Annotated in this window: 57 protein-coding genes and 1 pseudogene (1 of these 58 running past the window's edge); 35 read left to right on the forward strand and 23 right to left on the reverse strand. The window is 70.7% G+C overall.

The features are described from left to right. Positions 1 to 737 carry the 5' end (the start) of a sensor histidine kinase gene (locus tag QSK32_RS18005; protein ID WP_285472590.1) on the reverse strand. It extends 1,030 nt beyond the left edge of the window, so only the first 737 of its 1,767 coding nucleotides appear in the window; the start codon lies at positions 735 to 737; its stop codon lies off the left edge, out of view. A gap of 76 nt (positions 738 to 813) precedes the next feature. Then, positions 814 to 1,026, reverse strand: a complete 213-nt coding sequence (locus QSK32_RS18010) for a DUF7455 domain-containing protein (RefSeq protein ID WP_045740143.1) — start codon at positions 1,024 to 1,026, stop codon at positions 814 to 816. Positions 1,027 to 1,132: 106 nt separating this feature from the next. Here QSK32_RS18010 and QSK32_RS18015 point away from each other — a divergent pair, with 106 nt between their 5' ends. Both QSK32_RS18015 and QSK32_RS18020 read left to right on the forward strand, forming a co-directional pair. Next, positions 1,133 to 1,333: a hypothetical protein gene (locus QSK32_RS18015; protein ID WP_045740142.1), complete on the forward strand. Its 201-nt coding sequence runs from the start codon at positions 1,133 to 1,135 to the stop codon at positions 1,331 to 1,333. A gap of 109 nt (positions 1,334 to 1,442) precedes the next feature. Continuing rightward, a complete protein-coding gene (locus tag QSK32_RS18020; protein ID WP_045740141.1) occupies positions 1,443 to 1,841 on the forward strand; it encodes a response regulator in 399 nt (132 codons plus the stop codon). A gap of 13 nt (positions 1,842 to 1,854) precedes the next feature. On the opposite strand, the gene QSK32_RS18025 is transcribed toward QSK32_RS18020, so the two are convergent. Both QSK32_RS18025 and QSK32_RS18030 read right to left on the reverse strand, forming a co-directional pair. Continuing rightward, complete coding sequence (locus tag QSK32_RS18025; RefSeq protein ID WP_285472591.1) at positions 1,855 to 2,622, reverse strand: class I SAM-dependent methyltransferase; 768 nt, start codon at positions 2,620 to 2,622, stop codon at positions 1,855 to 1,857. 2 nt (positions 2,623 to 2,624) lie between these two features. After that, entirely contained in the window at positions 2,625 to 3,380 is a 756-nt protein-coding gene (locus tag QSK32_RS18030; RefSeq protein WP_045740139.1) for an SDR family oxidoreductase, read from the reverse strand. Between the two features lie 135 nt (positions 3,381 to 3,515). Between QSK32_RS18030 and mshA the strand changes: the two genes are divergently transcribed. Then, a complete protein-coding gene (mshA, locus tag QSK32_RS18035) occupies positions 3,516 to 4,820 on the forward strand; it encodes a D-inositol-3-phosphate glycosyltransferase (RefSeq protein WP_045740228.1) in 1,305 nt (434 codons plus the stop codon). Continuing rightward, entirely contained in the window at positions 4,814 to 5,302 is a 489-nt protein-coding gene (locus QSK32_RS18040) for a type III secretion system chaperone family protein (protein ID WP_045740227.1), read from the forward strand. The genes mshA and QSK32_RS18040 overlap by 7 nt, the downstream gene beginning before the upstream one ends. Here the strand turns inward: QSK32_RS18040 and QSK32_RS18045 are convergent. Next, a complete protein-coding gene (locus QSK32_RS18045; protein ID WP_285472592.1) occupies positions 5,299 to 6,477 on the reverse strand; it encodes an Ig-like domain-containing protein in 1,179 nt (392 codons plus the stop codon). The genes QSK32_RS18040 and QSK32_RS18045 overlap by 4 nt on opposite strands. Positions 6,478 to 7,184: 707 nt before the next feature. Further along, a complete protein-coding gene (locus QSK32_RS18050) occupies positions 7,185 to 8,456 on the reverse strand; it encodes an MDR family MFS transporter (protein WP_285472593.1) in 1,272 nt (423 codons plus the stop codon). Positions 8,457 to 8,593: 137 nt separating this feature from the next. Between QSK32_RS18050 and QSK32_RS18055 the strand changes: the two genes are divergently transcribed. Further along, positions 8,594 to 9,340: a phosphoglyceromutase gene (locus QSK32_RS18055; protein WP_045740137.1), complete on the forward strand. Its 747-nt coding sequence runs from the start codon at positions 8,594 to 8,596 to the stop codon at positions 9,338 to 9,340. 70 nt (positions 9,341 to 9,410) lie between these two features. On the opposite strand, the gene phoU is transcribed toward QSK32_RS18055, so the two are convergent. Beyond that, positions 9,411 to 10,067 carry a phosphate signaling complex protein PhoU gene (phoU, locus tag QSK32_RS18060; protein ID WP_045740136.1) on the reverse strand — a complete coding sequence of 219 codons (657 nt, stop codon included), beginning with the start codon at positions 10,065 to 10,067 and terminating at the stop codon, positions 9,411 to 9,413. A 199-nt stretch (positions 10,068 to 10,266) separates the two neighbouring features. On the opposite strand from phoU, the gene QSK32_RS18065 reads away from it, so the two are divergent. The 3 genes from QSK32_RS18065 to QSK32_RS18075 all read left to right on the forward strand — a co-directional run bounded on the left by QSK32_RS18065 (position 10,267) and on the right by QSK32_RS18075 (position 12,754). Continuing rightward, positions 10,267 to 11,547: a sensor histidine kinase gene (locus QSK32_RS18065; RefSeq protein WP_045740135.1), complete on the forward strand. Its 1,281-nt coding sequence runs from the start codon at positions 10,267 to 10,269 to the stop codon at positions 11,545 to 11,547. Positions 11,548 to 11,576: 29 nt separating this feature from the next. Next, complete coding sequence (locus QSK32_RS18070) at positions 11,577 to 12,260, forward strand: response regulator (protein ID WP_045740134.1); 684 nt, start codon at positions 11,577 to 11,579, stop codon at positions 12,258 to 12,260. A gap of 125 nt (positions 12,261 to 12,385) precedes the next feature. Further along, positions 12,386 to 12,754: a hypothetical protein gene (locus QSK32_RS18075; protein WP_285472594.1), complete on the forward strand. Its 369-nt coding sequence runs from the start codon at positions 12,386 to 12,388 to the stop codon at positions 12,752 to 12,754. Here QSK32_RS18075 and QSK32_RS18080 read toward each other — a convergent pair. Next, the gene (locus tag QSK32_RS18080; protein WP_285472595.1) at positions 12,741 to 13,559 is read right to left on the reverse strand and encodes a DUF3109 family protein; all 819 of its coding nucleotides are present in this window, start codon (positions 13,557 to 13,559) and stop codon (positions 12,741 to 12,743) included. The two genes, QSK32_RS18075 and QSK32_RS18080, sit on opposite strands and share 14 nt — an antisense overlap. Before the next feature lie 85 nt (positions 13,560 to 13,644). Here QSK32_RS18080 and QSK32_RS18085 point away from each other — a divergent pair, with 85 nt between their 5' ends. Continuing rightward, complete coding sequence (locus QSK32_RS18085) at positions 13,645 to 14,457, forward strand: sugar phosphate isomerase/epimerase family protein (protein WP_045740131.1); 813 nt, start codon at positions 13,645 to 13,647, stop codon at positions 14,455 to 14,457. 54 nt (positions 14,458 to 14,511) lie between these two features. Here the strand turns inward: QSK32_RS18085 and QSK32_RS18090 are convergent, their stop codons facing one another. Beyond that, a complete protein-coding gene (locus tag QSK32_RS18090; RefSeq protein ID WP_045740130.1) occupies positions 14,512 to 15,051 on the reverse strand; it encodes a CGNR zinc finger domain-containing protein in 540 nt (179 codons plus the stop codon). Between the two features lie 112 nt (positions 15,052 to 15,163). Here QSK32_RS18090 and QSK32_RS18095 point away from each other — a divergent pair, with 112 nt between their 5' ends. The 5 genes from QSK32_RS18095 (at position 15,164) to QSK32_RS18115 (ending at position 18,914) form a co-directional block, all read left to right on the forward strand. Beyond that, on the forward strand, positions 15,164 to 16,084 hold the full coding sequence (locus tag QSK32_RS18095) for a proline dehydrogenase family protein (protein ID WP_285472596.1): 921 nt from the start codon (positions 15,164 to 15,166) through the stop codon (positions 16,082 to 16,084). 187 nt (positions 16,085 to 16,271) lie between these two features. Then, a complete protein-coding gene (locus QSK32_RS18100) occupies positions 16,272 to 16,484 on the forward strand; it encodes a helix-turn-helix domain-containing protein (protein ID WP_045740128.1) in 213 nt (70 codons plus the stop codon). Positions 16,485 to 16,674: 190 nt separating this feature from the next. After that, positions 16,675 to 16,776: a 30S ribosomal protein bS22 gene (locus QSK32_RS18105; protein WP_007465623.1), complete on the forward strand. Its 102-nt coding sequence runs from the start codon at positions 16,675 to 16,677 to the stop codon at positions 16,774 to 16,776. A 78-nt stretch (positions 16,777 to 16,854) separates the two neighbouring features. Continuing rightward, on the forward strand, positions 16,855 to 17,934 hold the full coding sequence (locus tag QSK32_RS18110; RefSeq protein ID WP_045740127.1) for an NAD-dependent epimerase/dehydratase family protein: 1,080 nt from the start codon (positions 16,855 to 16,857) through the stop codon (positions 17,932 to 17,934). Next, complete coding sequence (locus tag QSK32_RS18115) at positions 17,931 to 18,914, forward strand: lysophospholipid acyltransferase family protein (protein ID WP_083448753.1); 984 nt, start codon at positions 17,931 to 17,933, stop codon at positions 18,912 to 18,914. The genes QSK32_RS18110 and QSK32_RS18115 overlap by 4 nt, the downstream gene beginning before the upstream one ends. 592 nt (positions 18,915 to 19,506) lie before the next feature. On the opposite strand, the pseudogene QSK32_RS18120 reads toward QSK32_RS18115, so the two are convergent. Continuing rightward, a pseudogene (locus tag QSK32_RS18120) lies at positions 19,507 to 20,379 on the reverse strand (DUF5667 domain-containing protein); the annotation flags it as partial. 163 nt (positions 20,380 to 20,542) lie between these two features. Continuing rightward, a complete protein-coding gene (locus QSK32_RS18125; protein WP_425394611.1) occupies positions 20,543 to 21,403 on the reverse strand; it encodes a sigma-70 family RNA polymerase sigma factor in 861 nt (286 codons plus the stop codon). 398 nt (positions 21,404 to 21,801) lie between these two features. Between QSK32_RS18125 and QSK32_RS18130 the strand changes: the two genes are divergently transcribed. From QSK32_RS18130 to QSK32_RS18170, 9 genes are all read left to right on the forward strand, one after another. After that, positions 21,802 to 23,316, forward strand: coding sequence for a class I adenylate-forming enzyme family protein (locus QSK32_RS18130; RefSeq protein ID WP_502872541.1), 1,515 nt, complete (start codon positions 21,802 to 21,804; stop codon positions 23,314 to 23,316). After that, positions 23,317 to 23,565 (forward strand): glutaredoxin family protein, encoded by a 249-nt coding sequence (locus QSK32_RS18135; RefSeq protein ID WP_045740124.1) that lies wholly within the window; start codon positions 23,317 to 23,319, stop codon positions 23,563 to 23,565. A gap of 11 nt (positions 23,566 to 23,576) precedes the next feature. Then, positions 23,577 to 24,218, forward strand: coding sequence for an HAD family hydrolase (locus tag QSK32_RS18140; RefSeq protein WP_045740123.1), 642 nt, complete (start codon positions 23,577 to 23,579; stop codon positions 24,216 to 24,218). A 233-nt stretch (positions 24,219 to 24,451) separates the two neighbouring features. Further along, entirely contained in the window at positions 24,452 to 25,192 is a 741-nt protein-coding gene (locus tag QSK32_RS18145; RefSeq protein ID WP_045740122.1) for a redox-sensing transcriptional repressor Rex, read from the forward strand. Further along, positions 25,189 to 26,502, forward strand: a complete 1,314-nt coding sequence (locus QSK32_RS18150) for a glutamyl-tRNA reductase (RefSeq protein WP_285472597.1) — start codon at positions 25,189 to 25,191, stop codon at positions 26,500 to 26,502. Before QSK32_RS18145 ends, QSK32_RS18150 begins: the two co-directional genes overlap by 4 nt. Then, positions 26,499 to 27,428 (forward strand): hydroxymethylbilane synthase, encoded by a 930-nt coding sequence (gene hemC, locus QSK32_RS18155; RefSeq protein ID WP_045740120.1) that lies wholly within the window; start codon positions 26,499 to 26,501, stop codon positions 27,426 to 27,428. Before QSK32_RS18150 ends, hemC begins: the two co-directional genes overlap by 4 nt. Beyond that, a complete protein-coding gene (locus QSK32_RS18160; RefSeq protein WP_045740119.1) occupies positions 27,425 to 29,011 on the forward strand; it encodes a bifunctional uroporphyrinogen-III C-methyltransferase/uroporphyrinogen-III synthase in 1,587 nt (528 codons plus the stop codon). Before hemC ends, QSK32_RS18160 begins: the two co-directional genes overlap by 4 nt. A gap of 58 nt (positions 29,012 to 29,069) precedes the next feature. Further along, on the forward strand, positions 29,070 to 30,050 hold the full coding sequence (gene hemB, locus QSK32_RS18165) for a porphobilinogen synthase (RefSeq protein WP_045740224.1): 981 nt from the start codon (positions 29,070 to 29,072) through the stop codon (positions 30,048 to 30,050). Between the two features lie 205 nt (positions 30,051 to 30,255). Beyond that, a complete protein-coding gene (locus QSK32_RS18170) occupies positions 30,256 to 31,272 on the forward strand; it encodes a potassium channel family protein (protein WP_045740118.1) in 1,017 nt (338 codons plus the stop codon). A gap of 45 nt (positions 31,273 to 31,317) precedes the next feature. Here the strand turns inward: QSK32_RS18170 and QSK32_RS18175 are convergent, their stop codons facing one another. Together QSK32_RS18175 and QSK32_RS18180 are read right to left on the reverse strand one after the other, a co-directional pair. Continuing rightward, positions 31,318 to 33,969 (reverse strand): adenylate/guanylate cyclase domain-containing protein, encoded by a 2,652-nt coding sequence (locus tag QSK32_RS18175; protein WP_285472735.1) that lies wholly within the window; start codon positions 33,967 to 33,969, stop codon positions 31,318 to 31,320. Between the two features lie 463 nt (positions 33,970 to 34,432). Further along, on the reverse strand, positions 34,433 to 34,651 hold the full coding sequence (locus QSK32_RS18180) for an FmdB family zinc ribbon protein (RefSeq protein WP_045740117.1): 219 nt from the start codon (positions 34,649 to 34,651) through the stop codon (positions 34,433 to 34,435). A 369-nt stretch (positions 34,652 to 35,020) separates the two neighbouring features. On the opposite strand from QSK32_RS18180, the gene QSK32_RS18185 reads away from it, so the two are divergent. Then, positions 35,021 to 36,271 (forward strand): lytic transglycosylase domain-containing protein, encoded by a 1,251-nt coding sequence (locus QSK32_RS18185; protein ID WP_285472598.1) that lies wholly within the window; start codon positions 35,021 to 35,023, stop codon positions 36,269 to 36,271. 169 nt (positions 36,272 to 36,440) lie between these two features. Then, a complete protein-coding gene (locus QSK32_RS18190) occupies positions 36,441 to 37,460 on the forward strand; it encodes a GNAT family N-acetyltransferase (RefSeq protein ID WP_285472599.1) in 1,020 nt (339 codons plus the stop codon). Between the two features lie 1,081 nt (positions 37,461 to 38,541). Here QSK32_RS18190 and QSK32_RS18195 read toward each other — a convergent pair. Together QSK32_RS18195 and QSK32_RS18200 are read right to left on the reverse strand one after the other, a co-directional pair. Beyond that, positions 38,542 to 39,561, reverse strand: coding sequence for a 2-oxoacid:ferredoxin oxidoreductase subunit beta (locus QSK32_RS18195; protein ID WP_285472600.1), 1,020 nt, complete (start codon positions 39,559 to 39,561; stop codon positions 38,542 to 38,544). Next, on the reverse strand, positions 39,554 to 41,407 hold the full coding sequence (locus tag QSK32_RS18200) for a 2-oxoacid:acceptor oxidoreductase subunit alpha (RefSeq protein WP_045740113.1): 1,854 nt from the start codon (positions 41,405 to 41,407) through the stop codon (positions 39,554 to 39,556). Before QSK32_RS18200 ends, QSK32_RS18195 begins: the two co-directional genes overlap by 8 nt. 147 nt (positions 41,408 to 41,554) lie before the next feature. On the opposite strand from QSK32_RS18200, the gene ndhC reads away from it, so the two are divergent. From ndhC to QSK32_RS18225, 5 genes are all read left to right on the forward strand, one after another. Next, complete coding sequence (gene ndhC, locus QSK32_RS18205; RefSeq protein WP_285472601.1) at positions 41,555 to 41,932, forward strand: NADH-quinone oxidoreductase subunit A; 378 nt, start codon at positions 41,555 to 41,557, stop codon at positions 41,930 to 41,932. 68 nt (positions 41,933 to 42,000) lie between these two features. Further along, the gene (locus QSK32_RS18210) at positions 42,001 to 42,543 is read left to right on the forward strand and encodes a DivIVA domain-containing protein (RefSeq protein ID WP_285472602.1); all 543 of its coding nucleotides are present in this window, start codon (positions 42,001 to 42,003) and stop codon (positions 42,541 to 42,543) included. Further along, positions 42,540 to 43,055, forward strand: a complete 516-nt coding sequence (locus QSK32_RS18215; RefSeq protein ID WP_045740110.1) for an SRPBCC family protein — start codon at positions 42,540 to 42,542, stop codon at positions 43,053 to 43,055. Before QSK32_RS18210 ends, QSK32_RS18215 begins: the two co-directional genes overlap by 4 nt. Continuing rightward, positions 43,052 to 43,639, forward strand: a complete 588-nt coding sequence (locus tag QSK32_RS18220) for a DNA-3-methyladenine glycosylase I (RefSeq protein ID WP_045740109.1) — start codon at positions 43,052 to 43,054, stop codon at positions 43,637 to 43,639. The genes QSK32_RS18215 and QSK32_RS18220 overlap by 4 nt, the downstream gene beginning before the upstream one ends. 4 nt (positions 43,640 to 43,643) lie before the next feature. Further along, positions 43,644 to 44,180 carry a hypothetical protein gene (locus tag QSK32_RS18225; RefSeq protein ID WP_083448752.1) on the forward strand — a complete coding sequence of 179 codons (537 nt, stop codon included), beginning with the start codon at positions 43,644 to 43,646 and terminating at the stop codon, positions 44,178 to 44,180. 111 nt (positions 44,181 to 44,291) lie between these two features. Here the strand turns inward: QSK32_RS18225 and QSK32_RS18230 are convergent, their stop codons facing one another. Further along, entirely contained in the window at positions 44,292 to 45,125 is an 834-nt protein-coding gene (locus QSK32_RS18230; protein ID WP_285472603.1) for an enoyl-CoA hydratase/isomerase family protein, read from the reverse strand. Then, the gene (locus QSK32_RS18235) at positions 45,122 to 45,931 is read right to left on the reverse strand and encodes a PaaX family transcriptional regulator (RefSeq protein WP_045740106.1); all 810 of its coding nucleotides are present in this window, start codon (positions 45,929 to 45,931) and stop codon (positions 45,122 to 45,124) included. The genes QSK32_RS18230 and QSK32_RS18235 overlap by 4 nt, the downstream gene beginning before the upstream one ends. 273 nt (positions 45,932 to 46,204) lie before the next feature. Between QSK32_RS18235 and QSK32_RS18240 the strand changes: the two genes are divergently transcribed. After that, positions 46,205 to 46,372: a DUF3117 domain-containing protein gene (locus QSK32_RS18240; protein ID WP_014447667.1), complete on the forward strand. Its 168-nt coding sequence runs from the start codon at positions 46,205 to 46,207 to the stop codon at positions 46,370 to 46,372. A 77-nt stretch (positions 46,373 to 46,449) separates the two neighbouring features. After that, entirely contained in the window at positions 46,450 to 47,868 is a 1,419-nt protein-coding gene (locus QSK32_RS18245) for a leucyl aminopeptidase family protein (RefSeq protein WP_052720106.1), read from the forward strand. Here QSK32_RS18245 and QSK32_RS18250 read toward each other — a convergent pair. After that, positions 47,848 to 48,417 (reverse strand): O-methyltransferase, encoded by a 570-nt coding sequence (locus QSK32_RS18250; RefSeq protein ID WP_045740222.1) that lies wholly within the window; start codon positions 48,415 to 48,417, stop codon positions 47,848 to 47,850. The genes QSK32_RS18245 and QSK32_RS18250 overlap by 21 nt on opposite strands. Positions 48,418 to 48,709: 292 nt before the next feature. On the opposite strand from QSK32_RS18250, the gene QSK32_RS18255 reads away from it, so the two are divergent. Further along, the gene (locus QSK32_RS18255) at positions 48,710 to 49,960 is read left to right on the forward strand and encodes a S1C family serine protease (protein ID WP_502872543.1); all 1,251 of its coding nucleotides are present in this window, start codon (positions 48,710 to 48,712) and stop codon (positions 49,958 to 49,960) included. Positions 49,961 to 50,039: 79 nt separating this feature from the next. Beyond that, positions 50,040 to 50,456: a twin-arginine translocase TatA/TatE family subunit gene (locus QSK32_RS18260; RefSeq protein WP_045740104.1), complete on the forward strand. Its 417-nt coding sequence runs from the start codon at positions 50,040 to 50,042 to the stop codon at positions 50,454 to 50,456. A gap of 66 nt (positions 50,457 to 50,522) precedes the next feature. Here QSK32_RS18260 and QSK32_RS18265 read toward each other — a convergent pair whose 3' ends face one another. The 3 genes from QSK32_RS18265 to QSK32_RS18275 are packed head-to-tail and all read right to left on the reverse strand — an operon-like array spanning position 50,523 to position 53,473. Continuing rightward, on the reverse strand, positions 50,523 to 51,671 hold the full coding sequence (locus QSK32_RS18265; RefSeq protein WP_045740103.1) for an Mrp/NBP35 family ATP-binding protein: 1,149 nt from the start codon (positions 51,669 to 51,671) through the stop codon (positions 50,523 to 50,525). A gap of 21 nt (positions 51,672 to 51,692) precedes the next feature. Further along, positions 51,693 to 52,217 carry a DUF1003 domain-containing protein gene (locus QSK32_RS18270; protein WP_045740102.1) on the reverse strand — a complete coding sequence of 175 codons (525 nt, stop codon included), beginning with the start codon at positions 52,215 to 52,217 and terminating at the stop codon, positions 51,693 to 51,695. Continuing rightward, entirely contained in the window at positions 52,214 to 53,473 is a 1,260-nt protein-coding gene (locus QSK32_RS18275; protein ID WP_045740101.1) for a magnesium transporter MgtE N-terminal domain-containing protein, read from the reverse strand. The genes QSK32_RS18270 and QSK32_RS18275 overlap by 4 nt, the downstream gene beginning before the upstream one ends. Before the next feature lie 27 nt (positions 53,474 to 53,500). Between QSK32_RS18275 and QSK32_RS18280 the strand changes: the two genes are divergently transcribed. Continuing rightward, on the forward strand, positions 53,501 to 54,376 hold the full coding sequence (locus QSK32_RS18280) for a PhzF family phenazine biosynthesis protein (protein WP_285472605.1): 876 nt from the start codon (positions 53,501 to 53,503) through the stop codon (positions 54,374 to 54,376). Between the two features lie 28 nt (positions 54,377 to 54,404). Here the strand turns inward: QSK32_RS18280 and QSK32_RS18285 are convergent, their stop codons facing one another. Together QSK32_RS18285 and QSK32_RS18290 are read right to left on the reverse strand one after the other, a co-directional pair. Continuing rightward, positions 54,405 to 54,899, reverse strand: coding sequence for a hypothetical protein (locus tag QSK32_RS18285; protein ID WP_285472606.1), 495 nt, complete (start codon positions 54,897 to 54,899; stop codon positions 54,405 to 54,407). 34 nt (positions 54,900 to 54,933) lie between these two features. After that, positions 54,934 to 55,632 (reverse strand): HAD family hydrolase, encoded by a 699-nt coding sequence (locus QSK32_RS18290; RefSeq protein ID WP_045740098.1) that lies wholly within the window; start codon positions 55,630 to 55,632, stop codon positions 54,934 to 54,936. Positions 55,633 to 55,733: the final 101 nt, after the last annotated feature.

Below are 55,733 nucleotides of genomic sequence, written 5' to 3' on the forward strand. Positions count from 1 at the left end.
GCCTTGTCCAGGGTGCGGACCCCGAAGGCGAGCAGGGCGAGCAGGGCGAGGACGGCCAGGATGATCCCGGTGCTGACCGCCGCGGCGGCCGGGCTCACGCCGGTACGCCGCGCGAGCACGCTGGTCAGCGCGGCGACCAGGGAGGTGGCGACCAGGACGGGCGCCAGGCGGCGCAGCGAGAGCCGCGGGCCGGACGAGCCGAGGGTCCGCAGCGGCCCGCTCTCCGGCCGGGCCAGGATCGCGCCGGCGACCAGGGCGAACACGGCGAAGGCCTGATGTCGTGGCATCACGCTGTCCGTGCCGGCCGCGTCGAACAGCCGGGGGACCAGGGCTACCAGCGTGATGATCGCGGCGCCGAGGAGCAACGGGTCGGCGACGCGGAAGGCGCCCGCGCCGTCCCGCGGTGGCAGCCGCAGGTCCAGGGCGGCCAGCGCGAGTCCGGTGAGCGCCACGGCGACCGCGGCGGCCGGGCTGTCGCCCAGGCCGGCGGTGCCGAGGGCGGCGGCACCCAGGGCGAGGAGGGCGGCCGCACCGGAGCGGATCCGGCCGGCCGGCCCGGCGGCGATCGGTGCCGCGTGCAACAGCAGGGCGATTCCGGCCGGGAGGAGGGCGACCGCCGGGGCGGGAGACAGCCCGTCCGGCGGTACACCGTCGTCAAGCGTGCGCGTGTTCACGGCGCCGAGAACGGCGACCGTGATCCCGGCACACCCGGCGATCAGCCGGGACAGCCTGCCCACGCCATGCGCAGCGATATGCACATATACCCCCAAGACGTGAGGGAAAGAGCATAACGCGCGCCACCCGGGCGGGCGGTTACTTGCTCGGCCAGCTGAATCCGTCCTCGATCCGGATCCGGCTGGCCACCCGGGCGATGTCGGCGCGGTGCCGGTTGGCGTGGTGCCCGCAGAAGGCCAGGTCCCCGCCGGTGTTCAGGACGACCTCCAGCTTGGCGGCCGCACCACAACGGTCACAACGCTCGGTCAGCTCCTCGACAGTGTCGATCTCGGCCGACAGCAGTGTGGTCATATCGCTCTCCTTGCTCGGTGGCGGTGCAGCGGTCCTGACAGGGGGTAGTTCGGCCCCGCGCCGGGTGGATTTAGTGGTTCACCCTGTGATCAGTTTGATCAGAACCGTGGTCCGGAAAACCTGCAACGGACGAGCAACCGTCGCGAACCCGGGACGGTTCTCGTCCATCTCCACCGTTGTCCTCAACGACCAGGCGGAGCCGGTCGCGGCCGCTTCCCGGGACCTCCTTCGGGTGTACGCCGCGAACGTCACCGGCAACCCCGCCGCCACCTGCTGCTTCTGCGGACGGTCGATCGCCGGGACATGACCGCTGAACCGGCCGAGCGTTACCGGGCGTGCCTCTTCGCACCGGAAAGTGCCGTACGGGAGGGCCGCCGACGATAGCGTGAGAACGACCCCAGCCCGAGGAGGAGCGCATGTCCGAGGAGCCGGTCGCCGAGAAACCGACCGTCCTGGTCGTGGACGACGAAGAGGACCTGCGCGACATCATGCGCCGGCAACTGGAGCGCCGCGGATTCGCGACGCTCACCGCCGGCGACTCCCAGGAGACCCTGGCCCTGTGCCGCGACCACGTCGGCACGATCGACGTGATGGTCGTCGACCTGACGTTGCCGGACGCGAACGGCGGCGACCTCGCCGCCGACGCGGTCGCCGTACGCCCCGACCTCGGCGTGGTCTTCATCTCCGGCCTGCCCAAGGACATCGCCGTGGACAAGGGCCTGGTCGGCCCGGACGCGCTGCTGGTCAAGAAGCCGTTCACCGCCGACCTGCTGCTGCAGGCGCTGCGCGAGGTCCTGGACCGCAAGAAGGGCTAGACCGCAAGAAGGGCTAGGACGTCTGACCCTCGGCCGGCCAGGGGACGGTCAGTTCGCCGAGCCGCCAGCGGGCCGGGCCGTCGAGCACCGGCCACCCCTCGGCGCGCATCCGCCGCACCGTCGCCTGCCAGCGCTGCCGCGGACCGAACGGGGTCGCCTCGGTCTCCCACGCCCGGCCCAGCGAGCGCAGCAGCTCGTACACCGGGTGGCCTGGCACGTTGTGGTGGATCAGGGCCTTCGGCAGGCGTTCGGCGAACACCGCGGGATGCTCCAGCACCGGAAGCCGGGCGGACAGCGTCAACGTCAGCGGCGTGCCCCGCTCGACGACCGCCCAGGTGGCGATCCGGCCCAGTTCGTCGCAGGTCCCCTCGACCAGCACCGCCCCGGTGGCGGTCATGCTGCGCCACGCCTCGAGCACACCCTCCTCGGGGTACTGCCGGAGCACGTTGAACGCGCGGACCACCACCGGCGACAGCCCGGCCAGTTCGAAACCGCCACGCCGGAACTGCAGCCGCGGCGCCGCGGCCCACGGTTGTGCGGCGGTCACGCGTACCGGATCGATCTCCAGGCCGATCACCGTGAGGTCCGCACGGACCGTGTCCGCAAGCCTGGCCCGGAGTTCCACCGCCGTCACCGGCGAGGCACCGTAACCGAGATCGACCACCAGGGGCACGCTTGCTGCCTTCAGCAGATCCCCGCAGCGGTACGCGACGAAGTTGTCGACACGGCGTAGCCGGTTGGGATTGGTCGTCCCCCGGGTGATCGCGCCGACCGGTTTCACCGTCAGAGTTCCCGGTGCACCTTGTGCTGGGCGGCCTGGGCGATCGGGCGCACCACCATCCGGTCGATGTTGACGTGTTGCGGCCGGGTGGCGGTCCACACGATGCAGTCGGCGACGTCGTCGGCGACCAGCGGCTCCTTGACCCCGGCGTAGACCGCGTCGGCCTTGTCCCGGTCGCCGCTGAAGCGGTTGACGGCGAACTCGTCGGTGCGCACCATGCCCGGCTGGATCTCGATCACCCGGATCGGCCTGCCGGACAGTTCCAGGCGCAGCGTCCCGACCATGGCGGTCAGCGCGTGTTTGGCCGCGGTGTACCCGCCGCCGCCCTCGTAGGTGATGAAACCGGCGGTCGAGCCGACCGTCACGATCGTGCCGGCGCCGCTCGCCTCGAGTGCCGGGACCAGCGCCTTGGTGACGCGCAGGGTGCCCAGGACGTTGACGTCGTACATCCACTGCCAGTCGTCGACCGAGCCCTCGGCCACCGGGTCCACGCCCCGGGCGCCGCCGGCGTTGTTGACCAGCACGGTGAGCGGACCGTCGAGTCCCGCCACCGTCGCGGCCAGCGCGGCCACCGACTCGTCCGAGGTGACGTCGCACGCGACGGCGGTGGCGTCCGGCCCGATCTCCTCGACCAGCGCGTCCAGCCGGTCGGCGCGCCGGGCCGCGACCACGACGTGGAAACCCTCGGCGGACAGGCGGCGTGCGGTGGCGGCACCGATACCGCTCGATGCCCCGGTCACCACTGCGATGTTCTTCATGACCCGATCTTCCCTCATGACCTGGATCACCCTCGGTCGGCTGCGTAGTGGTTCCGGGGCCGCCGATGGGGAAGATGAACGTTGGAGCAACAAGTTTTCACACGCGACTCTTCTCATGCGACGCGGAGGTGGTCCCTGGTGGCCGAACCACGGGCCGGTGGCCGATGGCCCACTCCGCGGCGGATCGCCACGCTGTCGGTGCACACGTCGCCGCTGGAACAGCCGGGCACCGGTGACGCCGGCGGCATGAACGTCTACATCGTCGAGGTCGCCAAGCGTCTCGCCGAACGCGGGGTCGAGGTGGAGATCTTCACCCGGGCCACCGCGAGCGGCCTGCCCCCGGTGGTCGAGATGTCCCCCGGTGTGTATGTGCGGCATGTCACCTCCGGGCCGTTCGAGGGTCTGGCCAAGGAGGAGTTGCCCGCCCAGCTCTGCGGGTTCGCGGCCGGCGTGCTGCGGGCCGAGGCGGCGCACCCGCCGGGCCACTACGACCTGATCCACTCGCACTACTGGCTCTCCGGCCAGGTCGGCTGGCTGGCCCGGGAACGCTGGGGCGTGCCGCACGTGCACACCGCGCACACCCTGGCCAAGGTGAAGAACCGGTTCATCGCCGCCGGTGACCGTCCGGAACCCAAGGCCCGGGTGATCGGTGAGGAACAGGTGATCGCCGAGTCGGACCGTCTGGTGGCGAACACCCGGTTCGAGGCACAGGACCTGATCACCTACTACGGCGCCGACCCGGACCGGGTCAGCGTGGTGCAGCCCGGCGTCGACCTGGAACGGTTCCGGCCCGGCCCCGCGGACCGGGCCCGGTTCGGTCTGCCCGCCGACGGCACGGTGATCGCCTTCGTCGGCCGGATCCAGCCGCTCAAGGCGCCCGACGTGCTGATCGCCGCCCTCGCCGAGATGAAGGCGGCCGGCGACGAGGACGTGACCCTGGTGATCTGCGGCGGTCCCAGCGGCAGCGGCCTGGACCGGCCGTCCGCGCTGATCGAACTGGCCGGCACACTCGGGGTCGCCGACTCGGTGGTGTTCCTGCCCCCGCAGACCGGCGCCGGGCTGGCCGCCCTCTACCGGACCGCCGACCTGGTCGCGGTGCCGTCCTACAACGAGTCGTTCGGGCTGGTGGCGCTGGAGGCGCAGGCCTGCGGCACGCCGGTGGTGGCGGCCGCCGTCGGCGGTCTGGTCACCGCGGTCCGCGACGGGATCAGCGGTGTCCTGGTCGACGGGCACGAACCGGCCGCGTGGGCGCGGGTGCTGTCCGAGTTGCTCGCCGCGCCCGGCCGCCGGCGCCGGCTGTCGGCCGGAGCGGCCGCCCACGCGAGCAGGTTCTCCTGGGACCGGACCGCCGATGACCTCCTGCGGGTCTACCGTGACGCGGTGACCGAGCACCGGGCGCTGATCGCGGCGCGAGTGGAGAGGGCGGCGTGCGGATGGTGACCGACCTGATCGAGAGCGTCCTGACCGAGCGGGAACTCGAGTGGGAGTCCACCGGGGACGGTGCGTACGTGGTGTCGCTCCCCGGCACCCACAAACTGAAGACGGCCTGCAACCTGATCGTCGGCCGGCATGCGCTGCGGATCGAGGCGTTCGTGATGCGCCGGCCGGACGAGCGGCACGAGGAGCTGTGGGCCTGGCTGCTGCGCCGCAACGCCCGGATGTACGGCGTCGCGTTCTCCATCGACGCGGCCGGTGACGTCTACCTGACCGGCCGGGTCTCGCTGAAGGGCCTGGACGCCGACGAACTGGACCGTCTGCTCGGGTCGGTCCTGACGTACGCGGACGAGTCGTTCGACCCGATGCTGGAGATCGGTTTCGGTTCGTCGATCCGCCGCGAATGGGACTGGCGCCTCAAACGCGGCGAATCGACGGCCAACCTGCAGGCCTTCAAGCACCTGATGGCGGATCCGGACAAGCCCTAACGCTTGTACGTCCGGGTGGCCGTGTACTTCACGTTGCCCGCCTTGTCGTATGCCCGGAGCCGCACGGTGAACTTCTTGCCGTACTTCTTCGGGTTCACCGTGAACGCGTAACCGGCCTTGCTGTCGGTCTTGACCACCTTGCCGTTGACCAGCAGCTGAACCTTGGCGATGCCGTAGGTGTCGGTCGCCTTGGCGGTGACCGTGAATGCCTTCTTGACCGTCGCCTTGTTCTTCGGCGCCTTGCTGATCGACACCGTGGGCGCCTTGTTGTCCACGGTCAGCGACCGCTTCAGCACCGTCACGTTGCCGGCCGCGTCGGTGGCCCGCCAACCGAGCGTGTACTTGCCGTTCGGCAGGTCCCGGCTGTCGACGGTGACCGTCCGTGCGGTGCCCTGGCCGTATCCCCAGCTCTGTTTCGCGCTGTCCAGGGTGGCCGTGTAGTTGCTCAGCGGGCTTGCGTCCCGATATCCGCTGAGGGTGACCGTGAACGTGCCACGGACCGCAGCACCGGCGCTGGCCCCTCCGGTGATCACCGGCTTGTCGTTGTCGACGGTGACCGTGCGGTTCAGAGTCGTCACGTTGCCGGTGGTGTCCCGGACCCGGACCGTCATCGGTGTGCGCCCGTTGGCGACCTTCGCTTTCCAGCGCAGGTCGAGGGTGCCCTCGGTGGGCGAGTCCCGGCTGTCGACGACTTTGCCGCCGACGATCAGCTCGGAGCCGCCGAACGAGTTGAGATTGTCGGTGGCGTCGACGGTGAGGGTGCCGCCCTGCCCGATGTATCCGTCCCGCACCGGGAAACGGACGGTCAGGCCGGTCGGTGCCTTGTTGTCCACGACGATGGTGCGTGAGGTCGTGGTGGAACCGCCGGCGCCGGTGGCGATCGTGGTCAGCGTGGTGACGCCGTCGTAGCCGGTGGTGTCCCAGTCGACGGCCCACGGCGCCTCGGTGTCGGTCCCGACGTCGGTCCCGTTCGCCTGGAGCCGGATGCTGCCGACGTCGGAGAGGTCGGCGCCGGAGGAACCCTCGAAGGTCACCCGGGTGATGCCGTGGACATAGAAGTTCTCGGTGAACGCGTGCACCCTCGGCACCGCGGCGTGCGCGGGCGAGGTGGTGAGAAGAGTGGCGGCCAGGGTGGCCGCGGTGACGAATCCGGTCGTCCGGAGTGCGAGAGCCAAGACATCCCCCAATATCACTGCGACCGCAGCCTATAGCAGACGTTCTGAGGCTCCGATGTGGATCATCGTGAACCGGTGCGGGCCGGGGTGTGAACACGAGGTGAAGTGGCCTGTTGCGCAAGCCGTCTAGTCTACTGAGGACGGTCCGAGGTTTGGTTTCCCGGAGATCGGGCATCCCTCGCTATTCCCGTCGATCGGTAAGTGTGGTTATTTGCTCCATCCGGGGAGCCCGGACGAGTGATTGGCGCATCCTCCGATCGGTTGGATGTTGGGGAATGTGACGGTTGAGACAGATGTCGACACGAAATCGGGTTGTGAGGCTTGACGGCCCCAACTAGCGTGGTCGATGGACGCCGAACCGTCAGTTCGGGGAACGGGTGGATCAGCAATGGTCGCCGCGGATCGGCGTTTGGGGACGGGTGGCATGAGCCGTTGGGGGACGGCGCGACCCGAGACCGGCGGTTAGTGCGGGCGGCGCCTATGGGGATGGGTGCCGCCCGCCGCCGCCGGCGCTTTCATTTCTGAACCATCTTCACGCGTGAGTCGATCGAATGGCTCACGCGTTTTCTGTTGTTGGTCTTCGTGGGTTCTGCCCGTTTGTGTGTGTCCGCCGTCAGTTCGCGCGAGACGAAAGGACGGTTTGCGAGGTCCGAGGCGCGTTTTGGCATAACGTCCGATCTGTTCCGTTGCCGGGGTCGCGGGGTCGATCAAGAACTCTTTCTCTCGGCCGCGACACCGGCCTCCGCGAGGTCGTCGGCCGCGCGGAGCATCGCCGCGTTCCGCTGTTCGGACCGGCGGGCACGGGCCGGGCCGGCCAGCAGATGACCCACGGCGGCCAGGGCGCACAACGCGAACGAGCCCACCCACAGCACCACGTCGCCGCCGTGTTGCAGGATCGCCCCGCCCAGCACCGGGGCCAGGGCACTGCCCAGCTGCCAGGCCAGCGAGTTCAGCCCCTGGTAACGCCCCCGGAGCGCCGACGGGGACAGCATCGCGACGGTGGTGGCGTTGCTCGGGGACTGCAGCATCTCGCCCAGGGTCCAGACGACCACGGTCAGGCCGTACACGATGGGGGTCTCGGCGAGGGCGACCAGCCCGAAGCCGGCGCCGATGAGCAGGGTGGCCACCGCCAGCACCCGGGAGCTGTCGCGGCCCTGGATCAGCCGCGGCACGAACAACTGGCCCGCCACGATCAGGACGCCGTTGACCGCGATCACCGTGCCGTAGGTGGAGGCGGTCAGGCCGTCGGCGAGCATGCTCAGCGGCAGCATGGACAGGTGTTGCATGACGACCAGCACCGACATGAAGGTCAGCACCAGGTAGACCAGGAAGACCCGGTCCTTGAGCGCGGCGCCGAGGCCACCGTGCGGCACCGCGGGACCGGCCGTGCGGGACCGGACCGGTTGCGTCTCGGCCAGGAACATCGCCGTGATGATCGCGGTGACCGCCGTGGTGGTCGCGTCGACGACGAACAGCAACGTGTAGTCGAGGGTGGCGGCGAACCCGGCGATCACCGCGGCCAGTGCGAACCCCAGGTTGATCGCCCAGTAGTTCAGCGAGAACGCCCGGACCCGGTCGTGGTCGGGCACCACGTCGACGAGCATCGCCGAGATCGCCGGGCGGGCCGCCTCGGCCACCAGGCCCAGCAGGAACGTGACGACGGCGATCTGCGCATAGGTGTGCGCGAAACCGAGCGCCAGCATCAGCGCGGACGCGCCGAACTGGGCGGTCAGCATGGTCGGCCGGCGGCCCCAGCGGTCGGCGAGCACCCCGCCGGCCATCGTGCCGAGCGCACCGCCCGCACCGTAGAGGCCCACCACCAGGCCGGCCTGGCTTTGCGTGAAGTGCCGGTCGACGGTGAGGTAGATGCTCAGGAACAGCACCACGAACGAGCCGAGCCGGTTGATCAGCGTGCCCACCCAGAGGAACCAGAACTGCCGCGGCAGCCCACCGGCCGTCTGCTGTAACCACGCCCGCACGCGAAACCCCCGGTAAGTGATGATCAGTGCTGATTCCCCTTACAACCTAGGCGGTGGCGCAACCGGGTTTCCATGTGGCGGCGGCCACGTGCCGGGTGGCCCGTACAGCGTGACCGGCCACGAGGGAAGATGTGGTCATGACTGGAACCCTGGTGCTGCTGCGGCACGGCAACAGCGAGTGGAATGCCAAGAACCTCTTCACCGGCTGGGTCGACGTGGACCTCGACGCCAAGGGTGAGGACGAGGCCCGCCGCGGCGGTGAGCTCCTCAAGGAGCAGAACGTGCTCCCCGACGTGGTGCACACCAGCCTGCTCCGCCGCGCGATCCGGACGAGCGAGATCGCCCTGCACATCACCGACCGCCACTGGATCCCGGTGAAGCGCTCCTGGCGCCTCAACGAGCGTCACTACGGCGCCCTGCAGGGCAAGGACAAGAAGCAGACCCTGGAGACGTACGGCGAGGAGCAGTTCATGCTCTGGCGCCGGTCGTACGACGTCCCGCCGCCCCCCATCGAGGACGGCTCCGAGTTCTCCCAGGCCGGCGACGCCCGGTACGCCGGTCTCGCCCCGGAGATCCTGCCGAAGGCCGAGTGCCTGAAGGACGTGCTCGAGCGGGCCCTGCCCTACTGGTACGACGCGATCGTCCCGGACCTGCGGGCCGGCAAGACGGTGCTGGTCGCCGCGCACGGCAACTCGCTGCGCGCGATCGTGAAGCACCTGGACGGGATCTCCGACGACGCGATCGCCAAGCTGAACATCCCGACCGGCATCCCGCTGCGCTACGACCTCGACCTGGACCTGCGCCCGGTCACCAAGGGCGGCACCTACCTCGACCCGAAGGCCGCCGAGGAGGCCGCCGCGGCCGTGGCGAACCAGGGGCGCTGACCTTTCCGCTTCGGCGGGACGACGAGGGCCGGGACACCCCCGTGGTGTCCCGGCCCTCGTCGGTTCGGAGTCAGTCCTCCTGCGCGCCCACCTGCTCACCGGTGATCAGGTAGATCAGGTGCTCGCCGATGTTGACGGCGTGGTCGGCGTACCGCTCGTAGAAGCGGCCGAGCAGCGCGCCGTCGATCGCGGTCTCCGCGCCGTACGGCCAGTCGTCCGCCAGCATGATCTTGAAGAGGTCGCGTTCGAGGTCGTCGATCGCGTCGTCGTCGGTCTCCAGGGTGGCGGCGACCGCCACGTCGGGAGCGCCCAGCAGCTCGGTGATCTTCTCGGCCATCCGGTCGGCGACCTCGGCCATCCCCTTGAACGTCGGCCGCAACTCGGCCGGCACCGCGGGCGACGGGTGACGCCGCGACGCCGTCTTCGCCACGTGCTCGGCCAGGTCGCCCATCCGCTCCAGGTCCGCCCCGATGTGCAGAGCGGTGATCACCCGGCGCAGGTCGGAGGCCACCGGCGCCTGGCGCGCGATGGTGTCCGCCACCTTCAGCTCCACCTGGTCGAACAGCTTGTCGACCTCGGAGTCGCGCTCCATCACCGCCTGCGCGGCCTCGAGGTCCGCGGTCAGCAGCGCGGACGTCGCCTTGCGCAACGCGGCACGCACCGCCTCGGACATGGTCACCAGCAGGCGGCTCACCTCGATCAGGTCCGCCTGGTACTCCTCGCGCATGTTTGTGATCCCGGTGTTCGGGGCCGGCCCGATTAGCCGGTGCCGGCCGGTGTGTGCTGCTCACGCTATGGGCGCCCCACGGCGCGAACATGAACAGCGGTGAACGACGCCGGGCGCAGTGGTGAACATTATTCGACGCGCGCCCGATTCGTACCTTTGGTCCTGTAGCTCAGGTAAACAATGACCCTACGATCGCAGCGTGGAGTGGGAATACGCCGTAGGCATGGTCACTGCCGCGCTCGCCATCGGGGCGGGTGCCGGCCTGACCTTTGCGCGGTTCCGCGGTACGGGCGGAACCGCCCGGACCGGGTCGCTGGAGGGGAGAACCGCCATCGAACCGGACGACGATCGCCCGGGAGGCAAGAACAGCCTCAAAGGTCTCGGCCGAAAAAGCCTGGACTCGCTGCGGGTGGGAGTCGTCGTCCTCGACGCCGACGACTACCCCGTACTGGTGAATCCGGCAGCCCGAGCCATGGGCCTGCTCCGGTCCGGCGGGGCGCCGGGCACCATCGCCGCCCATCCCATCCTGCGCACCCTCGCCGGCCAGGTCCGCCGCACCGGCGTCCGCCGCGAGGTCGAACTCGACCTGCCCCGCGGCCGGGCCGGGAACGCGCACGCACCCCTCGGCCTGCACCTGCGGGCCGTCGCGATCAGCGCCACCCACGTGGCCGTCGAAGCCGCCGACGTCACCGAGGCCCACCGCCTCGCCCGCGTCCGCCGCGACTTCGTCGCGAACGTCAGCCACGAACTCAAGACCCCGATCGGGGCGCTCCAACTCCTCGCCGAGGCACTGCTCGACGCCACCCAACTCCCCGACTCGGCCCCCGAGGCCCAGTCCGAGGACCTGATCGCCGCCCGCCGTTTCGCCGAGCGCATCCACCACGAGTCGGCCCGGATGGGACGCCTCGTCACCGAACTGCTCGAACTGAGCCGGCTGCAGGGCGCCGAACCGTTGCCCGACCCCGAACCGGTCTCCCTCGACTGGGTGATCGCCGAAGTCATCGACCGCACCCGGACCACCTCCTCGGCCAAGAGCATCGAGGTCGTCTACGACGGGCCCAAGGGCGCGACCGTCTACGGCAGCGACAGCCAGATCGCGACCGCCGTCACCAACCTCGTCGAGAACGCCATCGCGTACTCCGGCGAGGACACCAAGGTCTCACTGGCCCTGCGACAGAGCGAGGACTGGATCGAGATCGACGTCGCCGACCAGGGCATCGGCATCGGTCCCCAGGACGTCGAACGCGTCTTCGAACGCTTCTACCGGGCCGACCAGGCCCGCTCCCGTGCCACCGGCGGCACCGGCCTCGGCCTGGCCATCGTCAAACACATCGCCACCAACCACGGCGGCCGCGTCGACGTCACCAGCGAACTCGGCGACGGATCTACGTTCACCCTGCGCCTACCGGCGCGTCCCCCGGAAGCCCCCTCGTCGTCACCGACGACGATTGAGATCGAGTCCGGTGTGGCCGGGCGCTGACCCGGCCACCGACGACGGAAGGAACTTCATTGGCCCGCGTGCTCGTGGTCGAGGACGAGGAGTCGTTCTCCGACGCCCTGTCGTACATGCTGCGTAAAGAAGGATTCGAGGTATCGGTCGCTGCGACCGGCACGTCGGCACTCACGCAGTTCGACCGGACCGGTGCCGACATCGTGCTGCTCGACCTCATGCTGCCGGAGATGTCCGGCACCGAGGTGTGCCGCCAGCTACGGCAGCGCTCCGCCGTCCCGATCATCATGGTCACCGCCCGCGACAGCGAGATCGACAAGGTGGTGGGCCTGGAGATCGGGGCCGACGACTACGTCACCAAGCCGTACTCGCCCCGGGAACTCGTCGCCCGCATCCGTGCCGTCCTGCGCCGCCAGGGCACCGAGGCTGCCGAGGTCACCACGCCGACGCTCGCCGCCGGCCCGGTCCGGATGGACGTGGAACGGCACGTCGTGACGGTCGACGGGTCCGGCGTCCAGCTGCCGCTGAAGGAGTTCGAGCTGCTCGAACTGCTGCTGCGCAACGCCGGCCGGGTCCTCACCCGCGGCCAGCTGATCGACCGCGTCTGGGGAGCCGACTACGTCGGTGACACGAAGACCCTGGACGTCCACGTGAAGCGCCTGCGCTCCAAGGTCGAGCCCGAACCGTCCGCGCCGCGCTACATCGTCACCGTTCGTGGGCTTGGGTACAAGTTCGAGCCCTGACATTTTATGACATTTACGGTATTGAGCAGGCTCGCACCTCGGTGCGGGCCTGCTGTGTGTCGGCTTCGGAGCGGGCGCTCGGCGGGTCTTTTGTGGACGCCCGCTACGTTTGCCGGGTGTTGTCGATGAGGGTGTCCGCTGCGGGTCTGTTGCTGGTGATGTTCGCCCTGACCGGGTGCACCGAGGCCATGGAGGAGAAGGCGGCGCCGGTGCCGAGTGGCGACGCCGCCGGGGTGGAGGAGCCGGCGGCCGATCTGTCGACCGCCGCGGTGCCGTCGGCGGAGCTGTGCGCGTTCCTGGAGTCGGAGGTGCTGCCGGTGAGCCGGCAGCCGGGGGCGACGGCGCAGGTGGTGATCGCGATCTCGGCGTTCTACACCGAGCGGGACGCGGTCGTGGACGCCGAGATGCTGGAGGCGCAGAGCCGGCAGGAGTGCCCGGAGGTGCGGTCGGAGATCCTGCGCGCCCTGGACGCCGACTCTTTCACGAACCTCTGAGGGTGCGCCGTGGGGCGCGCCGGGGCTGTTCGGCGGCGGCGGTGGCCGGGTGGATCGCGATCAGGCCGGATTTCAGCCGGGCCGCGCAGAGCTCGGCGAGTCTCGTGTACGCCGCGACGCCCACCAGTTCGGTCAGTTCCGGGGCGTAGGTGACGTACATCGGGTCGGCTCCCACGTGTGCCTCCGGTGACGACGTGCACCACCAGGCGAGGTCGTGGCCGCCCGCTCCCCAGCCGCGCCGGTCGAACTCGGCGAGCGTGGAGAGCAGGATCTTCGTGCCGTCGGGGCGGGTGACCCAGTCCTGTTCGCGGCGGACCGGGAGCTGCCAGCACACGTCGGGTTTGTACTTGAGCGGGTGGACGCCGTCGCGCAGTGCCTGGGCGTGCAGGGCGCAGCCGCCCCCGCCGGGGAAGCCCGCGTCGTTGAGGAAGACGCAGGGCCCGTCCTCGGACCGGGTAGCGGTCCGGCGGGCCGGTTTGGTGCCGTCGACGCTGTCCATCTCGGTGTAGTTCTTGAAGCCGCGGCGGTAGTGCTGCCAGGTCTGCGGGGTGAGCTTGGCGGCGGCGGACCGGACCCGGTTCTCGTCGTCGGAGTCGGTGAAGAAGGCGCCGTGCGAGCAGCAGCCGTCCTGGGCGCGACCGGGGACGATGCCGTGGCAGGCGGATCCGAAGACGCAGGTCCAGCGGGAGAGCAGCCAGGTCAGGTCGGCGCGGATCAGGTGCTGTTCGTCGTCGGGGTCGAGGAACTCGATCCATTCCCGAGGGAAGTCGAGGGCGACCTCCGGGGTGGGTTGCTTGCCGCTCATCGGCCTGAGCCTACGCGGTCTGGTGGATCATGACCGTTTAGAGCTGATATATCCCAGCGGGAGCGGCGCGGCTACGCTTGGCGGTGTGAGTTCCCGCGTACCCGTGCTTCTCTCCAGCTCTTCGGTCTTCCCGGAGCCGACGGCGGCGGCGTTCGAGATGGCGGCCACGGTCGGCTATGACGGTCTCGAGGTCATGGTGTGGACCGACGCCGTCAGCCAGGACGCCGGGGCCCTGCGAGGGCTGTCCGATCATTACGGTGTGCCGGTGTTGTCGGTGCACGCCCCCTGCCTGCTGGTGACCCAGCGGGTGTGGAGCTCCGATCCGTGGGAGCGGCTCTATAAGGCCGCCCAGCTGGCCGAGACGCTCGGCGCGCCGACGGTGGTGGTGCACCCGCCGTTCAGCTGGCAGCGCGACTACGCCCGCAACTTCGCCGAGGGTCTGGCGAAAGTGCAGGGGCGGCACCCGCACCTGACCTTCGCGGTGGAGAACATGTTCCCGGTGAAGATGGCCGGACGCTGGTTCGTGCCGTACACGCCGGGCTGGGATCCCACGGAGACGGGCTTCGACGCGTACACGCTGGATCTGTCGCACTGCGCGGCGTCGCGCATCGACGCCCTGGAGATGGCCGACCGGATGGGTGCCGGCCTCAAGCACGTGCACCTGGGTGACGGCACCGGCGAGGGCCGGGACGAGCACCTGGTGCCGGGGCGCGGCAACCAGCCGTGTGCCGAGCTGCTGCAGTCGCTGGCGGGCCGGGGCTTCACCGGGTCGGTGGCGCTGGAGGTCGCCACGCGTAAGGCCGCGAGCCGTGAGGTCCGTGAGGCCGATCTGCGTGAGTCGCTGGAGTTCGCCCGTAAACACCTGACCCCGGCGGAGACGGCGATCACCCAGGGCTGAGCCCGTCGCGGCGCGACGGGGCGATGGACGACGCGAGGGCCGGCGCGGCGGCGATCAGGCGGGAGCGAGCGCGGTGGCCGCCCGCTTACGGGCCCGGTGCGCGGCGACGTGCGACCGGGTGGCGCAGCGTTCGCTGCAGAACCGCCGGCAGTTGTTCGACGACGTGTCGAGGTAGACATTGCCGCAGCGTTCGTCGGCGCAGATGCCGAAACGGGCGCTGCCGTACTCGCAGAGCCACACGGACAGTCCCCAGACCGCCCCGGCCAGGAATTCGGCGCTGACCGTCGAGCCGCGGCTGGTGACGTGCATGTGCCAGTCGCCGGCGTCGTGCCCGGAGATGCGCGGCTGGACCGGGTTGGCGTCCAGCAGACCGTTGAGTTCGTGGACCGCCTCGGCGTCCCGGCCGGAGGTGCCGAGCTCGAACACCTCGCGGAGCCGGCGTTGGGCGCGGCGGAAGGCGGCGAGGTCCTTCTCGACGACCTCGTCGCGCATGTAGGCCTGTTCGTCGGAGAACAGGGCACGCAAACCGGCGAGATCGTCCAGGCCGGCGTTGACGAGGTCGACCGCCGTCCGGGCGTACGCATCGAAGTTCACCCGACAACGGTAGCCGCACCCGGCTCGCTGGGACACGTATGTGGTGCCCGGGACGTGCGAATCCTGTGCCGCAGCCGGGTTCGGTGACAGGTCCGGGCGATACGCTCGGCCCATGCTCCGATCCCTCTTTCGCGCCGCTGCCGGGTCCTCCCGGCTTGAGCGGCTGGTCGAGTCCGCGCCGGTCAGCAAGGATGTCGTGCGGCGCTTCATCGCCGGCCGCAGTGCCGAGGAGGCGCTGGTGGCGAGCCGGGCGCTGGTCGACGACGGCCTGGTCGTCAGCCTCGATCTGCTGGGTGAGGACACCCGCACGATCGAGCAGGCGGTGACGGCCCGCGACGACTATCTGGGCACGCTGGGCCGGGTGCGGGACGCGGGTCTGTCGTCGGTGGTCGAGGTGAGCGTCAAACTCTCGGCTCTGGGGCAGAGGATCGACGAGAAGCTGGCGTACGAGCACGCGCGCGCGATCTGTGCCGCGGCCGAGGAGGCCGGCACCGCGGTGACTTTGGACGCCGAGGAGCACGGTTCGACGGACGCGACCCTGGAGACGTTGCTGGAACTGCGTAAGGACTTCCCGGCGACCGGCGCGGTGCTGCAGGCCTATCTGCGCCGTACCGAGGGGGACTGCCGGGAGTTGTCGGCGGCGGGTTCCCGGGTGCGGTTGTGCAAGGGCTCCTATGCCGAGCCGGAGTCGGTGGCGTTCCAGTCGTCGCTGGACGTGGACAAGTCGTTCGTGCGTTGCCTGAACATCCTGATGTCGGGGGAGGGCTACCCGATGGTGGCGACCCACGACGCCCGGCTGATCGCGATCGCCGAGGACCGGGCCCGTTGGTTCGACCGGTCGACCGGGGAGTTCGAGTTCCAGCTGATGTACGGGGTGCGCCCGGAGGAGCAGACGCGGCTGGCCGCGGGCGGCAACACGGTGCGGGTCTACCTGCCGTACGGCGAGCACTGGTATGCGTACCTGGTTCGCCGGCTGGCCGACCGTCCGGCGAATGTGGGCTTCGCGGCCCGGGCGATGACCTCCAAAAAGTAACCCAATCGGGCGAAAGGGCCACAGATCCGGCGTGTCGGCCTTGACTTTTTGTGGGCATTTCACGGAACGTATCGCGTTGGTCACAGCTGTATCGATACCGTTCTGATGACACGCACGTCGTCGCCGCGGCGCCGGAAACCCTCCATCCCGCGGCGGTTCGTGGCTGGGAAAGGAACGGTGCGACGCGATGACGGGTCCAGCCCCGACCGAGGAACGACTCTCCGAGGTCCGGTTCCTGACGGTTGCCGAGGTGGCCGCGCTCATGCGGGTCTCCAAGATGACCGTCTACCGGCTCGTGCACGGCGGTGACCTCACCGCTGTACGGGTCGGACGTTCGTTCCGGGTGCCCGAGCATGCGGTACACGAGTATCTGCGCGGAGCGTTCTCGCAAACCGCCTGAGGGCGCCCGCGGCGGGGTCGTGTTGGTACGCCACGACCGGGCCGGTACGCTGGTCCAGTTGGCTCCTGGATTCATGTGTGCCGTCCCCGTCCTCGGACGAGTGGCGCCGCTTCCGGGTGCCGTCCAGTTCGGTTCCGGCCGCGCCTTCGGGTGCCCGGTTCCTTCCGACATGGTTTCGAGAGGCTTTCGTATGGGCTCCGTGGTCAAGAAGCGCCGCAAGCGTATGGCGAAGAAGAAGCACCGCAAGCTGCTGCGCAAGACCCGCGTCCAGCGTCGCCGTCTCGGCAAGTGACGGCAGGCCGGACGCCTCGTCCGGCCTGAGGATCGCAACGTTCGACCGGACGGTCGCAAGGCATCGAAAGGTGCACCCGTGGTGACCTCACCGCCCAGCGTCGTCGTGGTCACCGGAGTGAGCCGTTTCCTCGGCGCTCGGGTGGCTGCACGGCTGGCTGCCGATCCTCGCATCGACCGTGTCGTCGGTCTGGATCCGCATGACCCCCCACCGGGCCTTCTCGGCCTGCTGGACGGGGTGGAACGGATCCGGGCCGACGCGCGTGCGGCGACCGAGGCCATCGCCGAGCTCGGTGCCGAAGCGGTCGTGCACATGGCTGTCACCAGCGTGCCCGATGTGCGGCACGGTGGCCGGGCGGCGATGAAGGAACAGAACGTCATCGGCACGATGCAGGTGCTCGCGGCCGCCCAGGGTGCGCCGCGTCTGCGCAAGCTGGTGGTGCGTTCCTCCACCGCGGCCTACGGCGCCTCGTTCCGCGATCCCGCCGTCTTCACCGAGGACACCGAGCCGCGCGCTGTGCCGCGTGGCCCGTTCGCCCGGGACATCCTCGACATCGAGGGTTACGTCCGCGGGTTCCGTCGTCGTCGACCCGAGGTCGCGGCGACCGTGCTGCGGTTCGCACCGATGATCAGCTCGACCGCGACGACGTCGCTGACCCGCTACTTCGTGCAGCCCGTCGTGCCCACCGTGGTGGGCCGTGACGCCCGGCTGCAGTTCGTGCACGTCGACGACGCGCTCGAGGTGCTGCACCGGTCGGTGACCGAGGACCACCCGGGCACCTTCAACGTGGCCGGCTCCGGGGTGCTGATGCTCTCCCAGGCGGTGCGCCGGTCCGGCCGGATCGCCCTGCCGCTTCCGGAGTCCGCCCTCTCCACCGGTGCCGCCCTGCTGCGCCACCTGGGTGTCGAGCAGATCGGCCTGGACCAGATCGACCTGTTCGTGCACGGCCGGGTGGTGGACACCCGCCGGCTGGTCGAGGAGTTCGGTTTCACGCCGCGGACCACCACCGCGGCCTTCGAGGAGTTCATCCAGGCGCACGCCGACGGCTCCACGCTCAGCGCGGACCGGCTGGTCGCCGCCGAACGGGCCATCCTGGACGGGATCCGGAAGGTGCGCGCGGCCGCAGAGACCTCCCCGGCGGGACAGGACGCATCGTGAGTCAGGACGAGTTCCGCCGCGACATGCTGCCCGGCCACGCCGATTTCACGCTTCCGGGACCGGCTCCGGCGCAGCGCGTCAACGGCCGCCGCCCGATCCCGGAGAAACCCGAGGCGCCGCCGGTCGCCGCCGAGGACCCGGACGTCTGGGACCGGCGTGTCGCCCGCGGCCTGTCCTTCATCCGGCGCCGGCTGGCCGGCAACTACCGGGTGGACGACTTCGGGTTCGACCCGGAGCTGACCGACACGGTCTTCCACCCCATGCTCAAGATCCTCTATCGGGACTGGTTCCGCACCGAGGTGTTCGGTGTGGAGCACCTGCCGCTCGAGGGCGGCGGCCTGGTCGTCGGCAACCACTCCGGCACGATCGCGCTGGACGCCCTGATGCTCACCGTCGCCCTGCGCGACAAGCACCCGGGCAACCGGCATCTGCGGCTGCTCGGCGCCGACCTGGTCTTCCGGCTGCCGCTGCTCAGCGAACTGGCCCGGGCGGCCGGCGCGACCGTGGCCTGCAACCCGGACGCGGAACGCCTGATGACCGAGAACCAGCTGGTCGGCGTCTTCCCCGAGGGCTTCAAGGGGATCGGCAAGAAGTTCTCCGAGCGCTACAAGCTGCAGCGCTTCGGCCGGGGCGGGTTCGTCTCGGCGGCGCTGCGCACCGGCACCCCGATCGTGCCGGTGGCCATCGTCGGCGCCGAGGAGATCTATCCGATCCTCGCCGACCTGAAGCCGCTGGCCCGTCTGCTCGGCATCCCCTACTTCCCGGTGACCCCGACCTTCCCGCACTTCGGTCCGCTGGGCCTGGTGCCGCTGCCGAGCAAGTGGCTGATCCAGTTCTGCCCGCCGATTCCGACCGCGCATCTGACCGAGTTCGCCGACGACCCGCTGGTCGTCTACAACCTCGCCGATCAGGTCCGCGAGACGATCCAGGCGAGCCTGCACGAGCTGTTGGAGAAGCGGCCGGATCCGTTCGGTCCCTAACGGATCGACGCAACTTGCTCGGGTCGCCCGGATCGACCGTCCTATAGTGACGATTGAGGGGCGGCCCCGTAGTCGAATACGACTACGGCACCGCCCCTCGCCATGCTGTGGACCGGGAAACCGTGCCGGGAACCGGAACCAGGCCGAGGACCGGAACCAGGCCGAGGACCGGAACCAGGCCGAGACCAAGAGCCGGGCTGAGAACCAGCAGCCAGGCTGAGAACCAGAACCCGGAAGCCGGGCCCCGGACCTAGAACAGGTCGTCGAGCAGCCCGCCCAGCACCCCGCCGTTGCTCTTCTCGGCCGGTTCCTCGTACGCCGGAGGCGTGGTCGGAACCGTCGTCGCCGTCGGCGGCACCGTGGTCACGGTCGCCTTGCCGGTGGTCGGGCGCACGTCCGGGCGGTCCGTGTCCGTCCCGGTGCCGACCGTCCCGTCGGTGTCGTCCGGTGTCGTCACGTCACCGGAGGCGTCCGGATCCGCGCCGGCCCCGGTGCGTACCGGCTTCGGCGTGGGGCTCTTGCCCTCGGTGGCCGGACGCTGCTGCGTCTTGCCGGTGCCCGAGGAACCCTTCGCCGAGCCGGAACCGGTCGCCGGGCCGCCGGCACAGTCGTGCAGTTTCGGGCCGAGCTGATCGGAACCGTTCGACTCGGGCTTGTCGCAGCTCAGGCCGATCCGCAGTGCCTCGGTCCGCTCGCCGACCTGCTCCAGCAGTTCGAGGGAGGTGACCGCCCGTTCCCGGTTGACCGGGGCGAGCCGTTCCAGGGCCGGGCCGAACGCCTTGCGCTGGTTGTCGACGAAACCGTCGAGCGTGATCAGCGGTTTGACGTCCCGGTGCGCCACGGACGACGTGGTCAGCAGGCGTACGCCCTTGCGGGTGTCCGCGTCCATGTCGTCGAGCACCCCGGTGAACTGCGGGGCGTCACCGGCCATGGCCAGCGCCTCGGTCAGCCGGGTCCGGGCGAAGTCGAGTGAGAGCTGACCCCGGGTCACGTCGGAGCCGGCGATCGCCAGCTGGGCACGTTCGGTGGAGCGCTTGACGCCGTAGAGGGCGTCGCCCGGGGACGCGCTCTCGCTTGCCGCGGAGATCCCGGAGACGGCCATCGCGCCGGCGGCCACGCCGATCACGATCGCTCCCCGGGCCCGGATCCGCCGGCCGAACAGCGGTCGGCGGGCGCCGGTGGTGAAGTCGGCGCTCGGATCCGGATCGAGCACGGCGGTCTGGCCGATGCCCTCCCGTTCGGCGGCCGCGACCAGCATGGACCGCAGGCCGACGCGGAACTCCGCATCGACCGAGGCCCCGGGCCGGGTCGCGGTGAGGCGGTTGCCGATGGCGACCAGCCGGTCGAGCTCCTCGTCGGCTGGGCCACGGGTGTGGTGCCGGCGGGCGCCGTGGGCGTCGTCGATCAGTTCCGCGAAGCGCTCGGCGCGCCGCGAGCTCGGAAAGGCGAACTTCACCGTGGGCACCTCCCCTCGCTCGTGAATGTCTCGCCGGCCAGCGGGCCGGTGTCGGCGACAGAGCGGTACGGGACGGCCCGTCGCATCCGGACAAACGCGCGACACGCGGCCCCGGTTACGGGTGCCGGAGGGTGCCATCGGGTATCGGAGATCGACATCCGAGAGCCCCGGATCAAGACTGGAACCCTTCCGGTAGGAGCCGGTTGAGCGCCCGGACCGCCCGGTACTGCAGGGCTTTGATCGCACCTTCGTTCTTGCCCATGGTCTGGGCGGTCTCGGCGACCGAGAATCCCTGCAGGAATCGCAGCACGATGCACTCCTGCTGTTCCGGGTTGAGCTGCTTGACCGCGGTGAGCAGGGCGACGTTGGTGATGTGGTCGACGACCGCCGATTCCGGGCTGCCCTCCGGCCCGCGGTCCTCACGGTCGGCGTCGAGCACGTCGCCGGTGGTGACCTCGAGGCGGTACCGGCCGGACTTGAAGTGGTCGGCGACCAGGTTGCGGGCGATGGTCACCAGCCAGGCGCCCAGGTCGCGGCCCTGCCAGGTGAAGCTGCCGATGCGCTTGAGCGCCCGCAGGAAGGTGTCCGAGGTGAGGTCCTCGGCGAGCTGCCGGTTGCCTACCCGGAAGTAGACGAACCGGAAGACCGTGTCGACGTACCGGTCGTAGATCAGGCCGAACGCCTCGGAGTCGCCGCCCTGGGCCCGTTCGACCAGCGCCCACACCTCGGCGGCCGCGTCGGACGGGTCGGGGCGTGCCGGGTGTTTGGGCGGTGCCGACTCGGTGGGTGGCCCGGTGGTGCTCTGCGTCGGCAGGACCACGGTGTGGTCGCCGGCGGCTGCGGTCTCCGGCTCGCCCACGTTCGAGCGCTGGCCCGCGGTGGGCTGAGCCGGGGTGCGGGGGCCGCTGCCCCGGCCCCCGCCGAACTTGCCGTTGCCACTGCTGTTGGGCGAGGCGACGGCGGGTGGAGCGTTGGGTGGCCGGCGGCTGCCGGCCTGTTTGGGGCTGTCTCCGCGGATGGTGTTCACGATCATTCCGTCGAAGGACTCACGCAGGCCGTTCAGGCTCTCCGGGAGTGCGAGCCGTCGTTGGTACGGGTCTCCCGCGTACGCATGAGTCACTTCGCCTCCTCAACCCGGCGGGCCTCCAACGACCGCGAATCCGTCCCGCCAGACGTGGATTCACTGAAATTCGGTGCGGCATGTGGCACAGCGGCCTCCTCGGGATGAGGGTGGTCACTCACAACAAAAGGGGTGGGGCAACCCGCTGAATCGCCGGTTGACCTCACCCTTTGGTGTGGATTCTGTTACGCAGACCGGAAGTATCACCGACTTTGGACACGTTGAGTCGCACACCGTGTGCGCTCCGAGTAAAGCCGCGTAAGTGACCAAAAGAGGCGCGCGGATCCTCCCGTCACCCTCACCGAGACCGCATGGTCGCGATCGGACGCCCTGTCCGGCGTCCCGGCCGGGTGTGCTCTGTGCCAGACTCGGGCCTCGTGGAGGAAGTGGAGGAACCCGCCCGCGATCCCGTCGCCGAGGCCGCCGCCCGTCGTCCCGGCCAGACCGCGCTGATCAGCGATGATGCCGTCGTGACCTGGTCCGAGCTGGACGCGATGGTCACCGCCGCGGCGCACTGGACAGCGGCGCGCACCGATCCCGGTGACCGGGTCGCCATCGTGCTCGGTAACTCGGTGACGTTCGCTGCGGTCTATTTCGGTGTGTTGCGCGCCGGCCGTGTCGCGGTGCCGGTCAACCCCGGCTACACGGCCGACGAGCGCGGGCACATCCTCACCGACTCGGGTGCGGCACTCGTTGTCGGACCTGATCAGAATCCGACGGCTCACGGCGTACCCGGAGAAATGCCGGTGGTTCGCGGCGGAGATCTCGCGGTCCTGTTCTACACCTCGGGCACGAGCGGGCGCCCGAAGGGCGCGATGCTCACCCACGCCGCGCTCGCCGCCAACCACGACCAGCTCGACCGGATCGACCCACCGGTGATCGGCCCGGACGACGTGGTGCTGCTGGCGGTGCCCTTCTTCCACGCCTACGGGCTGAACACCGGCCTCGGCTCGGTGGCCCGGCACGCGGCGACCGGCGTGCTCGCCGAACGCTTCGACGCGGCCGCCTCGCTGGAACTGGTCGCCCGGCACGGGGTGACCGTCACGGTCGGCGTCCCGGGGATGTACCAGGCCTGGACCCAGTCACCGGAATCGGACACGGCGGCGCTGCGCGGCGTGCGCACCGCGGTCTGCGGCGCGGCTCCGCTGCCGGCCGGGGTCGCGGCGCGGTTCCGGCAGCGGACCGGCCGGCCGATCCTGATCGGGTACGGCCTGACCGAGACCGCCCCGGTGCTGACCACGACCGCGGTCAGCGACCGGGACAAGAGCGACTCGATCGGCCGACCGCTGCCCGGTGTCGAGCTGATCCTGCGGGCCGGCGGCGGCACCGTGTTGTGGCGGGACGGCACCGCCGCGATCGAGGAGGACGTGGCGGGCTCGGCCGGCACCGACCCGGGCGAGATCGTGGTCCGCGGCCCGAACCTGTTCTCCGGGTACTGGCCGGACGGCCGGGACGGTCCCGGCCCGGACGGCTGGTGGGCGACAGGCGACATCGCGTACGCCGACGCCGACGGCGACCTGGTGCTGGTCGACCGGATCGGCGAGCTGATCCTGGTGCACGGTTTCAACGTCTACCCGGCCGAGATCGAGCGTGTCCTCGACGCGCATCCGGGGGTGGCCGCGTCGGCCGTGGTCGGCGTCCCTGATCCGCGGACCGGTCAGCGGCCGTACGCCTACGTGGTGCCCGCGGGTGATCCGCCGCCCGGCGTGGCCGAGTTGCAGGCGCACTGTGCGGCCCGGCTGGCCCGGTTCAAGCTGCCCGGCGTGGAGCTGGTGGCCGAGCTGCCGCGGTCGCCGATCGGAAAAGTTCGCAAGAGGGAGCTCTGAATGTCCCGTCTCACCCTGATCAGTCGTGTCGGCTGTCACCTGTGCGAGGTGGCCGAGCAGACGCTGGACCGGATCGCCCCGGGCCAGTACACCAAGATCGACGTGGACTCGTCGGTCGAGCTGGAGCGCGACTACGGCGACCGGGTCCCGGTGCTGCTGCTCGACGGCAAGGAGCACGGCTACTGGCGGATCGAGGAGGAGCGGCTGCTGCGGGATTTGGCTCGACAACCGGGTGAACCCCGGCTGTAGGTTGGCTCCCCGTGACGTCTAAGCACCTGGTCTGGGACTGGAACGGGACCCTCCTCGACGATCTTCACCTGGTGGTCTCCGCGACCAACCAGGCCTTCACCTCGGTCGGCGGGCGGCTCGTCGACGCCGACGAGCACCGGCGGGCCTTCCGTCGCCCGGTGGCCGACTTCTACGCCGAGATGCTCGGCCGCGCGGTCGAGCAGGACGAGTTCGGCCGGTTGGACACGATCTTCCACGAGGCGTACCGGCTGGGCCTGACCGACATCGTGCTGGCCGCCGACGCCATGGAGGCGATCCGCAGCTGGCCGGGCAGCCAGTCGCTGCTGTCCATGTGGTTCCACGAGGAGTTGGTCCCGGCCGTCGAGACGTACGGTCTGACCGGTGTCTTCACCCGGATCGACGGGCTGCGGGCCGAACTGGGCGGCGGTCTGAAGGCCGGGCACCTGGCGCGGCACCTGAGCGAGCTCGGTGTGCCCGGCGACCGGGTGGTGCTGATCGGTGACTCCATCGACGACGCCGAGGCTGCCGAGTCGGTCGGCGGAACGGCGGTTCTCTACACGGGCGGGTTCACCGACCCCACCCGGCTGCGTAATTCGGGCCGTCCGGTCGCCGACACGCTGGTGGACGCGGTAAAGATGGCCATGTCACTCTGAGTCAGGTGGCCCTGGCGGCCTCGGAGCGGTAATACTCGACGAGGTCGGCTCGACTAACACAGTCGGGTCGATCTTGTCCAATTGTCCCGACAAGATCGCGATTTGTGCACGCCTTCACAAGCGCCTACTCTGTGACTCCGACGAGCCCCGCTACCACAGCCGCCCCACGAGGCTTCCACCGGTATCGCACAGACAGGGCTCACCGCAGGTCCGCCTCGTCGGCACGGAGTCAGATGAGTCAGCAGCGTCACGGAAGCACGCCCGGCGAAGCCGGTGGCGTCCCGGCTTTCCCGGATCTGCCGGAGGCGACCATCGCGCGGCTGCCCGAATATCTGCGCGCCCTTCACCACCTGGCCGAGACCGGGGCCGAGACCGTCTCCAGCGAGGGCCTCGCGGCCGCCGCCGGGGTCAACTCGGCGAAGCTCCGCAAGGATCTCTCGCACCTCGGTTCCTACGGCACCCGCGGCGTCGGCTACGACGTCGCCCTGCTCGTCGCCCAGATCGAGTTCATCCTCGGCCTGGACGAGAACAGGGCCGTCTGCCTGGTCGGCGTCGGCAACCTCGGGCACGCCCTGGCCGGTTACGCCGGGTTCGCCAGCCGCGGGTTCCGGGTCGTCGCGCTCTTCGACGCCGACCCGAACAAGGTCGGCGAGCAGATCAACGGGCTGAACGTGCAGCACATCGACGACCTGCGGCGGGTCGCCGCCGAGGAGTCGATCACGATCGGCGTGATAGCGACTCCACCGGGCACCGCCCAGATGGTCGCCGACGCCCTGGTCGCGGCCGGTGTGACCAGCATCCTGAACTTCGCGCCCGGCGTGCTGTCGGTGCCCGCGAACGTCGACGTCCGTAAGGTGGATCTCGCCATCGAGCTGCAGATCCTCTCGTTCCATGAGCACCGCAAGGCGTCTCTGACATCGCTACCCGGTGGCCGGTCCGCCGCGGCGGACAACCAGGAGGCGGTCGGTTCGTGAACCTGCTCAGCATCGGTGCCTCGTACCGCACCGCAGACGTGGCCGTCCTGGAACGGCTGACCATTCCCGAACCCGACGTGGCGGGACTGCTGCAGCGACTGCTCGCCCAGCCCTACGTGGGGGAGGCCGTCGTCGTCTCCACCTGCAACCGGGTGGAGATCTACGCGGCGGTCAGCGGGTTCCACGGCGGGCTCGGCGACATCTGCAACGTGCTCTCCGACCACTCCGGCATCCCCGCCGCCGACCTGGCCGCCCACCTCTACGTGCACTACGGCGAGGCGGCCGTGCGCCACTCGTTCCGGGTGTCGTCCGGCCTCGACTCGATGGTCGTCGGTGAGGCGCAGATCCTCGGGCAGCTGCGCGACGCGTACCACGTGGCCACCGAGGTCGACTCGGCCGGCCGGCTGCTGCACGAGCTGATGCAGCAGACCCTGCGTGTCGGCAAGCGGGCGCACGCCGAGACCGGCATCGACAAGGCCGGGCAGAGCGTCGTCACCGCCGCCCTGGACGTCGCCGCCGACCACCTCGGCGGCGACCTGACCGGACGTCCCGCGCTGGTCATCGGCGCGGGCGCGATGGGCTCGCTGTCGGTGGCGACCCTGACCCGGACCGGCGTCGGCCCGCTGCGCATCACCAACCGCAGCCTGGAGCGCGCCGACCGGCTCGCCGAGGCGTACGGCGCGACCGCCTTCCCGATCGACGAGCTGGTCCAGGCGCTCGGCGAGGTGGACATCGTGGTCAGCGCGACCGCCTCCACCGAGCCGGTGCTGACCCGTGAGCGCCTGACCGCCGCGCTGGCCGCCCGCACCTCCACCGACCCGCTCGTCGTGCTCGACCTGGCGGTGCCGCGCGACGTCGCGCCGGGCGCCGCCGACCTGCCCGGACTCGTCGTCGTCGACATCGACAGCCTGGCCACCAGCCGGCGTGCCCTGCCGGCGGCCGCGGAGACCGCCGCCGTCGAGCAGATCGTCGCCGGTGAGGTGGACAACTTCCTCGGCTGGCTGCGCGGTGCTGAGATCGCGCCCACAGTGGCGGCCCTCCGGACCCGTGCCGATGAGGTCGTCTCTGCCGAGATGCGCAAGTTGATCTCCCGGCGTCCGGAATTCACCGAGGAGCAGCGGGGCGACGTTTCCCGTACCCTGCACCGGGTCGTCCAGCAGCTGCTGCACTCGCCGACCGTGCGGGTCCGGCAGCTGGCCGCCGAACCCGGCGGCGACCAGTACGCGGCCCTGCTCCGTGAACTGTTCGACCTGGACGTGCCGTTGGCCACCCAGGCGGACGCCGTGCCCGAGATCGGAGGCAAAGCATGACCCGCCCGCTGCGTCTCGGCACCCGTGCCAGTGCCCTCGCGCTCACCCAGTCCCAGATGGTCGCCGACGCGCTGACCGCCGCCACCGGCCGTCCGGTCGAACTGGTGCGCATCGTCACCAAGGGCGACCGCTCCTCGGCGCCGGTCGCCCAGCTCGGGGTCGGCGTGTTCGTCTCCGCCCTGCGTGACGCCCTGGTGTCCCAGGAGATCGACTTCGCGGTGCACTCCTACAAGGACCTGCCCTCGGCGGGACATCCGGGGCTGTACATCGCCGCGATCCCGCGCCGTGAGGACCCGCGTGACGCCCTGATCGCCCGGGACGGTTTGACGCTCACCGAGCTCCCGCCCGGCGCCCGGATCGGGACCGGAGCGGTGCGCCGTATCGCGCAATTGCATGCCTTGGGCCTAGAGTTGCAGGTCACGCCGATTCGGGGGAACGTCGACACGCGGATCGCACGGGTGCTCGGCCCCGAGGCCGACCTCGATGCGGTCGTCCTCGCCCGAGCCGGAGTGGCCCGCCTCGGCCGATCCACCGAGATCACCGAGACGATCGACCCGATGCTCATGCTTCCCGCACCCGCTCAGGGCGCGCTGGCGGTGGAGTGCCGGGCCGACGACGCCGACCTGGTCGAGCTGCTGGCCGCACTCGACCATGCACCGACCCGCGCCGCGGTCCACGCGGAGCGGTCGATGCTCGCCACGCTGGAGGCCGGGTGCAACGCGCCGGTCGCGGCATACGCCGAGGTTGCCGAGGGCGACAACGGTGACGAGATTTACCTGCGCGGTGCGGTGATCAGCCCGGATGGGGTTCGAGCCATCCGGCTGTCGCGTACCGGAACGCCCGCCGGCGCGGCGGAGATCGGCAAGGCCCTTGCCATCGATCTCCTCGACGCCGGAGCCGATACCCTGATGGGGAGCACAGAATGACCACCCGCACCGCCCGTAAGCCAGCCGGACGCATCGCGTTCATCGGCGCCGGACCCGGCGACCCGGAGCTGCTGACCCGCCGCGCATATGCGGCGCTGACCGATGCCGACCAGGTGGTCTACGACCGCGGCGTGCCCGAATCCCTGCTCAGCGCGATCCGCTCCGACGCCAAGGCGGACGCCCAGTTCAGCCCGGCCGAGGGCGCGCCCGGCGATGTCGCCAAGGTGCTGCTCTCCGCCGCCAAGTCCGGCCTCTCCGCCGTGCACCTGGTGTCCGGTGACCCGTTCGGCCACGAGTCGGTGGTCAAGGAGGTGCAGGCGGTCGCGCGGACCGCGGTGCACTTCGAGGTCATCCCGGGCATCGGCCAGGCCGAGGGCGTCGCCGCCTACGCGGGTGTGCCGCTGCCCGGCGTGCGCATCTCCGCCGACGTGGACGACGTCACGAACCTGGACTTCGACGCGCTCGCCACGGCCGCCCAGAAGGGGTCGTTCGCGGTCGCCGTGGACGCCGGCGACCTGGCCGCCGTCCGTGACGGCCTGATGGCCGCGGGCGTCGAGCCGGGTGTCCCGGTCGCGGTGACCGGCGACGGCACCGGCGAGACGCAGTACACCACCACCTCGACCGTGGACAGCTTCGTCGCCGCGGCACTCGGCTTCACCGGCCGTGTCGTGCTCACCGTCGGTTCGGACGTCGCCGAGCGCGACAACCTGAGCTGGTGGGAGAACCGCCCGCTGTACGGCTGGAAGGTCCTCGTCCCGCGGACCAAGGAGCAGGCCGGCGCGATGAGCGCCCGGCTGCGTGCCTACGGCGCCATCCCGTGTGAGGTGCCGACCATCGCGGTCGAGCCGCCGCGGACCCCGGCGCAGATGGAACGCGCGGTCAAGGGCCTCGTCGACGGCCGCTACGCCTGGGTGATCTTCACCTCGGTGAACGCGGTCCGCGCGGTCTGGGAGAAGTTCGGCGAGCACGGTCTGGACGCCCGGCACTTCGGTGGCGTCAAGATCGCCTGTATCGGTGAGGCCACCGCCGAGGCGGTCCGCGCCTTCGGCATCCAGCCCGAGCTGATCCCGGCCGGTGAGCAGTCCAGCGACGGTCTGCTGGCCGAGTTCTCGCCGCACGACGAGATCCTCGACCCGGTCGGCCGGGTGCTGCTGCCGCGCGCCGACATCGCGACCGAGACCCTGGCGGCCGGCCTCATCGAGCGTGGCTGGGAGGTGGACGACGTCACGGCGTACCGGACGGTCCGTGCCGCCCCGCCGCCCGCCGAGATCCGCGACGCGATCAAGTCGGGCGGGTTCGACGCGGTGCTCTTCACCTCGTCCTCCACGGTCCGCAACCTGGTCGGCATCGCCGGCAAGCCGCACGCCCGTACGGTCGTCGCGGTGATCGGTCCGAAGACGGCGGAGACCGCGGTCGAGTTCGGCCTGCGGGTCGACTCCCAGCCGCAGAACGCCTCGGTGCCCGACCTGGTCGAGGCACTCGCCGAATACGCCCTGGAGCTGCGCGAGAAGCTGGCCGCGATGCCGGCCAAGCAGCGCCGCGGCTCGAAGGTGCAGGGGCCGACGGCTCTCCGCTTCCGCTGATGATCCTCTGAAACGCGCCGGCAGGAATGCCGGCGCGTTTCTCGTTGAAGGAGTGTCGATGTCCTTCCCCGACATCCGCCCGCGCCGCCTCCGGCGCACCCCCGCGATCCGCCGCCTCGTCGCGGAGACCCGCCTCGACCCGGCCGAGCTGGTCCTGCCGTTCTTCGTCCGCGAGGGCATCAGCGAGCCGCGACCGATCAGCTCGATGCCCGGCGTCGTCCAGCACACCCGTGAGTCGCTGCTCAAGGCCGCCCACGAGGCGGTCGAGGCCGGCGTCGGCGGCCTGATGCTCTACGGCGTGCCGGACCCGGCCGCCAAGGACGAGACCGGTTCGGCCGGTCTCGACCCGGACGGCATCCTCAACGCGGGCATCCGTGACCTCAAGGCCGAGCTGGGCGACAGCACGGTCATCATGAGCGACCTCTGCCTGGACGAGTTCACCTCGCACGGCCACTGCGGTGTGCTGGCCGCGGACGGTTCCGTCGACAACGACGCGACCCTGAAGCTCTATGCCGAGATGGCGGTCGTGCAGGCCGAGGCGGGCGCCCACATGGTCGGCGCCTCCGGGATGATGGACGGTCAGATCGGGGTGGCCCGCAAAGCCCTCGACGCGGCCGGCCACCAGGACGTCTCGATCCTGGCGTACTCCGCGAAGTACGCGGGCGCCTTCTACGGCCCGTTCCGCGAGGCCGTCGGTTCGGCGCTGCAGGGCGACCGCCGCCAGTACCAGCAGGACCCGCCGAACGTCCACGAGGCCCTGCGTGAGGTCGACCTCGACGTGGCCGAGGGTGCCGACATCGTGATGGTCAAACCGGCTCTGCCGTACCTGGACATCATCGCCGCGGTCCGTGAGCGCGTGAACGTGCCGGTCGCCGCCTATCAGGTCTCCGGCGAATACGCGATGATCGAGGCGGCCGCGGCCAACGGCTGGATCGACCGCGAGCGCGCCATCCTCGAGTCGCTGACGTCGATCAAGCGGGCCGGCGCCCAGATCACGCTCACCTACTGGGCCACCGAAGTAGCCAAGATCCTTTCTTAGGGTACGCGTGACCCGACGCTGATCCGGTCCACCCGCGACCGCGCCGCCCTGTTCCCGGTCGTAGCGCGGTCGCCGGACCGGATCACCGGGTCGCGGGCGCGTCGCGTACCCGATGCCCTGCCGAAGGCCGTCGAAGGGCGATGTGTCGTCCTCTGCGTGTGATCTCCACGGTGACCGTTATGGTGTTGGGCGTGCAGGCAGTTCCATGATTCACCTTCCCCTGGTCCGGCAGGGACCGCTCAAGGCGCTCGCGGCGCGGCTGGCGATGGCCTGCGCCCTCGTCCTGGCGACGGTCAGCATCATCTACGCCGACCGGGCCGGTTACCGGGACGTCAACGAGGACGGCCTGACACTCCTCGACTGCTTCTACTACGCGGTCGTCACCCTCTCCACCACCGGCTACGGCGACATCACCCCGGTGACACCGAGCGCCCGCCTGGTGAACGTCCTGCTGATCACCCCGGCTCGGGTGCTCTTCCTGATCATCCTGGTCGGCACCACGCTGGAGGTGCTGACCGACCAGTACCGCAAAGGCCTGCGGGTCAGCCGGTGGAGGCGAAAGTTGAAGGACCACGTCATCATCTGCGGCTACGGCACCAAGGGCCGGGCCGCGGTCGCCGCACTGCTGGAGACGGGCTACGACAAGTCGCGCATCGTCATCGTGGAGAACCGCGAGGCGGGCATCCGGCAGGCCACCGCCGGCGGATTCGTGGTGATCGAGGGCGACGCCACCCGGTCGGCGGTGCTCAACGAGGCGGACGTCAAGAACTGCAAGTCCGTGATCATCGCGACCGACCGGGACGAGGCGTCGGTGCTGATCACGCTGACCGTGCGGCAGCTGACCGCCGGCCAGGTGCGGATCATCGCGGCGGTCCGCGAACAGGAGAACGCCGCACTGCTCAAGCAGAGCGGCGCCCACCACGTGATCGTGTCGTCCTCCACGGCGGGCCGGCTGCTCGGCCTGACCACCACCGCCCCGCCACTGATCGACGTGGTGGAGGACCTGCTCACCCCGGGCCAGGGCATGGCGCTCGCGATGCGGTCGGCCGAGCGGGCCGAGGTGGGACGCAACCCGCGGGAACTGGTCACACTGGTGGTGGCGCTGATCCGCCGGGGCAAGGTGCTGCCGCTGGGTGGTGAGCACGCGGTCACCATCGAGACCGGTGACCTGCTGGTCTACATCCGCGACGAGGAGAGCGCTCCGGCCGGGGTGTCCGTCTAGCCTTTTCAGCGGGCTGTCCGGGTTCGCGGCCGGTCGTCCGGACTCTCAGCGGGCTATCTGGGCGAATCGGACCGCTCCGTCGGCGAGGTCCGGGTGGTCGACCGCCAGCGCCAGCGCCACGATCCGGTCGAACCCCAGGCCGGCGCCGTCGGCGTACGCCGCATCGAAGGCCATGTCCCCGAGGGCCGCCCGCAGGCACGTCTGCTGCGCCGACCAGAAACCACCGAACGTGTCGGTCCGCCGCGCCCCGCGCGCCGCCTCCGCCCCGCCGAACAGCACCGTAGCCGTCACCGGATCCCCGCCCAGCGCACACCGCACCGCGATGGCCGCGACCGCGTCCGCAGCCGCACCCCGGAACCCGTGCCGCAGCCGGGACCGCAACGCGACCACCAGATGATCGTGGGCGGCGATCAGATCACCACGGCGCAACGCAACCATGCCGAGTAGCCAGTCCACCGCGCGCCGCCCCCGATCCTGCGGATGCCCGGCCTCCAGCTGCCGGGCCGCGCCGAGCAGATCGGCCGCCTCCCGCAGGGCGTCCCGCCGCCAGAGCAACTCGGCCAGCGCCAGCACGGCCGGCAACGCGGCCGCCGCGACCCCGGCCCGCTCCGCCTGGGCTATCAGCTCCCGGCAGGTGAGCTCGTCGCCGGGCTCCCCGTCCGGCCGGACCCGCCGCGCCACCGCACAACGGATCAGCAGCTCGGGATCACCGGCCCGCCAGGCCGCCTGCTCCGCGCGGTCCAGGTGCCGTTCCCGTTCGGCCCGCTCCTCGGTCAGCCCGGCCTGCACCAGCAACGCCCCGGCCTGCTCGGCGGGCGTCACGTGCACGTCGGAGATCCGCTGGTGCAGCCGGGTGATCAGGGACCGGCCCTCGGTGACACCGTCGTGCTCCCGCCACCACGGGTCCAGCGCGCAGGCCAGGCGCAGACCGGCCCGGACCGCGCCACTGGACACCGCCCAGCGCAGGGCGGCCTGCCACTCGGCGACATACGGCCCCAACTCGGTCAGCGACACCGTGCGGACCTGGTCGTCGGTGTCCACCCCGGCCCGGTCGAGCGTGTCCAGCGACCAGGCCAGGTGCTGGTCGCGGACGGCCGGCTCGTCACCGGACTCGGCGAGCAGGCGCAGCGCATAGGCGCGGACCTGATCGGACATCCGGTACCGCGGACCGGGCACCACCTCGACCAGCGACTTCTCGGCCAACTCGGAGAGCGCGCCGAGCTCGTCCGACCCGCACCACTCCACCGTGGCGAGATCCACCGGGCCGGCGTACACCGCCAGGCGCCGCAGCAGCGCCGCCGCCCGCCGGCCCAGCGTGCGGTAGGACCAGGCGAGATTGTTGGTCAGACTGGCATGCCGGTCCTCCCGCAACGCCACGGTGTCGGCCGGATCCAGGTCGAGGGCGGCGAGCGGATCGTCGAGCCGCCGGGCCAACTGCTCGGCCGGCAACAGCCGCAGCCGGGCCGCGGCCAGCTCGATCGCCAGCGGCGAACCCTCCAACCGGGCGGCGAGCCGGGCCAGCTGCGACTCCCCATCGCCCGGACGCCCGCCCTGCGCGGCCGCGGCACGGTCCCGGAGCAGCGCGAACGCGTCCGCCGGAGCGAGCGACGGCAGACGCCAGACGGTCTCCCCGGGCAGGCCCATCGGCGCCCGGGCGGTGGCCAGAACATCCATCCGCCGGCACCGGCTGAGCAGCCGGTGCGCCAGCGTCGCGGTCAGCCCCGGCGCGGCGTCGCAGGTCTGCAACACCACCAGCATCCGCCGCTCGGCACACTGCTCGATCACGGTGTCGATCACCGGACGGCCCGGCTCCGGGCGTAGACCCAGAGCCGCGACCAGGGCGTGCGGCAGGCCTTTCGCCGCGGCGGCGGCATCGATCGTCCAGACACCACCGGGGTACGCGGGAAGCAGTTGCTCCGCCACCGCGTGGGCCAGCCGCGTCTTACCCGATCCGCCGGGACCCACCACGGTCACCAGACGGTGGTGACCGACCAGCTCGGCCAGTTCGGTCGTCTCGGCCCGCCGCCCGATGAACGGCGTGTGCTCGGCCGGCAGGTTGTGCCGGGGCGCCTCGGCGGTCCGCAACCGCGGGAAGTCGCGATCCAGGCCGGAGGCGACCACCTGGAAGATCCGCTCGTCGTCGTCGAAGCCCCGCAACCGGAACGCGCCGAGATCCTGCAGGTCCACACCGTCCAGGCCGGCGGCACGGGTCACGTATCCGGCGGTCACTGCCTGAGCGGTCGCCTCCGAACAGAGCACCTGCCCGCCATGGGCGGCCGCGGACACCCGGGCGGCCCGGTGGACCTCGGCGCTGGCGTACTCCCGGCCGACCGGCGTCGCATGCCCGGTGTGCAGACCCATGCGGACCCGGGGCATCGCATCGGGCTGCGGCCAGTCGTGCGCGGCAAGCCGGCGCTGCGCCTCGACGCATGCCGCGAGCGCGGCACCGGCATCCGCGAACGCCACGAAGAAGGAGTCACCCTCCGTTAAGAGTTCAACACCATCAAAGTCTGCCAACACAGCGCGTAGCACTGTTCTATGCGCACCGAGCACATCGCGGTAACCCTCACCGAGCATCCGGGCAAGGCGAGTCGAGCCCTCTATGTCGGTGAACATAAAGGTCACCAGACCGCTGGGTAGCTCGTTCCGTCCCGACACGGTGGACCCTCCGCCCCCTTCGTGGAAGTCGTGACTCATGCTGGCGTATCTCTGAGTCACCGCCCATCGTAGAAACGGACGGTAATCATCTGCCCGCCACGGCCGACCCCTTACGGAGGACAACTGATCGTCGGTATCGACGGTGACGTACGGGACTACGCGTCTCGTAACGAAAGAGATCGAACGCGGAAACGCCGCGGACGGGCAAAACCGTCAAGCCGATCAGGTGCACCCGAACGGGGCAACGAATCGACACGGGGTGCCAGGGCGCGCTCACCGGCCGAAGTCGACGCCGATCGTCGGCGGTCACCCGAACGGGATCACGGCGTACGGCACATGATCCCGTTCTCCGGTGTTCCGGGGCCTGGCGGTCGTTCACCGGCTCAGGCGTCGTGCGGTTCCATCGACAGCGTGCCGGTCGTTTCTGATCAGCGTCCGTGGGCCCGCTGCTTCCCGGGGCGCCTGGTTCCCGGCCCCGGGGCGTTCGCTTCCGGCTCCCCGATCAGCAGCCGCAGGAGCCGCCGCAACAGCCTCCACCTCCGCCGCCGGACGGGGCGGACGGGGCGCCCCCGCCACGGCCGGTCACGGCGACAGTGGACAGCAGCTTGACCGTGTCGGCGTGCCCCTCGGGACAGGCGGCCGGCTGACCGGCCTCGCTCATCGGACGGCTGACCTCGAAGGTGGCGCCGCACGCGCGGCACCGGAACTCGTAACGCGGCATCCGACCAGCGTAGGGCCCGTGTCGAGGTCGTTGCGCCGGGAGTCGGCCAGGGCTTGTCCCCGGGCACGTCGAGGAGTGTTCCAGGGCATGTCGACGAGTGCCACGGTCGTGGTGCCGGACCGGTAGGGTCGACGCGTGGCCGAGTCGCGGAAGAAACCACCAGCCGACCAGCCGGCGCTGCGGTCCGCGGCGCCCCGTCAGCGCGAGCCGCTCGACGACGCTGCGCCCGCCGGGGGCGAACCTGACGCCGCCGCGCCTGCTTCGGCTGCGCCCACTTCGGCTGCGCCCGCCGGGGGGAAGGTGTCACCCGCCGATTCGGACAGTTCCGTCGTCGCTGCTGACAGTAGCGGATCCGGCAAGCCCGGGGCGGTGGAGAAGCCGGATGGGAAGCCGGAGACCACCGGAGAGAGTGACCCGCCGGCGTCCCCTTCCGTGAACGAGGCCGGCGCCTCCGGTTCGCAGGCACCCGCCGAGAAGGCGGCTTCCCTCGAGAAGACGGCCCCTTCCGCGAAGGCTGTTCCTTCCGATCCCACGAAGGGTGCCTCTTCCGAGGGTGCGAAGGCTCTCTCTTCCGGGGATGGGAAGAAGCCTGACGACGTCAAGAAGCCTGACGACGTCAAGAAGGCCGATGGCGACACGAAGGTCGACGGGGGCGAGGCAGGCGACAAGGCTGGTGCGGCGACGAAGGTCGAGACCCGGCGACTCCGGCCGTTGCGTGCTGTCGGGCGGGCCGGGCGGGCGACCTACGACTGGACGCGACGGCCCGCCGGCCGCGTGATCGTGCCCGGCGTGCTGGTGGCGGCGCTGGTCGCGTTCGCCGCGACGTCCGGCGCCTATCTGGTGCCGAAGGCCCTCGAGGTCACCCCCTCGCCCAGTTCCACCCCGCTGTTCGGGTCCGCCCCGGCCGTACCGGAAGCCTCCGCGGGCCTGCCCGTCGGCGCCGGAACACTGGCTCCCTCGATCGGCGTTGTTCCGGGCGTGACCGCCACACTTCCGGGCGCCACTCTTCCCGGGGCCACGGTGCCCGGTACCGGCACGACCGGCGGACGACCGGCCGACGCCCTGGACAGTTGGGCGCGCGAGATCGGCACCCGGGTGGGCATCCCGGTGGTGGCTGTTCAGGCTTATGGGTACGCCGAGCTGGTGACCGCCAAGACCACCCCGGCCTGCCGGTTGAGCTGGACCACGCTAGCGGCACTCGGGAAGATCGAGTCGTCGCACGGCAGCCACAACAACGCGGTGCTCGGGGTGGACGGCAAGTCCACGCCACCGATCTACGGTCTGCCGCTGGACGGTCAGGGCGGGCGGCAGATGATCCGGGACACCGATCAGGGCACGCTCGACGGCGACACCACGTACGACCGGGCCATCGGGCCGATGCAGTTCATCCCGTCCACGTGGAAACAGTTCGCGATCGACGCCGACAACGACGGCACGGCCGATCCGCACGACATCGACGACGCGGCGCTGACCGCGGCGGCCTACCTCTGCACCGGCGGGCGGGACATGTCCAAGCCCGACTCGTGGTGGGACGCGATCCTGTCCTACAACGCCGTCCGTCAGTACGCCCAGGACGTCTACGCCGCCGCCGAGGATTACGGGGCCCGCAGTCTGGCGTGACGAGGTGAACGGCAAATGCGACACCACGTTGGTGCCGAGCTCGCCGTTGATCGGGTCGGCACAGCCCAGCGTGACGAGGTGACCGGCAAACACGACCCAGGGTGATCATAGGCGTACTTTTGCGTGGTCAGCACTTCCCTGAAGGTCGGATCAACGGCACGATGGACGAGTGAGGGTGCGTGAATGGGATCCCCGCTCCGCGTCCGCGGCCGAGATCCACTCGCTCGTGGAGTTGGTGAACGCGGTCCTGGCGGCTGACCTCCCCGACGATCCACCCTGGCGTGACGTGCAGGTCCGGGACTATCTGGCCGAAACCATGCCGGGCGAACGCCGGATCACCTGGATCGCCGAGGACGACCGTCTGCCCGAGGGCGAGGGGCAGATCTTCGCCCATGTGAACATTCTGCTCATCGGTGACATCGGTGTCCTCGAAGTGGTGGTTCGCCCAGAGTTGCGCCGTCGCGGGTTGGGCCGTCAGCTGGTGGCGATGGCCGCCCGCCGCGCCTACCTGGAGGGTTTCTCCTCGATCGGGGTGGAGGCGATCGGCAACACCCCGGCGATCGGGTTCTACGAGTCGCTGGGCTTCGAGCGGGAGTATGTGGAGACCCGCAGTGTGCTCAGCCTGGACGCGGTCGACTGGCACGCGCTGCAGACGATGGCCGGGGGGATCAGCCCCGGCTACCGGGTCGAATACCACCCTGGTGGTCCGCCGGATCCACTGCTGGAGGCGTACGCGCAGGCCAAGACCGAAGCCCAGCGCGACGACGACGACCTCGACCTGCAGCCCCGTTCGTCGGACCCGCAGCGTCTGCGGGAGTCACTGGACACCCTGCACAAGCGGGGGCTGAAGCCGTACATCGTGCTGGCCATCCACGAGGCGACCGGTGCCGTCGCGGGGCTGACCGAGGTGGTCGTTCCCGCCCAGCATCCCGAGCGCGCCGACCAGTACGACACGATCGTGGTCCGGGAACACCGCGGCTACGGCATCGACCGGGCGATCAAGGCCCGCATGCTGTTCGAGTTGCGGGCCGCCGAGCCGGGGCTGCATCAGGTCCAGACCTGGAACGCCCAGCACAACGAGTCGATGCTGAAGGTCAACGCGGAGCTGGGCTATCAGTCCGACCGGGACTGGTTCGAGTACATCGTCGACGTCTCCCAGCTGGTCCAGTCCTTGGAACCCCGAGACTGAGGAACGAGCGCACGGGGGCGTCGGAGCTGAGACGTGGCCGGTCCGAGGGTCGGGCGATTGATCAACACGGTGCCGTGGGCGACGAGCCGGCAACAGCCGCCACTGCGACGGCGACCGGATGGCCGCCGCCCCGGATGGCCGTCGCCCCGGTCGGGAGTCGCCCCGCATGCCGTCAGCCGTCGTTCACGGCCGCCACACGGAGGTAGAGCCGTCTGCGGCCGTCGTTCTGCGGCCGCCCCATGTGTCGGCGCCGTTCAGCCATTCGCGGCCTCCTCGGGGCCGTCGCCGAGATCAGAAGAGGTCGAGTGGCGTTCCGGCCACCCCGGTCGTCGGCCACGGTCCGCCCGCGAGTCGAAAGCGACCGTGGGCGGCGGCTGGGTGTCCCTGAGCCGTTGCTGACGGCTGGGTTCCGTCTTCTCGGGTAGCCGTGGTTGACGGCTCGGCCGGCTCGGCCGTCGGCTGTGGCTCATCTGCGAGTCGAAATCGACCACAGCAGACGGCCGAGCAACCCGAGCCGTCGGCCGTGGCTGATTCCCGACTCCTAGGCAGCCGTGGCCGACGGCTCGGAGCTGCCCGGACCGTCTGCTGTGGTCGTTTCGGCTCGTAGGCGGCCCGCAGGCGGACCACAGGCGGACCGCGGGCGGCTCGTAGGCGGACCGCAGACGGGATCGCAGGCGGACCGCAGGCGGACCGCAGACGGACCGCAGACGGACCGCGGGCGGACCGCAGGCGGACCGTGGTCGACGGCCGGGTCGGCAGTGGTGGCCACCTCAGCGCACCTCGGCCGTTTGCCGCAGCGTGGAGCCGCACCCAAGATCAACTTAAGCTGAGTGGCGTCGACCGTCGCGGAGCTGTGGGCGGCACGCGTGACGGTCGAATGCGACCGTCACGGCTGACCGAAACTGATTAGTGAACCCGTGGGGGTCTCGCCGCGCATCGGACCGGAACTGCGGCAAGCGGGTGACCCATGCAGACGCGGGCGGTCAGGTGGGGGCGGTCCGGATCGCCGGGGACGGGGTAGGTCGTACCCCCGGAAGAAGCGTGAGACGAACCGCCTGGGCCCAGAGGAACGGGGTGTGGTTCAGAGGATCGTCCACGTGTCCCCGGCGTGCAGGAGTTCGGTGAACATCTCCCCGGGCGTCCCGGTCGCCTGCGCCCGCGCGTCGAGCACCTGCTTGCGGACGATCTCGTCGTAGGACGGCCGCTGCACGGAACGGAACACGCCGATCGGTGTCGTGCCCAGGTCGGAGCCGGACAGGCGGGTGAGGGCGAACGCGTAGGCCGGATCGTCGACCGTCGCGTCGTGCACGATCGGGGTGCCGCCCTCCTGGACCTGAAGACCGAAACCACCCTCCGGGTGGACCACCGAGTAACGGTTGTCGGGACCGAAAACGATCGGGGCATCCTGTTCCAGGCGGATCAGGTGCTCGTCGCGGGTGGACGGGTCCTTCACCAGGTCGAAGGCGCCGTCGTTGAAGATGTTGCAGTTCTGGTAGATCTCGACGAACGCGGAGCCCTCATGGGCGGCCGCCGCGCGCAGCACCGCCTGCAGATGCTTGCGGTCGGAGTCGATGGTCCGGGCGACGAAGCTCGCCTCGGCGCCGAGCGCCAGCGAGAGCGGGTTGAAGGGTGAGTCGGCCGAGCCCGCCGGTGTCGACTTGGTGATCTTGCCGAGTTCGGAGGTGGGGGAGTACTGGCCCTTGGTGAGGCCGTAGATCCGGTTGTTGAAGAGCAGGATCTTCAGGTTCACATTGCGGCGCAGGGCGTGGATCAGGTGGTTGCCGCCGATGGAGAGGGCGTCGCCGTCGCCGGTGACGACCCAGACCGACAGGTCGGGCCGGGAGGCGCTCAGGCCGGTGGCGATGGCCGGGGCGCGGCCGTGGATCGAATGCATCCCGTAGGTGTTCATGTAGTACGGGAAGCGTGACGAGCAGCCGATGCCGGAGACGAAGACGATGTTCTCCCGCGGGATGCCCAGCTCGGGCATGAAGCCCTGCACGGCGGCGAGGATCGCGTAGTCGCCGCAGCCGGGGCACCAGCGGACCTCCTGGTCGGACTTGAAGTCCTTGGAGCTGAGTTTCACGGTGACCGGGTCAGCCATTCTTCACCACGTCCTCGAGCATGTTCTCCAGCGTCGCGGCGGTGAACGGCAGGCCGCTGACCTGGTTGAAGGGCACCACGTCGATCAGGTGTCTCGCCCGGATCACCGCGGCGAGCTGTCCGAGGTTCATCTCCGGGACGACGACCTTGTCGTAGCCCGCGAGCACCTCGCCGAGGTTGGCGGGCAGCGGCGCGAGGTGCCGCAGGTGGGCCTGGGCGATGGTGAGCCCGCGCTGGCGCAGCGCCCGGCAGGCCGCCCCGATCGGCCCGTAGGTCGAACCCCAGCCCAGGACCAGCACCCGGGCCGCCTCGGAGGGATCCTCGACGTCCACGTCCGGCACCGGGATCGCCTCGATCCGGGCCGCCCGGGTCCGGACCATGAACTCGTGGTTCGCCGGGTCGTAGGAGATGTCGCCGGTCTTGTCGGCCTTCTCCAGGCCGCCGATGCGGTGTTCTAGTCCGGGTGTGCCGGGGACCGCCCAGGGCCGGGCCATCGTCTCCGGGTCGCGCAGGTAGGGCAGGAACCGGCCGTCCGGCGCGTTGGGCTCGGCGGCGAACGTGACGGTGAGGTCGGGCAGTTCGTCGACGGCCGGCAGCAGCCACGGCTCGGACCCGTTGGCCACGTAGTTGTCGGACAGCAGGATGACCGGGGTGCGGTAGGTGAGCGCGATCCGGGCCGCCTCGATCGCCGCGTGGAAGCAGTCGGACGGCGACCGCGGGGCGATCACCGCGAGCGGCGCCTCGCCGTGCCGGCCGAACAGGGCCAGGTTGAGGTCGGCCTGCTCGGTCTTGGTGGGCATGCCGGTGGACGGTCCGGCCCGCTGCACGTCCACGATCACCAGCGGCAGCTCCAGGGCGATGGCCAGCGAGATCGTCTCGCTCTTGAGCGCCACGCCGGGGCCGGAGGTGGTGGTGACGCCGAGCGCCCCGCCGTACGCCGCCCCGAGCGCCGCCCCCACCGCGGCGATCTCGTCCTCGGCCTGCATGGTGGTCACGCCGAAGCGCTTGTGCTTGGAGAGCTCGTGCAGGATGTCCGACGCCGGGGTGATCGGGTAGGCGCCGAGGAAGAGCGGCAGCCCGGAGCGCACCGCGGCGGCGACCAGTCCGAGCGACAGGGCCTGGTTGCCGGTGATGTTGCGATAGGTGCCGGGCGGCATCTTGGCCGGTTTGACCTCGTAGCGGACGGCGAACGCCTCGGTGGTCTCGCCGTAGTTCCAGCCGGCCTGGAACGCGGCCTTGTTCGCGGCGACCAGGTCGGGGCGTTTCACGAACTTGCGTTCCAGGAAGCGCAGCGTGGACTCGAACGGCCGCGAGTACATCCAGCTCAGCAGGCCGAGCGCGAACATGTTCTTGGCGCGTTCGGCGTCCTTCTTGCCCACACCCAGGTCGGCGAGCGCGCCGACGGTCATCGACGTCAACGCGACCGGGTGGACGGCGAACTCGTCGAGCGAGCCGTCCTCCAGCGGGCTGACCGGGTAGCCGACCTTGGCCAGGTTGCGCTTGGTGAACTCGTCGGTGTTCACGATGATGTCGGCGCCGGGCGGCAGTTCGGACAGGTTCGCCTTGAGGGCGGCCGGGTTCATCGCCACCAGCACGTTCGGCGCGTCGCCCGGGGTCAGGATGTCGTAGTCGGCGAAGTGGACCTGGAAGCTGGAGACGCCGGGCAGGGTGCCGGCCGGTGCCCTGATCTCGGCGGGGAAGTTCGGCAGGGTCGAGATGTCGTTGCCGAGCTGTGCGGTCTCCGAGGTGAACCGGTCGCCGGTGAGCTGCATGCCGTCGCCGGAGTCGCCGGCGAATCGGATGACGACCCTGTCCAGTTGTTCGACTCGCTTCGAGGGGGCGGCCACGTCTCAACCTCCAAAACGGCGCGTGCCGACGGATGACGCTTGTCGATGCTACTTCGCGGATCCTCACGGGGTGGCCGCGAACCGTTGCCCACAGTAGTCACACGGTCGAGCGCCATCCAGGCAAAGTCTCGGTTAGGCTCCCCGATCGTGGACGGTTATCTCGGCTCGTACGCCATGCTCGGCCTGGTGATCGCCGCCGGTGTGCTGCTGTTCGTGGCCGCCTTCGGGGCGAACCGGCTGCTCCGGCCGGGGTCCCCGGCGGAACCGGCGGGCAAGCGGATCTCGTACGAGAGTGGCATCGACCCGGTCGGCGGGGACTGGGCACAGGCGCAGATCCGCTATTACGTCTATGCATACCTCTATGTGCTTTTCGCAGTGGAAGCCGTATTTCTCTTCCCCTGGGCGGTGATCTTCGATCGGCCGTCCTTCGGCGGTCCCGCGATCGTCGAGATGGGCGTCTTCGTCGCGGTCCTCGCCCTGGGCATCCTGTACGCCTGGCGGAAACGCATTCTGACCTGGACCTGACGGTCGAGCCTGCGACTGACCGGGTGGCGGGCTCGCCACGGCTGAGCCGACATGTCAACATCGTGCGCATGGGTCAGCTTCTGCTCTTCATTGTCGTGGCTCTCGTCGTCGCGACGATCGTCTTCGGCGTGACCGTCTTGCTGAGCGGGGGCGACCCCGGGCTGACCCCGGTCGAGCCCGACGGCCGGTCGGTGCCGCTGCCCGGCGACCGTCCGCTCGGTGAGGGCGACATCGCCAAGGCTCGGTTCGACACCGTGTGGCGTGGTTACCGGATGAATCAGGTGGATCAGGCGCTGCATCGCGCGGCGTACGACATCGGCTACAAGGGCGAGCTGATCAGCGTGCTCGAGGCCGAGGTCGCCGCGCTGCGGGAGGGCCGCACCGAGGACGCCGAGGTGCTGCGCCGGGCTCGCGAGGCCGCGGTGGCCCCGGGTGTCACGCCCGGCGAGCCGGCCGGCGCCGACGAGGTCGAACCCGCCGGGGCGCCGGAGAAGCCGGTGGAGCCGGTCGCGGACGACCCGGTGGCGGAGACCGCGGGCCTCCCCGCACCGGGCCCGGCCCCGGTGCTCGGCAAGGCACCCGGCAGCGACGAGGAACCGGCGGGACGATGAGTGGCACCGGCCCGGAGGGCAACCCAAGCAACGGTGACGGTCTCGGCGACGCCGGCCGGCCCGGCCACGGCGAGTTCACCGCCACGGTGATCGTGAACGCCCCCGCCGAGAAGGTGTTCGCCGCCTTCCTGGACTGGGAGGCACAGTCCGCGTGGATCCCGTTCACCCGGGTCCGGGTGGTCGAGGGCGATGGCGGTGAGGGCAGCCTGGTGGAGGCGGTCACCGCGCTCGGCCCGGCGGTGCTCCGCGACGAGCTGCGGGTCGTCAAGGTCAACGCGCCGTTCGAGGTGCGGGTCGTGCACTGCGGCAAGGTACTGCGCGGGCCGGGTTCGATGCGGTGCACGGCGATGTCCGGCGACCGGACCCAGGTCGTCCTGCACGAGTGGTTCCACCTGCCGCCCGGTGCGGTCGGCAAGATCGCCTGGCCGGTGCTCTGGCCCGGCTCCAAGATCGGTTTCACCGGCGCGCTGAAGAAGTTCGGCCGCCTCGTGGAGCAGGGCCGGCTGCCGTGACCGACCTGGTGGTGGGCGCCGACGGCCGGGCCCGCTGCTTCTGGGCGGGCAGCGCGCCGGATTACGCGGCCTATCACGACGACGAGTGGGGCCGCCCGCTGCGCGGCGACGACGCGCTGTTCGAGCGCCTCACCCTGGAGGCCTTCCAGTCCGGCCTGGCCTGGATCACCATCCTGCGCAAACGTCCGGCGTTCCGGGCCGCCTTCGACGACTTCGTCATCGCCGAGGTCGCCGGGTACACCGAGGCCGACGCCGCCCGGCTGATGGCCGACGCCGGCATCGTCCGCAACCGGATGAAGATCGACGCGGCGCTGCACAACGCGAAGGTCGCCGCCGATCTCCCGGAGGGCCTCTCCGCGCTGCTGTGGTCCTTCCAGCCCGCCGGGCGGCCGCGTCCGGGTGCCCGGGCCGACGTCCCGGCGGTCACCGCGGAGTCCACCGCGCTCGCCAAGGCGCTCAAGAAACGCGGCTTCAAGTTCGTCGGTCCCACCACCGCGTACGCGTTGATGCAGGCCACCGGCATGGTCGACGATCATCTGGCGGACTGTTGGGTCCCGCCGTCCGAGCGTGCCGCCCCCGCGTGATGAGATGGGAGGCATGGCGCAGTGGTCGGTGATTCTTCCGGACGAGCAGTGGGCGACCGAGCGGTTGTTCCAGCACGAGGTCGTGACGGTGGCGGGTGGGCCGGTGGCGGCCTCCGCGGGTGACGAGGTCCTGATCCTCGCCGAGGACCACGTCGTGGCACTGGCCCGCGTGGAGAAGACCGACGGCGGCGACCTGGTGCTGGGCTATCAGCGCCGGGCCTTCGACTCCCCGGTGCCCGCCGAGGGCCTGATCGCCGACTCCCCGGTCGCCGCGGTCGACGTGGAGATCTTCCAGCGTCTGGCGGCCCGTGTCGCCGGCCCGGCCGACAAGAAGAACTGGCTGGTCAGCGTGGCCATGCCGATCGAGGCGAGCAACCCCGCCGAGGCGGTCCGCCAGTTCTGGTCACACGTGCTCGAGCTGGGCCCCTCCGAGCTGCCCGCCTACGTCTGGCCCAGCGGCGACGAACTCGCCATGCAGGCCTTCGTGCTGGGCGCCGAGCGCAACCAGGACCCCGAAGAAGAAGACGAAGACGACGAGTGACGGGGGTACGCCTACCGGCCTGCCACCGCCGGCACCGCGCGATGCGGTGCCCGCTCCGGGCCGCGGCGCGACCGCCGGCCCGGAGCATGCCCGAAGCAGCGTGGTCGAGGCTCAGTGCCCCTGGTACGTCGGCTTCTGCTTGTTGAGGAACGACTCCACCGCGCCCCGGTGGTCGGCCGTCGCACCGCAGATGGCCTGCGCCTGGGCCTCGGCGGCCAGCGCGTCGGACAGTGTCCCCGCGTCGCCGATGAACAGCTCCCGCTTGATCGCCCCGTAGGCCACGGTCGGCCCGGCCGCCAGCCGCTCGGCCAGCTCGTGCGCCGCCGGCAGCACCTGCTCGTCGTCCTCGAGCAACTGCGAGAGCATGCCGATCCGGTACGCCTCCTCGGCGCGCACCGGCTGGGCGAGCAGCAGCAGTTCCACCGCCTTGGCGTGCCCGACGATGCGCGGCAGCGACCACGAGATGCCGCTGTCCCCGGCCAGGCCCACGTTGGCGAACGCCATCAGGAAACTCGTCTTCGGCCCGCCGATCCGGAAGTCGGCGAGCATCGCCAGCGACGCACCCGCCCCGGCGGCCATCCCGCGGACCGCGGCGATCACCGGTTTCGGCATGCTGGCCAGCCGCTGCGCGATCGGGTTGTAGTGCAACTGGACGGTGTTCAGGTCGGTCGACCCCGCCTCCAGCAGCGAGGCGTGCTCCCGCAGATCCTGGCCGCCGCTGAACGCGCCGCCCGCCCCGGTGAGCACGATCGCCCGGACCGACCGGTCGCTCTCCAGCTGGGCGAGGGTGTCCCGGAGGGCCTCCTTGAGGTCCACGGTGAACGCGTTCATCGCCTCGGGACGGTTCAGGGTCAGGGTGACGACGGCGCCGGTGCGGTCGACGAGGAGGGAGTCAGCCGTCAGTCCGTTTCCGGGCGGCGGCTGGGGCGGTCGGATGGCGGTCATGGCTCTGAGAATCCCACACGACCGCCACGATGGGCAGCGTGCAGACAGCGTTCGACGTAGCGGTCGGCGGCCGGCCGCAACCGGGTGGCGTGCTTGTCGAAGAAGGCCGCGGCGCGTACCCCGGGCCAGCGGGCCGGCAGCAGCGCCGGGGGTAGCTGCGGGTCGTCGAGCAGGATCGAGCGCCACGCGTGGACCAGGCGGAAGCGGGCCGCGTACGCCTCCTCGTCGGTGCTGCGCAGGGTGATCGCCTTGACCGCGGGGTGGACCGTGTCGGCGAACCGCGCGTACGACTCGCCGAGCCGGGTCAGGTCCCAGGCGCGGTCCACCAGTTCGGCGGGCCCGGACGAGCCGCTGTGACTGGCGCTGAACCGTTCGTACCCGATGCTCGCCGCACCGAGGATCGTCACGATCTCGTCGGAGGCTCGCGGCGAGACCCAGACCTGTTCGCTGAGTGGCCCGTAGCCGAGGAGGGCGAGGCGGTCGGTCTCCGGGCGCCCGGGTGGCTCGTGCAGCAGCAGCATGTCGAACCGCCCGTCCCAGCCGCTGCGCCCGGTGCGGTAGACCCGGGCCGACGTCTCGTCGAGTCGGCGGGCGGCTTTCGGGGTGAGCAGATATCCGGGTCCTGCGGCCAGGCGAAGCGGATGAAGCCAGCCCTGCCGCACCATTCGTGACACGGCGGTCCGGACCGCGGGGGCGGCGATGTCGAGGGGAGCCAGCAACCGGACCAGCGCTGAGACCGGAGCCCGGGAGCCCCGGGCACGCAGGTAGTCGCCGTACAGGTCGAAGAGAGCGGACCGCGCCTGCATGACCGCACATTGTGACAGTCTGAAAGGCGATATGCTAGATGCTGTCACATCCGCCCGGGCTGGGTTTGGGTTCGCCGGTGTTCATCAGGGAAAATGTTTGATCGGCACGGTGGGCCGCAACGCGTGAACACGTGAAACGGCCTGTACGGCCGCCGGTCGGATACGAGCACCGCGTCGCGTGGGGCTGAGCACGTGACGTGGCTGCTGGCATTCCAGGAGCAAGTGGCTGTGGGGCAACCCACCGACCCTGACGTAGGTCTGAGGGGAGACAAGATGGCGGCGATGAAGCCGCGGACGGGCGATGGTCCGCTGGAGGTCACCAAGGAGGGTCGTGGCATCGTCATGCGCGTCCCGCTGGAGGGTGGTGGCCGTCTCGTCGTTGAGATGACTCCGGACGAGGCCAACGCGCTGGGTGACGCGTTGAAGTCGATCGCCGGCTGACGTTTCACGCGAGCCCGCCGGTACGGTACCGCCCGTACCGGCGGGCTTTCCACGTCTTAAGGAAAGGTCATCCTCCCGTGTTCGTTATCCGTTTGACCCCGTCACCAGACGAGGCGGCCACCCGGGTTCTGCCGGTCGGCCCGCAGGGCGTACTGCCCGGTGACGGCCCCGCCGGCGACCTCGACGCCGAGGCTGCCGTGCTGGCCGGTGGCGTCCGCGCCGCCGGTGAGGTGCTGGTTCTGCCGCGTCCGCTGCGCGAGCCGGCCCGTGCTCTGCTGGCCGGTGTCGGCTCCGGTGACGAGGCAGCCTGGCGATCCGCCGGTGCCGCCGCCGTCCGGGCCGCCGAGGCCGCTGAGGAGCTCGAGGTGCGGCTCCCGTCCGACGCCGGTCCGGAGGCCCTGCGCGGCCTCGCCGAGGGCCTCTGGCTGGGCGGCTACCGCTACCGCGACGCGCCCAAGGCTCCCCGGTCCGCCGAGGTGCGGATCGTGACCGCCCGGGCCGCCGAGTTCGCGGCGACCCTGGAACAGGCTCGGATCACCGCGGCCGCCACCTGGCTGGCCCGTGACCTCACCAACACCCCGTCCTCGGTGAAGAACCCGGAGTGGTTCGCCGGCCAGGCCGTCGCCGAGGCGGCGAGCCGTCCCGGGCTGACCGTCACCGTCCGCGCCGGCGACGAGCTGCAGCGCTTCGGCGGCATCCGGGCGGTCGGCGGCGGTTCGGTGACCCCACCCCGGTTCGTCGAGGTGTCCTGGGCGCCCGCCGGCGCGACCACGCACGTGGTGCTGGTCGGCAAGGGCATCACCTTCGACACCGGCGGCATCTCGATCAAGCCGCGCGACGGCATGAAGCTGATGAAGAAGGACATGGGCGGTGCGGCCGCGGTCCTCGCCGCCACGCTCGGTGTCGCCGACCTCGGACTCCATGTCCGGGTGACCGCACTGCTCCCGCTCGCCGAGAACGCGATCAGCGGTTCCGCCTTCCGTCCCGGTGACGTGATCACCCACTACGACGGCAGCACCAGTGAGAACCTCAACTCGGACGCCGAGGGCCGGATCGTGCTCGCCGACGCGCTGGGCTACGCCACCGCCGAGCTGAACCCCGACCTGATCCTCAACCTGGCCACGCTGACCGGCGCCAACGCGGTCGCCCTGGGCAAGCGCACCGCCGCCCTCTACAGCCCGGACGACGCCCTGGCCACGGCACTCGCCGAGGCGGGCGCGGCGGCCGGCGAGAAGATGTGGCGCCTGCCGCTCGCCGACGACTACGTCGACAACCTGCGCAGCGACATCGCCGACCGGGTCAGCGCGGCGCCCGGCCCGGGGTCGGTGATGGCGGCCCTGTTCCTGCGGGACTTCTTCGGGGAGACCACCTGGGCGCACATCGACATGTCGGCGCCGAGCTGGGCCGAGGCGGACGACCTCGACCTCAGCAAGGGTGCCACCGGCTGGGGCGCGCGGACGCTCCTGCGCTATCTCTCAGCGGCGTACGGCGGTTAGCAGGCCGGCGCCGGACGGGATGATGGCGGGCGTCCAGTCCTCCGACTCCTTGATCGCCTTGACCGTCTCGCGGACGGTCAGGGTGTCGACGTCACGGGCGGCCGGGTCACCGATCCGGCCGCCGGCCAGCGCCCCGTTGACGACCAGTACGCCGCCGGGGCGCAGCATCCGCAGGGCGGCCTCGGTGCACGCCGCGAACTCGGTGGTGTCGGCGTCGACGAACAGCATGTCGTACGCCCCGTCGGCCAGGCGGGGCAGCACGTCCAGGGCACGACCGCTGATGATCCGGGTCCGGGACGAGGTGTACCCGGCCTCCTGGAAGATCCGGCGGGCGATCCTCTGATGTTCCCGCTCCACGTCGATCGTGGTGAGGATGCCACCGGGGACCATGCCACGGAGGAGCCAGATGCCGCTCACCCCCGTACCCGTGCCGATCTCGACCACGGCCTTGGCGCTGCCCGCGGCAGCGAGGAGGCTGAGCACCGAGCCCGCGCCCGGCGAGACGCAGGGCAGGCCGAGCTCGTGCGCCAGGGCACGCGCGGTCTGCAGGACCGGGTCCTCGGTGGCGTAGGTCTCGGCGAACGGCGTGGCATGCGCCTGCTGACCGAAGGAACGAGCTGGACCGATGATGACGACCTCCGAGCGACTGTCGATGCCGGCGGCTGGAAACCGCGCACATCGGATAAGAGAGTAGAGCGATGCTCTCGGGTGATGCACCTGACCGTCGATGGATAAACCAGCCACCGCGGGCAGCGAGGTGTCCGGTGGGTGGGTGTGATCCGGCGATTCCGTGTCATCCTGGATGCGCGGAGCCGGGCGAACGATGAGTGGAGGCACCGACGTGACCGACGGCGGACATTGGCGCCGGCCATCGATGCCGCCTGCTCCGGGTGCTCCGGAAGCGGCGTGGTGGTCCGATGCCTCGTCGGATCCGTGGCGTGATCCCTATTCGGCGGCGGCGATCCACCTGCCACCGCCGGCGCCGTCCGGGGGCCCGCCGCTGGAGGTCGTCCCCGATCCCGACGCGCCGCGCCGCCCGTGGTCGCCGATCCTTCTGATCTGCCTGGTCACGGCCCTGCTGGCCGGTGGTGTCGGCGGCACGCTGGGCTTCGTCTTCGCGGTCCGCGGCGGTTACGCGACCGGTGGCGGCACCCAGTTGGGCGCCGCTCCGCAGGCCGCCGGTGCCGTCCAGCACGCGCCCGAGTCGACCGCCGGAGTGGTCGATCAGGTGCTGCCGAGCGTGGTGACGGTCCGGGTCTCGGGTGCGATCGGGTCCGGTTTCGTGGTCTCCACCGACGGCTACGTGATCACCAACGATCACGTCGTCGCGGGCGCCGACGGGGCCATGTCGGTGTCGTTCAGCGACGGCTCCACGGCCTCGGCGAAGCTGGTCGGACGGGACCCGGAATCCGACGTCGCAGTGATCAAAGTCGCAAAGTCCGGGTTGACCCCGGTGGGCCTGGGTGACTCGGACACGATCGCGGTCGGTGACCCGGTGCTCGCTTTCGGTTCGCCGCTGGCCCTGGTGAACACGGTGACCCAGGGCATCGTCAGCGCGCTGGACCGGCCCATCGTGCAGAGCGGCGGCGACTCCAGCGGCGTCACCCGGTACTACGCGGCCATCCAGACCGACGCCGCGGTCAACCAGGGCAACTCCGGTGGCCCGCTGGTCGACGCGTCCGGTCAGGTCGTCGGGGTCAACTCGGTGATCCGCTCGGTCGGTGCCAGCGACACCGAGGCGGGCAACATCGGCCTGGCCTTCGCCATCCCGATCAACCAGGCGAAGCGGGTCGCCCAGGACATCATCGACACCGGCAAGGCCCGCCGGACGGTGATCGGTGCCGAGGTGATGACCGGCGGTTCCTACAGCGGGGCCCGGCTGCGTGCCGTGGAGCCGGCCGGACCGGCCGCCGCCGCGGCGCTCAAGAGCGGCGACGTGGTCACCCGGCTGGACGGGCACCTGCTCGACGACGGCACCGACCTGATCGCCCTGGTCCGCAAGTACGCGCCGGGATCGGTGGTCGCGGTGGAGTACCGCCGCGGCAACAAGACCGCCTCGGCCTCGGTGACGCTGGCGGCCGACACGAACTGACAAGTGGCGCACAGTCCCGGGGCTGTGCGGTCACAGTCGGCGTGCGTACGCTTGGCCCCGGACGCCCGGGAGGCAGTAAGTGTTCGAGAATCTGAACTGGTGGGAGATCGGCGCGCTCCTGATGCTGGCGCTTCTGATCTTCGGGGAGCGGCTGCCCAAGGTGATCGGCGACGGCCTGCGCATGCTGCGTGGCCTGCGCGCCATGGCGCAGAACGCGACCACCGACCTGAGTCGTGAGCTCGGCACCGACATCCAGCTCGAGGATCTGCATCCGAAGGCTTTCATCCGCAAGCACATCCTCAGCGAGGAGGACGAGGCGGCGATCCGCAAGCCGCTGCAGACCCTCTACGACGATGTGAAGGGCGACCTGAACGGCGTCAAGACCGAGCTGAACGAGGTCGCGTCGGCCGTCGACATCAAGAAGGCCCCGGAGAAGGCCGCTGCGCCCGTCGAGGCTCCCCGACCGGCGCAGCGTTACGACCTCGACGCTACGTGAAACGCCTCCCCTGGCCTGCAGCGATTGCTGGTTGATCCAGCTTTCAGCGGGCGTGGTGAGCCGTGTCTAGTTCTTGGTGGTCACCATGAGGCCGAGCGGCTTGCCGACCAGGGACTCGCGGCGGACGGCCAGGCTGTCGGCCACCGCGTCCAGGGCCTTCGCGGCCGGGGCGTCCGGCTCGGCCAGCACGATCGGGGTGCCCCCGTCGCCGGCCTCCCGGACCCGGGTGTCCAGCGGGATCTGACCGAGCAGCGGCACCCGCGCACCGACCGTCTGGGTCAGCGAGTCGGCGACCGCCTGGCCACCGCCCGAGCCGAAGACGTCCATCCGCGAGCCGTCCGGCAGCTCCAGCCAGGACATGTTCTCCACCACGCCGACCAGGCGCTGGTGGGTCTGCAGCGCGATGGCACCGGCCCGCTCGGCGACCTCGGCGGCGGCCGTCTGCGGCGTGGTGACCACCAGGATCTCCGCGTTCGGCAGCAGCTGGGCCAGCGAGATCGCCACGTCGCCGGTGCCCGGCGGCAGGTCGAGCAGCAGCACGTCCAGGTCGCCCCAGTAGACGTCGGCGAGGAACTGCTGCAGCGCGCGGTGCAGCATCGGGCCACGCCAGACCACCGCGGCGTTGCCGGCCGTGAACATGCCGATCGAGATGACCTTCACGCCGTGCGACTGCGGCGGCATGATCATTTCTTCGACGCGGGTGGGACGGCCCTCCACCCCGAGCATGCGGGGCACCGAGTGGCCGTAGATGTCGGCGTCGACCACGCCGACCGACAGGCCCCGCCGGGCCAGGGCCGCGGCCAGGTTCACGGTGACGCTGGATTTGCCGACGCCGCCCTTGCCGCTGGCCACCGCGTACACCCGCGTGCGTGACCCGGGCTGGGCGAACGGGATGACCGGTTCCGCGCTCTCCCCGCCACCGCGCAGCGTGGTCTGCAGCGCCTTGCGCTGTTCCTCGTTCATCACACCGAAGTTGATCTCGACCCGGTCGATGCCGGGGATCTTCGTGACGGCGTCGGTGATGTCGGTGGTCAGCTTGTCCCGCAGCGGACAGCCGGCGACAGTGAGCAGCAGGTCGACCTTCACCAGGCCGTCGCCGATGGTGAAGCCCGAGACCATGCCGAGGTCGGTGATCGGGCGGCGGATCTCAGGGTCGTCCACGGTCGCCAGAGCGGCCTGGACGGCATCCTCGAGCGTGGGAGCAGGAGCGGACATGCCTGCCATGCTACGTCGAGGTCAGGGGTGCTCCTCCTCCCACTCCGTACGCGCCCGCTTCTCCCGCCGCATCGCGGCCTCGTCCAGCTCGTCCGCCAGCCGGTTCAGCTCGTTACGCAGGAAATCCCTGGTCGCCACGTCGCCGAGGGCGATCCGCAGCGACGCTATCTCCCGGGTCAGGAACTCGGTGTCGGCCTTCTGCAGGGCGGCGCGGCGTCGATCCTCGTCCATGGCCAGCCGGTCCCGGTCGGTCTGCCGGTTCTGGGCGAGCAGGATCAGCGGAGCGGCGTACGACGCCTGCAACGACAGGATCAGGGTGAGGAACGTGAACGTGTACGGGTCGAACCGCATCCGGTCCGGCGCCAGGGTGTTCCACGCGAACCAGGCGGCGATCAGCACCGTCATGTAGACGATGAACTTCGCCGTCCCCATGTACCGGGCGATCCCCTCCGACCAGCGGCCGAAGGCCTCCGGATCGAACCTGGGCAGCTGCACCCGGCCCGGCTCGCGAGGCTGGTCCAGCCGGTCCCGCCGTGTCTCGCTCATGAGGCCGCGTCTCTGTCACGCCAGTCCCTGGGCAGGGAGTGGTCCAGCACATCGTCCACCGTCACCGCGCCGAGCAGCCGGTGGTTGGAGTCGATCACCGGCATCGCGACCAGGTCGTACGTCGCCATCCGCCGGGTGATCTCGAGTAGTCCGGCCCCGGTGCGCAAGGGCTCGATGCCGTCGTCCACCAGTCCGCCCACGATCGACGACGGCGGCTCGCGCAGCAGTCGCTGGAAGTGCACCATGCCGAGGTACTTACCCGTCGGCGTGGCGGCCGGCGCCCGGGCCACGAACACCTGGGCCGCCACCACGGCGGACAACTCCGGCTCGCGGATCCGGGCGAGCGCCTCGGCGACCGTGGTGTCCGGGGTCAGGATCACCGGCTCGGAGGTCATCACACTGCCCGCGGTGCCCGGCTGGTAGTCCATCAGCTGCCGGACCGGTGCCGCCTCCTCCGGTTCCATCAGGTCGAGCAGCACCGCCTGCTCGGCCTTGGGCAACTCGGCGAGCAGGTCGGCCGCGTCGTCCGGGTCCATCCGTTCCAGCACGTCCGCGGCGCGTTCCCGGTCCAGCCGGGCCAGGATCTCCACCTGGTCGTGCTCGGGCAGTTCCTCCAGCACGTCGGCGAGCTTGCGGTCGCTCAGCGCGGCGGCCACCTCGTTGCGCCGCGCGTCCGGCAGGTCCTGCAGCACGTTCGCCATGTCGGCCGGGCGCATCTGGTCCAGCAGGGCCAGCAGACTCGAGGTGCCCTGCGTGTCGGTCGGGCCGACCAGGCCGCGGACCCGGTCGTACTCGGCCTGGAAGACGTGACCCCGGCGGGCCAGGCGGCCGGTGTGCCCGCGGACCGCGACCCGGGTGATCTGCCACTCGGTGTTGCGGCTCAGCTCCATCCCGACGTCCACCACGGTGGCGCCCTGCTCCGGTCCGTCGCCGTGCTCGGGCGTCACGGTCACCCGGCGGTCCAGCAGATCCTCCAGCACCAGCAGCTCGTTCGGCCGTTTCTCGAACCGGCGCAGGTTGAGCGTGCCCGTGCTGAGCACCACCGATTCGGCGTCCATGCTGGTCACCCGCCCGATGGGCAGGAAGATGCGGCGGCGCAGCGCCATCTCGGCGACGAGACCGACGACCTGCGGCGGCCGGTTGGTCGTGCGGAGTCGGACCACCGCGTCGCGAACCCGTCCGACCCGGTCCCCGTTGGGGTCGAAAACCGCCAGGCCGGCGAGGCGAGCCAGATAAACCCTCGTCCCCATGGTCACGGACCCAGACTAGGTTAGGGTCCGGACATGTCCACCGTGGCGTACGAGATCGTCGACGTGTTCACGGATCGGCCCTTCGCCGGCAATCCGCTCGCCGTGGTCTACGGCGCACAACACCTGGGCACCGATCAGATGCAGGCCATGGCCCGGGAGTTCAACCTCTCCGAGACCGCGTTCGTGCTGCCGGCCACCACCGCCGAGGCCGGATACCGCCTGCGGATCTTCACTCCGGAACTCGAACTGCCGTTCGCGGGTCACCCGAGCGTGGGATCCGCGGTCACCTCGATGCGCCGTGGCCTGTTCGGGCCGGGCCGGGTGGTGCAGGAGTGCGGCGCCGGCCTGCTGCCTATCGAGGTGACCGAGAACGGTCACGGCACGCTGACCGGTGGGAAGCCCCGGCTGGGCGCGACGTTTGCGCCGGGTGCGGTCCTCGCGGCGGTCGGCCTGACGGCCGAGGACCATGCCGGGCCTGCTGCCCCACGTGCGGCCGGGTGCGGATTGGACTGGGTGTTCCTTCCGGTACGCCGGGAAGCACTCGCGAAGGCGCGGGCGAACGCGGCCGCCGCCGAACTGACCGGCGTCAGCGACTTCAGCGTCTTCGCCTGGTCGCCCGGGAACCGGGAGGCGTACGCCCGGGTGTTCGTGGCCGGTTCCGCCGTGGACGAGGACCCGGCGACCGGGTCGGCGGCCCTGGGTCTGGGCGTCTGGCTGGTCGACGCGGGGTGGCTGCCCGGCGAGGGCACCTCGTCGTACCGGGTGCACCAGGGCATCGAGATGAGACGGCCGTCGCTGCTGGACTGCACGGTCACCGCGGTGGGCGGTGCGGCCGTCACGGCCACCGTCGCCGGGTCGGTCTACCCGGTCGCCGAGGGCCGGATCGCGGTCCCGCCTTTCATCGGCTGATCACTCCTTCGGGGCTGACCGCTTCCGATCAGCGCTTGCGGACCTTGTGAAGGCGGAACGGCTTGCGGGTCTCCACCCGGGCCGGCGTCTCCCGGGGCGGTGCGGCAGCCGACTCCGACGACAGGCCGGAACCGCCGAGCACGGTCTCGGCCACCGGGGTCAGCCGGACCACCGCACAGCCGGTCTCCACCCAGCGGGTGACCAGGTCCTCGGCGCTGCCGGAGGCGTTCAGCCGTTTCGCGGCCAGCTGCGGCGCGATCTCGTCCCACTCCGGACTGCCCGGCAGCACCCGGGCCACCGTCGCCTCGGACTGCACGATCAGCCCGCCGTGGTCGCCGCGCAGCCGGACCGTGGCCCGTTCGGCCCGGTCCAGGCCCGGCGCGAACTGCTCGCCGACACCGCTGACCACGGCCAGGGTGTTCTCCACGGGCAGGCACCAGAGCGCGTACGCCGGGGCGTCGCCCACCGAGATCCAGGCGATCGACGCCTTCTTGATCGCCTCTTCCAGCACGCCAGAACTCACCCGGCCATCCTCGCACGCAGGCGTGGCGCCGGACTCAGACCAGGACCGGCAGCGGGTCGATCAACGTGAGCACGTCGGTGAGCGACCGGACGGTCCGCCCGGCGAAGTTCGTGTCGGCGTCGAAGACCAGGTGGTTCGCGAGATCCGGAGCGGCCAGCCGGACCGGGGTCATGCCGACGGCCGCGGCCCCGGTCAGCTCGTGGCTGCCACCGTCCCCGACGTACAGGCAATCCCGCGGTGCGACACCCAACTGATCACAAGCAGCCAGATAGATCTCCGGGTCCGGTTTGCAGACTCCGATCTCCACGGAGTAGATCTGAGCATCGAGCAGCGGCGCCACAGGGAGCCCGGGCAGGAAGGCGGGCAGTTCGTGGGTGCAGTCGCTGATCAGTGCGGTGCGGACGCCCCGGCCCCGGACGGCGGTGAGCGCCGAGACCGCGTCGGAGCGCAACCGGGTGTCGGCGCGCAGCGCGTCTACCCGGGCCGGCATCGCCGCGCGGATCGCACCGGGTCGCGGCCGGCCGCCGGCCTGTTCGATCACCCAGGCGAGGGTGGCCTCGGCCGAGCCGTACCGTCCGCAGGCGCGGGCCCGGAACGTGCGGTCGAGGACGCCGCGGACGGCTTCGGGGTCGGCGCCGAGGGCCCGGGCGATGTCCGCGTGCTGGGGCCCACGCTGAACGGATCGGGTCAACGTGCCAAAAAAGTCAAATACCACGGCACGGTACGCGGGCACGTAAATCGGCCTCCCGGGCATCGAGGTGTTGAAACGGGCAAGGAACCGTCGGTGACTGTATCCATTCCGTCACTCTCCGCCAATGGGGCTGGTCGCGTATG

Origin of the sequence: Actinoplanes sp. NBRC 101535, from assembly GCF_030269225.1 — a bacterium.
Lineage (GTDB): Bacteria > Actinomycetota > Actinomycetes > Mycobacteriales > Micromonosporaceae > Actinoplanes > Actinoplanes rectilineatus.

Bases quoted from the DNA above. Each gene is read 5' to 3' on its own strand.
- QSK32_RS18010 (WP_045740143.1), bottom strand. From the start codon at position 1,026: ATGACCACACTGCTGTCGGCCGAGATCGACACTGTCGAGGAGCTGACC.
- QSK32_RS18020 (WP_045740141.1), top strand. From the start codon at position 1,443: ATGTCCGAGGAGCCGGTCGCCGAGAAACCGACCGTCCTGGTCGTGGAC.
- QSK32_RS18030 (WP_045740139.1), bottom strand. From the start codon at position 3,380: ATGAAGAACATCGCAGTGGTGACCGGGGCATCGAGCGGTATCGGTGCC.
- QSK32_RS18040 (WP_045740227.1), top strand. From the start codon at position 4,814: ATGGTGACCGACCTGATCGAGAGCGTCCTGACCGAGCGGGAACTCGAG.
- QSK32_RS18055 (WP_045740137.1), top strand. From the start codon at position 8,594: ATGACTGGAACCCTGGTGCTGCTGCGGCACGGCAACAGCGAGTGGAAT.
- phoU (WP_045740136.1), bottom strand. From the start codon at position 10,067: ATGCGCGAGGAGTACCAGGCGGACCTGATCGAGGTGAGCCGCCTGCTG.
- QSK32_RS18075 (WP_285472594.1), top strand. From the start codon at position 12,386: ATGAGGGTGTCCGCTGCGGGTCTGTTGCTGGTGATGTTCGCCCTGACC.
- QSK32_RS18080 (WP_285472595.1), bottom strand. From the start codon at position 13,559: ATGAGCGGCAAGCAACCCACCCCGGAGGTCGCCCTCGACTTCCCTCGG.
- QSK32_RS18095 (WP_285472596.1), top strand. From the start codon at position 15,164: ATGCTCCGATCCCTCTTTCGCGCCGCTGCCGGGTCCTCCCGGCTTGAG.
- QSK32_RS18100 (WP_045740128.1), top strand. From the start codon at position 16,272: ATGACGGGTCCAGCCCCGACCGAGGAACGACTCTCCGAGGTCCGGTTC.
- QSK32_RS18105 (WP_007465623.1), top strand. From the start codon at position 16,675: ATGGGCTCCGTGGTCAAGAAGCGCCGCAAGCGTATGGCGAAGAAGAAG.
- QSK32_RS18125 (WP_425394611.1), bottom strand. From the start codon at position 21,403: ATGATCGTGAACACCATCCGCGGAGACAGCCCCAAACAGGCCGGCAGC.
- QSK32_RS18130 (WP_502872541.1), top strand. From the start codon at position 21,802: ATGGTCGCGATCGGACGCCCTGTCCGGCGTCCCGGCCGGGTGTGCTCT.
- QSK32_RS18135 (WP_045740124.1), top strand. From the start codon at position 23,317: ATGTCCCGTCTCACCCTGATCAGTCGTGTCGGCTGTCACCTGTGCGAG.
- QSK32_RS18145 (WP_045740122.1), top strand. From the start codon at position 24,452: ATGAGTCAGCAGCGTCACGGAAGCACGCCCGGCGAAGCCGGTGGCGTC.
- hemC (WP_045740120.1), top strand. From the start codon at position 26,499: ATGACCCGCCCGCTGCGTCTCGGCACCCGTGCCAGTGCCCTCGCGCTC.
- QSK32_RS18160 (WP_045740119.1), top strand. From the start codon at position 27,425: ATGACCACCCGCACCGCCCGTAAGCCAGCCGGACGCATCGCGTTCATC.
- hemB (WP_045740224.1), top strand. From the start codon at position 29,070: ATGTCCTTCCCCGACATCCGCCCGCGCCGCCTCCGGCGCACCCCCGCG.
- QSK32_RS18170 (WP_045740118.1), top strand. From the start codon at position 30,256: ATGATTCACCTTCCCCTGGTCCGGCAGGGACCGCTCAAGGCGCTCGCG.
- QSK32_RS18175 (WP_285472735.1), bottom strand. From the start codon at position 33,969: ATGAGTCACGACTTCCACGAAGGGGGCGGAGGGTCCACCGTGTCGGGA.
- QSK32_RS18180 (WP_045740117.1), bottom strand. From the start codon at position 34,651: ATGCCGCGTTACGAGTTCCGGTGCCGCGCGTGCGGCGCCACCTTCGAG.
- QSK32_RS18195 (WP_285472600.1), bottom strand. From the start codon at position 39,561: ATGGCTGACCCGGTCACCGTGAAACTCAGCTCCAAGGACTTCAAGTCC.
- QSK32_RS18210 (WP_285472602.1), top strand. From the start codon at position 42,001: ATGGGTCAGCTTCTGCTCTTCATTGTCGTGGCTCTCGTCGTCGCGACG.
- QSK32_RS18215 (WP_045740110.1), top strand. From the start codon at position 42,540: ATGAGTGGCACCGGCCCGGAGGGCAACCCAAGCAACGGTGACGGTCTC.
- QSK32_RS18225 (WP_083448752.1), top strand. From the start codon at position 43,644: ATGGGAGGCATGGCGCAGTGGTCGGTGATTCTTCCGGACGAGCAGTGG.
- QSK32_RS18230 (WP_285472603.1), bottom strand. From the start codon at position 45,125: ATGACCGCCATCCGACCGCCCCAGCCGCCGCCCGGAAACGGACTGACG.
- QSK32_RS18235 (WP_045740106.1), bottom strand. From the start codon at position 45,931: ATGCAGGCGCGGTCCGCTCTCTTCGACCTGTACGGCGACTACCTGCGT.
- QSK32_RS18240 (WP_014447667.1), top strand. From the start codon at position 46,205: ATGGCGGCGATGAAGCCGCGGACGGGCGATGGTCCGCTGGAGGTCACC.
- QSK32_RS18265 (WP_045740103.1), bottom strand. From the start codon at position 51,671: ATGTCCGCTCCTGCTCCCACGCTCGAGGATGCCGTCCAGGCCGCTCTG.
- QSK32_RS18270 (WP_045740102.1), bottom strand. From the start codon at position 52,217: ATGAGCGAGACACGGCGGGACCGGCTGGACCAGCCTCGCGAGCCGGGC.
- QSK32_RS18280 (WP_285472605.1), top strand. From the start codon at position 53,501: ATGTCCACCGTGGCGTACGAGATCGTCGACGTGTTCACGGATCGGCCC.